Source organism: Prosthecobacter sp. (assembly GCF_044378005.1).
Taxonomy (GTDB): domain Bacteria; phylum Verrucomicrobiota; class Verrucomicrobiia; order Verrucomicrobiales; family Verrucomicrobiaceae; genus Prosthecobacter.
Genome location: NZ_JBILYB010000021.1, coordinates 1 through 57,376, shown reverse-complemented (window position 1 = coordinate 57,376; position 57,376 = coordinate 1). Strand labels below are relative to the sequence as shown.

The following is a 57,376-nucleotide window of genomic DNA, read 5'->3' as shown; positions in this document are numbered from 1 at the left end:
CTTCGTCATTCGGAATTCATCATTCGTCATTTGCCCGTCCTCTGCATCTCGACACGCTCAAAACAGCCATTCCGTCCTCCCAACTGCCTCCCCCATGATCGCCTGGTTCGCCCGAAATCACGTCGCCGCCAATCTTCTGATGCTGGCGGTGATGACTGCGGGCGCATGGACCTTGTATCAGGATAAAATCCCTCTGGAGGTGTTTCAGGACATGCCGTCCCGATACATCTCGGTGAATGTCCCCTACCCCGCCTCATCGCCCGAGGAGACTGAGGAAACCATCGTGCTGAAGATCGAGGAAGCCATCCAGCAGGTGGGCGGCATCAAGCATGTGAACAGCACCGCGGGCAGCAGTGGTGGCAGTGTTTTCATCGAGGTGAATGAGGACGACGATCCCCGCCGCGTGATGGAGGACGTGAAGATCCGAGTCGATGCCATCTCGAACTTCCCAGCGCTCGCCGAGAAGCCGATCATCCAGCTCGACGACAGCTTCCACAGCGTCATCACCGTCATCCTCAGCGCCGACATGGCCGAGCGCGATCTCAAGCGTCTCGGCGAGCAGACACGCGATGAACTCGCCTCCCTGCCCGGCATCTCGCACGCCGACATCACCGGCATCCGCAATGAAGAGATCGCCATCGAGATCTCCGAAGATCAGCTCCGCAAGTATGGCCTCACACTCGAATCCATCAGCCGCAGCATCCGCGAAAATGCCATCGACATGCCCGCCGGTGTCGTGCAGACCGAGGCAGGCGATGTCTCCCTGCGCACCCGAGGCCGCGCCTACACCGGCGACGACTACGCACGAGTCCCGCTCGTCATCCGCGCCGATGGCAGCAAGGTCACCCTCGGCGAGATCGCGAAGATCATCGACGGCTTCACAGAGAACCCGCTCGTCACACGTCTGAATGGCCGCCGCTGCGTCATGATCAGCGTCATGCGCGAGGGCAAACAAAACGCCATCACCATCGGCGAGCGCGTCAAAGCCTACATCGACGAGATGAACAAGAAGCTGCCCGGCGGCGTGCATCTCGATTATTGGAATGACCGCTCGAAGATCGTGAAGGGGCGCATCGACCTGCTCATGCAGAATGCCCAGAGCTGCCTCATCCTCGTCTTCATCTGCGTCGGCCTCTTCCTCCGGCTGGAAGCCGTGATCTGGGTCGGTGTCGGCATGGTCATGAGCTTCCTCGGAGCCATCGCGCTCATGCCTTACCTGGACATATCGATCAATCTGTCCTCGCTGATGGGATTCATCCTCGTGCTCGGCATAGTCGTTGATGACGCCATCGTCATCTCCGAGCACTGCGACCACCTCCGCACCACCACAGGGATGAGCCCGCTGGAGGCCGCCATCGCTGGCACACGACGCATGGCCGTGCCCATCACCTTCGGCGTGCTGACCACTGTCATCGCCTTCCTGCCAATGGCCATCGACTCCTCCGACTGGGGCTCCATGTTTAAACCCATCGCGCTTATCTTTATCACCGTGATGCTCATCGCGCTGGTCGAGACAAAGCTCATCCTTCCCAGCCATCTCGCCCATCCATTCCTTGGCCGCGCAGGTGACATGCTCGCCCCCATCCACCGCACTTCAGATGGAGCGCTGCAATGGTTCGTGCGCACGGTTTATGCGCCCGCCATCAGCTTCAGCGTGAATCATTGCTACACCGTGCTGGCGATCCTCTTTGGCGGACTCGCCATCATCGCTGGCCTGTTCTTCGGCGGGCGCATCCCGACCACCTACTTCCCGCGCGTCGCGAGCGAGCGAATCGACTGCCGTCTCACGATGCTTGATGGCACACCTGTCGAGGTCACGGAGAAGCACATCGAACGCATCTACAACATCGCGCTTGAGATGCAGAAGGAGTATGTCGGGCCGGATGGTCGCAGCGTGGTGAAGCATGTCGTCTCCACCATCGGCACCACGCTTTCTAGCCGTGGCTCACCCTCTGGCACAGGCAGCCATGTCGGCGGCGTCACCATGGAAACCTTTGGTCCCGAAGAACGCAGCCGCGATGCCAACACCGTGGAGATGTCCAACGAGTGGCGCAAACGCATCGGCAGCATCGTCGGAGCCGAGGAACTCACCTTCCGTGCCGAGATCATGCGAGGTGGCGATCCCATCGACATCCAGCTCACCGGCACTGATCCGAAAGAGATGCTGGCCATGTCGGAAAAGATCAAAGAGAAGCTCTCCACCTACCCCGCACTCTTTGACATCAACGACTCCCTCGACAGCGGCCGAAATGAGATCCAGCTCACGCTGAAACCTGAAGCTCAACAGCTCGGCGTCACCGTCACCGACCTCGCCCGCCAAGTGCGGCAGTCCTTTTATGGCGATGAAGTGCAGCGCATCCAGCGCGGGCGCAATGAGGTCAAAGTCATGCTGCGAATGCCCAAGGCGAACCGACAGAACCTCGCCACGCTCGACACGATGCGCGTGCGCACCGCCACCGGACTTGAGGTGCCTTTCAGTCGCGTGGCAAAGGCCACCGTCGTGAAGAGCTTCACCAGCATCAAGCGCGTGGATCGCCGCCGCGCGCTGAACATCTCCGCCGATGCCGACAAAGCCACGACGGATGTCGCTGCGCTGCGTTTGGAGCTGACCAGCTTCCTCGACGACCTGCTCGCCAACCACGGTCACATCCGCTGGACCTTCGAGGGCGAGGCCCGCTTCCAGCGCGAAAGCCAGGGGCAGATGCTGATCTCCTTCCTCATCGTGATCGCCGCCATGTATGCCATGATGGCCATCCCGTTTAAGAGCTACTCGCAGCCGCTCATCGTTCTGCTCGTCGTGCCCTTCGGCGTCGTCGGAGCTGTCATCGGTCATCTCTTCCACGGCCTGCCAGTCAGCATCATGAGCGCCTTCGGCATCCTCGGCGTCTGCGGCGTGGTGGTGAATGACACCCTCGTGCTCGTCGATGAAATCAACGACCTCAAAGCCAACGGCATGAGCCTGCGTGAGGCTGTACAGCGCGGCGGTATCCTGCGCTTCCGCGCCATCTTCCTCACCCAGATCACCACCTTCTTCGGCCTCGTCCCACTCATCTTCGATGGCACCTGGCTGGCAAAGATGCTCCCCTTCCTCTTCAGCAGCGGTGCCCAGAGCACCCACGCCCAGTTCCTCACGCCCGTCTCCGTCGCCATGGGCTACGGCAGCCTCTTTGCGACGGTCATCACACTGTTCCTCGTGCCCCTTTGCTATCTCGCCGTGGATGATGTCGGCGCGCTGATTCGCAGCCTCTTTGGCAAAGAAGAGCCCGAAGTGAAAGCCGTCCCAGCGACTGCCTAGCCGCCAGTTTCCATTTGCAGAGCCGCCAGCGGGCGGCATGACGTATCGTCCACATGACCGACGCAGACATCCAATCCTCCATCCTCGACATGGGCCGCCGCGCCCGTGCCGCCGCGCATGAACTGGTGAAGCTCAGCTCTGCCGAGAAAAATACCATCTTGATGGCCATGGCGGACGAGATCGAAGCCCGCCAGACCACGATCCTGGAAGCAAACGCCAAAGATCTCGCCACCGCCCATGAGAAAGGTTTGACCAAGGCCATGATCGATCGCCTGACGCTCGATCCGAAGCGTCTCAAAGCCGCGGCTGATGCCGTACGCGAAGTCGCCACATTGCCAGACCCGGTCGGTGAAGTTCTCTCAGAATGGACCCGGCCCAACGGACTGCACATCACCAAGAAGCGCGTCCCCATCGGTGTCATCGGCATCATCTTCGAGTCCCGCCCGAACGTCACCAGCGATGCCGCGAGCCTGTGCTTCAAGACCGGCAATGCCACGCTCCTACGCGGCGGCAGTGAGGCCATCCACTCCAATGTCGCCCTCGCCGCAGCCCTCCAGGCTGGCGGTGAGCGAGCCGGTTTGCCGAAAGACAGCGTGCAGCTCATCCCCTTCACCGACCGCGCCAGTGTGGAGCACATGGCGAAGATGGATCAATACCTCGATCTCATCATTCCTCGCGGTGGCAAAGGACTCATCGAGAAAGTCGTCGCCACCGCGCGCATGCCCGTCATCAAGCACTACGACGGCGTCTGCCACGTCTATGTCGCCCCGGATGCCGATCAGGAAATGGCGGTGAAGATCATCGTGAACTCAAAGACGCAGAAGCCCGGCGTCTGCAATGCCTTGGAGACCGCGCTCGTCCATCAGGACATCGCCTCCGACTTCCATCCCAAGCTCGCCGCCGCCCTGCGTGAAGCCCACGTCGAGATGCGTGGCGATGCAGCCTCGCTCGTCCACCTCGGCAGCGATGCCAAGCCCGCCACGGAAGAAGATTGGAGCACCGAGTATCTCGACTTGATCCTCTCGATCAAGACCGTGGCCTCGCTGGATGAAGCGATCACGCACATCAACCGCTACGGCTCGCATCACACCGACAGCATCGTTACCCGCAACCGTACCGATGCCGAGCGCTTCCAGCACGAGGTGGACAGCGCCGTCGTGCTGCACAACGCCAGCACCCGCTTCAATGACGGCGGCGAGTTCGGCTTCGGAGCCGAAATCGGCATCAGCACTGACAAACTCCACGCACGCGGCCCCATGGGATTGGCAGAGCTTTGCAGCTACAAATACATCGTCGATGGAGAGGGCCAGATCCGATGAACCTCGATTGGATCAACGACTTCCTCCCCAAGATGCGCTGCCCGGACACCCACCAGCCTCTGCGCTGGGCCACCGCCGAGGACTTGCAGCGCCATGGACGACCTGCGGATGAAAAGGCGCTCAGCCGCGAAGATGGTTCCCACCTTTTCCCCATCGACGACGGCATACCGATCCTGCTGCCGAAAGCGTGACCTTGGCCTGCTGTCAAAACATGAGTTCCCGCCCACGATCGGACCGCAACGCTGTCCCGCCAGAGGGCGTGTGAGGTGAATGCGACATCGGAGCGCGGAATTTATTCCGCAGCATCTCGAGCGCATGAGAAACTTGGAGAGCAGATCAACCGCCCCTTCGCACCCGGGCCTTCGGCTTGAAGAAGAATGGCACTCGGTTAAGGAGCGGACTCGACACCTCGGAGTTCTCAGGGCCACAGGCCCGCTCGATACCAACCTGGGCCAACGGCCCAGGAAACCAGGCACAACGACCGCCCGTAAGCTGAAAGCCTGACCTATGCTCATAGCGTCTCGAGCATGGCTCGGGCCTTCAGCCCTCGGTCAGGGTGGGTTTGAGGTGGCTCGGGAACCTGGGGCTGACCGCCCCAGGCCGGTATGAGTCGTGCCGTTGGCATACAAGCGAAAACCAAAAGGTCCGACAACGAAGGACAGGCACTTCCCTTGCCCAGACGAAAAGCTTAACCGAGTGCCATTCGGGACAGGCACTTTGTCTCACATCACCCCACCCACGAACCCGGACCGCAAAGCGGTCCCGTCAGAAGGCGTGGGAGGTGGAGACGGCCATCGTTCTTTTTGAAAGCATGCGACCAAGCATCACCACTGGTGTTGGCTTCTCCGCCTAGCGAAGAAGCCAACAAACACCAGAAACGGTGATGGCGTCAATCGTCACTTCACCAACCTCACCAGCAGATCCTTGCTCTCGACGCTCTCGCCTATCTTCACAAGTATCTCACTGACGGTGCCGGAGGTGGGGGCGCTGATGGCGGCGAACATTTTCATGGCTTCCAGGGTGACGAGGGTTTCGCCTTCTTTGACTTTTTGACCGACGGTGACGGCAATGCTGGCGACCATGCCGGGCATGGGGGCGCCGACTTGGGTCGGGTCGGCGGGGTCGGCTTTGACTTTGCTGACGGTGTTCACGGCGAGTGACTTGTTCGTCACGGTGGTGTGGCGGGGGAAGCCGTTCAGCTCGAAGATGGCGGTCTGCTGGCCGGCGGGGTCGGGCTCGGTCATGTTCAGCAGGCGGACGAAGAGGGTCTTGCCTTCTTCGAGGTTGATGTGGATCTCCTCCTTGTCACGCAGGCCGTAGTAGTAGGCCGGTGTGGGCAGGGCTGCGACATCGCCATAGGTCTTGCGGAAGTCGGCGAACTTCAGGAAGACATCGGGATACATGAGGTAGCTCCAGACATCGTCCTCGGTGGGCTTCTTCTTGAGCTTCTGCTCCAGCTCGGCGCGGACCTCGGCGAGGTTGATCTTGGCAGCGTGGGTGCCGGGGCGGCCTTTGATGCGCTTGCCACCTTTGCCGACGATGGCGTCTGCGAGGGCGTTCCATTTCTTGCGGCTGTCGGCGGCCTTGGCGGGCTCCATGCCGTAGAAGGGCTCGCCAAGCCAGCCTTCGAACATGCTGGTGACGTCCTTGCTCCACTTTGTGCCGGTGAGCTGGAAGATGTCATTCGGCTTCACACCACGCGCGACGCACTCGATGGCGAGGTCACCGACGACTTTGCTCGATGGCGTGACTTTGACGATGTCGCCACAGAGCTGGTTCACCTCGGCATAAGCGTGAGCGATCTCGGGCCAGCGAGGTCCGAGGCCCATGCCGATGGCCTGCTCTTTGAGGTTCGTGTATTGGCCGCCGGGCATCTCGTGGAGATAGACTTCGGCGGTGCCGTAGGGTTCGCTGGTGTCGAAGGGCTTGTAGAAAGCGCGGACGGAGGCCCAGTAGTCGCTGAACTCCTGGAGGGCATCGACATTGAGGCCGGTATCGCGCGGCGTGTGCTGGAGAGCGGCGACGATGGAGTTCAAGTTCGGCTGGCTGGTGCCGCCGGACATGGAAGCGATGGCGGCATCGCAGACATCGACTCCGGCTTCGGCGGCCTCGATGATGCTGGCGGCGTTCAGGCCGCTGGTGTCATGCGTGTGGAAGTGGATCGGGATGCCGACTTCGTCTTTGAGGGCTTTGACGAGCTTCTTCGCGGCATACGGACGCACGAGGCCGGCCATGTCTTTGATGCAGAGCATGTGCGCGCCCATCTTCTCCAGCTCCTTGGCGAGGCGGACGTAGTACTTGAGGTCATACTTGTCGCGCTTCGGATCGAGGATGTCGCCGGTGTAGCAGAGCGTGCCTTCGCAGATGGACTTCGTGTCTTCACGCACGGCCTGCATGGCGGCAGTGAGGTTCGGCAGGTAGTTGAGCGAGTCGAAGATGCGGAAGATGTCCATGCCGTTCTCGGCGGCATGTTTGATGAAACCCTTCACCACGTTGTCGGGGTAATTGGTGTAGCCGACGGCGTTGGAGCCACGGAAGAGCATCTGCAAAAGAATGTTCGGCACCTTGGCGCGGATGTCGCGCAGACGAGCCCAGGGGTCTTCACGCAGGAAGCGCATGGTTACGTCGAAGGTGGCACCGCCCCACATTTCCAAAGAGAAGAGGTCCGGCGTGCGACGCGCCACGGCATCTGCCACGGCGAGCATGTCAAAGGTGCGCATACGCGTGGCCAGCAGCGACTGATGGGCATCACGCATGGTGGTGTCGGTGATGAGCAGCTTCTTCTGCTTGGCGACCCAGCCTTTGCAGAACTGCTCAGGGCCCATCTCGGTGAGGAGCTGCTTCGTGCCCTTCGCAGGCTCGATGCGATGATCCCATTTCGGGATGGCGGGCACGATGAAGGGCTTATCCTGCTTGTGGCCCTTGGCGAAGGGATTGCCGTTGACGATGGTGTCGGCGAGGTAGTTCAGCAGCTTCGAGGCGCGGTCCTTGCGGGCGACGAACTTGAGCAGATCAGGATTGTTGTCGATGAAGCGCGTGGTGGCCTGACCGGTCTTGAACTCCTCATGATGCACCACGTTCATGAGGAACGGGATGTTCGTCTTCACACCACGGATACGGAACTCGCGCAGACCGCGATCCATGCGGTCGAGCGCCTGCTGGTAGGTGCGGGCGAAGACGGTCATCTTCACGAGCATGGAGTCGTAATAGGGCGTGATAACGGAGTTCGTCGCGCCCATCGCGCCATCGAGGCGGACGCCGAATCCACCGGGGCTGCGGTAGTTGAGGATCTTGCCAAAGTCGGGCGTGAAATTGTTCTCGGGATCTTCTGTGGTGATGCGGCACTGGATGGCGAAGCCGCTCTTTTCGATCTTCTCCTGAGGGGGCAGCCCGAGCGGTTCTTCATGAATCTGGTAGCCCTGCGCGATGAGGATCTGGCTGCGCACGATGTCGATGCCAGTGATCTCCTCGGTGACGGTGTGTTCCACCTGGATGCGTGGATTCATCTCGATGAAGTACCACTCACCCGTTTCGTGATCGACGAGGAACTCGACGGTGCCTGCGTGCGTGTAGTTCACCTCCTTTGCGAGCTTCACGGCGGCATCGCAGAGACCGTCGATGACGCTTTGCTTTACGCCATAGCTCGGTGCCTGCTCGATGACCTTTTGATGACGACGCTGCACGGAGCAGTCGCGCTCATGCAGGTGCAAAACATGGCCGTGTTTGTCCGCGAGGATCTGCACTTCGATGTGCTTCGCCTTGCCGACGAATTTTTCCAGGAACACCGCACCATTGCCGAAGGAGCGCAGCGCTTCCGTCTGGGCTTCGTCGAGCAACTTCTCCAGATCCTTCGCCTCACGCACCACGCGCATCCCACGTCCGCCGCCACCAAAGGCGGCCTTGATGATGAGCGGGAAGCCGATCTTCTTCGCCGCAGCGATGGCTTCTTTGCGATCACTGACCGGTTCGTCGGTGCCTTCGAGGATGGAGACCTTGAGCTTGCGGGCGATGTTTCGCGCGGCGGTCTTGTCGCCCATCATGTCGAGGATCTTGGCCTCAGGTCCGATGAAGATGATGCCAGCATCCGCACAGGCCTGGGCGAATTGCGGGTTTTCACTGAGGAAACCGTAACCCGGATGGATGGCATCCACGCCCTTCTCTTTGGCGATGGTGACGATGCCTTCGATGTCGAGATAAGCCCCGAGCGGGCCTTTGTCCTTGTTCAGCTCGTAGGCTTCATCCGCCTTGAAGCGATGCGGGCAGAAGCGGTCTTCCTGCGCGTAGATGCCCACCGTTTTCAAACCCAACTCGGTGGCCGCCCGCATGACACGGATGGCGATCTCGGAGCGATTCGCGACCATGAGCTTTTTGATCGGCCGGATGGCAGATACAGCGGGCTCGGTGCGGGAGGCTTTGGCGGAGGATTTCTTGGGCATGGTGGTTGGTTGGGGAAAAGCGGGCGCATAGTCTCGCGAAATCGAGGGGAGGCAAGGCGGTAGAACCGTTTTTCCGAGCCGAAAAACAAGATTGGCAGCGAAACTGCTTAAACAGGGCATAGGCTCCGTTCTCGGCCCCCACCAACCCCTCGCATGTCCATCCACGTCGCCCTTCATCACCGCACCAGCTATCGCTATGAACATCCGGTCACTCTCGGCCCCCAGGTGGTACGGCTGCGGCCCGCGCCCCATGCGCGGACACGCATCCTCGGCTACACGCTGAAAGTCACCCCGGAGCAGCATTTCCTGAACTGGCAGCAGGACCCGCAGTCGAACTACCTCGCGCGTCTCGTCTTCCCGGAGAAGACAAAGGAATTCAGCATCGAGGTCGAGGTGGTGGCGGAGATGGCGGTGTTTAATCCCTTCGACTTCTTCCTGGAACCTGAAGGTGAGCACTACCCCTTCAAGTATGATGCCGCATCGGATCAGGAACTGGCTCCGTTTCTGAAATGCCAGCCCTTTACCCCGCTGTTTCAGGCTTATCTGGCGGACCTGCGGCACGAGATCCTCGGCAATGGCGGCCTGCCCCATGTTCCGGGCACTCACTCTGAGACGGCCACGGACATCCATGCACACGCCGTTTTACCCGAGGTGGGGCAACTCAAAAAGGATGCGGACAAGCGCCTGCGCACGATTGACCTGCTGGTGGCGGTGAATCAGCGCCTGTGGAAAGACATCCGCTACACGATCCGCATGGAGCCGGGGGTTCAGACACCGGAAAAAACGCTGGATCTGCTCAGCGGCTCCTGCCGTGACTCCGCCTGGCTCATGGTGCAAGTCATGCGCCGCCTGGGCATCGCGGCACGCTTTGTCAGCGGCTATCTCATCCAGCTCAAGTCCGACGTGAAGTCGCTCGATGGACCGAGCGGCACGGAGGTGGACTTCACGGATCTGCACGCCTGGTGCGAAGTCTATCTGCCCGGCGCGGGCTGGGTGGGGCTTGATCCGACCTCAGGCCTGCTTGCCGGAGAAGGGCACATCCCACTCGCTGCCTCACCTGAGCCGCAGAGCGCTGCGCCAATCAGTGGCGTGGTGGAGCCGTGCAAAACGGAGTTCGAATTCGAGATGCGCGTGGACCGCATTTACGAATCTCCGCGTGTCACGAAACCTTACAGCGAGGAGCAATGGGCAGAGATCGCCGCACTGGGTCATGCTTTGGACAAGGAACTCGTCGCCAATGACGTGCGTCTCACGATGGGTGGGGAGCCGACCTTTGTTTCCATCGACGATGTGGATGGAGCCGAGTGGAACACGACAGCCGTCGGGCCAAACAAGGCAAAGCTCTCCGACGAACTTCTTAAGCGGCTCAAAGATCGGTTCAGCACCGGGGCCTTCCTCCATTATGGCCAAGGCAAATGGTATCCCGGCGAGCCTCTGCCACGCTGGTCCTATGGCTGCCATTGGCGCAAAGATGGGCAGCCCCTCTGGGAGCACCCGCATCTCTTCGCCGACATGAAGACGGACTACGGCGTGACGGAAGTTCACTCCGCACGTTTCATTCACGCCCTCGCCGAGCGCCTCGGCTGCGGAGGCAAGTGGATCATGCCCGCCTATGAGGATGCCTTTTACCACATCTGGCGTGAGCGGAAGCTGCCGGTGAATGTCGATCCGCTGAAGTCGAACCTCAAAGAAAAGGAGGAGCGTGAGCGACTGGCGAAAATCTTCGAGCAGGGGCTCGATAAGATCATCGGCCATGTGCTGCCACTGAAGTCAGTGCCCAATGGCTGGGAAACCGGCCCGTGGTTCCTGCGCACGGAGCACTGTTATTTGTTGCCCGGAGACTCTCCCATCGGACTACGTCTGCCGCTCGATTCGCAGCCTTGGGTGAAGACCACCGACTACCCTTACCTGCATGAGCAGGACCCGATGCAGGATCGCGATCCACTGCCATCACGGCAGCAGTTCGTGCGCGGCATCGCCGGCATCCCGGCTTCGTTTTGGAAAAGGATCGCCCAGCGCCGTGGCCCGCTTGGCCTGGAGGAATTGATCGACGAGGAAGCACCGAAAGACCTGATCGATCCCGCACAGCAACCTCCAGCGCTGGGTCAGTCTGCCGACAAGATCGTGCGCACGGCGCTGTGTGTGCAGCCGCGTGATGGGAAACTCTTCATCTTCATGCCGCCTACACAGACGCTGGAGGAGTACCTGAGCTGCCTCGGTGCCGTGGAGGATGTCGCGCTCGCGCTGGATCAGCCCATCGTGATCGAGGGCTACGCTCCGCCGTATGATCCACGGATCAACACGCTGAAAGTTACGCCCGACCCAGGTGTCATCGAAGTAAACGTGCAGCCCGCGAAGAGCTGGGATGAGATGGTGAACATCACCGAGACACTCTATGAAGAAGCGCGGCTCACGCGCCTCGGCACGGAGAAGTTCATGGTCGATGGCCGCCACACCGGCACTGGTGGTGGCAATCACATCGTCATCGGTGCGGAGACGCCGAAGGACAGTCCTTTCCTGCGTCGCCCGGACCTGCTGCGCAGCCTCGTCAGCTACTGGCAAAACCATCCCGCGCTCTCTTTCCTCTTCAGCGGCCTCTTCATCGGCCCCACGAGTCAGAGCCCGCGTATCGACGAAGCTCGCAACGATTCCCTCTACGAACTCGAAGTCGCATTCAAAGCTGCTTCGGAAAGTGGTCATGTGCCGCCCTGGTTGGTTGATAGGCTATATCGAAACCTGCTCATCGACTCCACGGGCAACACGCATCGCTCCGAGTTCTGCATCGATAAACTTTACTCGCCCGACAGCTCCACCGGACGCCTCGGGCTCGTGGAAATGCGCGCCTTTGAAATGCCGCCTCATGCGCACATGAGCCTCGCTCAGGCGCTGATGCTGCGTACCCTCATCGCCCGCTTCTGGAAAGAGCCCTACGAGGCTCCGCTCGTCCGCTGGGGCACAGACATCCACGACCGCTGGATGCTGCCGCACTTCGTCTGGAGTGACCTCGAAGACGTGTGCCATGACACGAAGCTCGCAGGGTATGAACTGAAGCCCGAATGGTTTGCGCCGCACCATGAGTTCCGTTTCCCGATCAGTGGCGACTGGACCGGACGAAATGTCCACGTCGAGATCCGTCAGGCTCTGGAGCCCTGGCATGTACTCGGTGAAGAGGGCAGTGCCGGAGGTGCCGTGCGCTACGTTGATTCATCCTTGGAGCGCATCCAGATCAAGGCTCAAGGTCTCGTCGAAGGCCGCTACGCCATCACCTGCAATGGCAAAACCGTGCCGCTGCACCCTACTGGAACGAATGGCGAATACGTCGCGGGTGTCCGCTACCGCGCCTGGCAGCCCGAGAGCTGCCTCCATCCCACCATCGGTGTCCATTCGCCGCTCACCATTGATCTCGTTGATCTCTGGAATCAGCGCTCGCTCGGCGGGTGCACCTATCACGTCGTTCATCCCGGTGGCCGCAGCTATGACACCTTCCCGGTGAACTCCTACGAAGCTGAAAGCCGCCGTCTCGCCCGCTTCTTCCGTCATGGTCACACGCCAGGTAAAATGAAAGTGGCTCCCGCCGTGCCAAATCCTGAGTTCCCATTCACGCTGGATTTGCGGCTCGGTTAAAGTCTGTCACTCCGACTCCAAGCGATATCCTATTCCCGGCTCGTTTTTGATCTCCAAGGTCGAGCCTTCGAGTTTCTTGCGCAGGTGGTTCACATACACACGCAGATAGTGGCTCTGTTCCTCAGACTGCGGGCCCCACACGGCGCGGAGGAGATGCTTCAGGGTGACAACTTTGCCAGCGTGTCTCATGAGCTGGGCGAGCAGCGCATACTCGGTGGGCGTGAGCTTGAGCGGCTCGCCGAGGAGGGTGGCTTCGTGATGGATAGGATCGAGAATGAGGCCGCCTGCGTGCAAATTGGCGATGTCGTCGGCGCTTTGTCGGCGCTGGATGGCGGTGAGGCGGGCCAGCAATTCGGCCGTGCTGAAAGGCTTGGTGACGTAGTCATCAGCTCCGGCCTCGAAGGCGGCGAGTTTGACAGATTCCTGGTCACGCACGCTCAGAATGAGCACGGGCGTGGTGCTCCACTCGCGGAGACGTTTCAGCACCTCTACGCCATCCATGTCAGGCAGGCCGAGATCGAGGATGATGACGTCGGGTTTGTGAAAAATGGCGGCCTGAAGGCCCAGTGTGCCGTTTTCCACCTCGCGCACGGTGTAGCTCCTGGCCTCTAAAGCCATTCGCAACAGGCGGCGGATCTGGATTTCGTCATCAATGATGAGGGCTGTCATGGGTAGCCACCTCTAGCTCAAGCAGAAACTCAGCGCCACCTTCGACATGATTTCGCGCGCTGATGCGTCCGCCCATGGCCTGCACAAATCCGCGCGTGATGGCAAGCCCGAGGCCCGTGCCGCCCGCCGGTGATCCCTGAGCGCGATAAAACTTCTCAAACACACGACTCTCGGCTCCTGCAGGCAACCCAGGCCCGTGATCGCGGATGATGAGACGCAGTTTTTTCTCATGCAGAGTGATGCTGATCTCGATGGCTGTGCCTGAGGGTGTGTAAGCAGTAGCGTTGTGCAGGATGTTCGCGAGTGCTTGCGCTAGCATGGCGTGATCCAGCTTCACGAGTGGCATGTCATCGGGGAGTGTCACCTGCACGGGATGCGCTTTCAAAGCCTCACCTGCCGCCTGTCGTGCAGCAGCGATGACATCATGCAGATCACACCAGTCGAGCTGCGGCTTCAGAACCTCCGATTCGAGCTGCGTCATTTGCAAAAGATGATCCACGACGCGTTGCAGTCGCTGAGTCGCTGTGCCGATCTCGGCGATGTAGGGACTTCGCACATCGATCATGCCTTCCAAAGAAGCTCTAATGACAGCGAGGGGTGTCTTGAGTTCATGCGAGACGCTGTCGAGCAGGGTGCGGCGCAGTTTCTCGGACTGTGCGAGGACTTCGGCGTGGCTGACGGCCTGAATGAAGTGCTCCTTCTCCAGCACGAGCGCGAGCTGCAGCGCGAAGGCCTCAATAGTCTGCCGCGTGGTGAAATCCATCCGTGCTTCGCGTGGTATCTGCACGCCGAGCACGCCCATGTTCGAGGTGGCGGTTTGAAGGGGAAACCAGGTGGCGACGGATTCGGGCAGGGTGTCGGTGAATCGGCCCGCGCATTGTTTGTTCTCGTAACTCCAGGCCACGACGCCCCATTCTTTGGCCGACGGCTGAAAGCTGCTGGCCTTGTGCGCGGCTTTCGGCATCGAGCGATCCTGCTCGCGCACGACGAGTGCGGTGCTGGCATTGAGCAGCTCATTGATCGTGCGTAGCGCCTCAGCGAGGCCTTTTTCCGTCTCGGCGGCGAGTGCCGCGCTTTGTGTGACGCGCAACAAAGCCGAGGTCAGACGCAAACGGCGGCGCTCGGCGACCTCGCGCTGACGCAGTCGCGAGGTGAGACTGCCCATGCTGATCGCGACGATGAAGAACATGCTGAACATGATCCAGTCTTCGGCCTTGTTAATGTAAAGGGTGAACTGAGGCGGGATGAAAAAGTAGTTCCAGCACAGCGCACTTAGCGCGGCCATGACCAGCACCGGACCTCGGCTGAGACGTAGCGCCGCCAGCACGACGGCAAGCAGAAACACAAGAGCGACAAACATGTAGCCCGTGAATGAAACAAAGCCCCAGCACACGCTTGCGATGGCGAACACGCTCATCACGGCCCAACTGTATTCACCGATGATGGATGCGGGCACTGGTTCCTGCAGCGGAGTAATGTTGCGAGTTTTATCGGAGACGGCGAGAGGCCGCACGACGCACACGTCAATGTCACCGCTGCCGAGGATGAGTTGGTCGGCGAGCGACTTCTTCCAAAGCGAGGGCTTGTCCGGTTTGCCGACGACGATCTGCGAGACATTGCGCTCGCGGGCGACTTGCAGCAGCGCCTCGGAGACGCTCTCGCCCGTAACGGAAACGACTTCGCCGCCGAGTTTACGCGCGAGACCAAGCGAGCGCGTGAGGCGGTCTTGTTCGATGGATGTGTGAACTCTCGCTCCTTCCACCCAGACGACGAGCCAGGGACAGTTCAGGCGTGTGGCAGCACGACGCGTCCAGCGGATGAGGCTTTCGGCATAGGGACTGGGCCCGACACCGACCATGAGCCGAGCGTTGGTCTTCCACGGGCTGCTGACACGTTTGAGGCGGCGGATGTCCTCCAGATCGCGGTCCACCTGCTCGGCGGTGAAGCGCAGGGCAAGTTCGCGCAGCGCGGTGAGGTTGCCTTCTTTGAAGAAGTTCGAGACGGCATGCTCGGCACGCTCACCGAGATACACTTTGCCGTCCGCCATGCGCTCCAGCAGTTTTTCGACGCTGAGGTCGATGAGCTGGATTTCATGCGCGACATCGAGGATCGAGTCCGGCACGGTCTCGGTGATTGCCACGCCGCTGACTTGCCGAACAATGTCTACCTGGCTCTCGATGTGCTGCACGTTGAGCGTGGTATAGACATCAATGCCGGCGTCGATCAGTTCCAGCACGTCCTGATAGCGTTTGGCATGTCGTGAGCCGGGCGCGTTGGTGTGCGCGAGTTCATCCACAAGCACGAGCTGCGGTCTTTGTGCGAGCACCGCGTCGATGTCGAACTCCTCCAGCGTGAAGCCCCGATGTTCGAGCTGCTTGCGTGGCAGAACGCGCATGCCTTCGAGCAGAGCGGCTGTTTCGGAGCGCCCATGCGTTTCGATGATCCCAGCGAGCACGTCCACGCCTTCATTCACTCGCTGCCGCGCCGCTTGCAGCATCGCGTAGGTCTTGCCGACGCCTGGGCACATGCCGAGGAAGATGTGGAGTTTGCCCGACTTCGACTTCACGTCTTCCAGACGCATCTGCGCGAGCAGAGCGTCGGGATCAGGGCGATTGTCGTCGTTCATGGTCTGCAATGGATTACTTCAAGGTGTCGAGCGCTAGGTTCAACTTCAATACATTCACGCCTGTGTCGCCGAAGATGCCGAAGTCGGGTTTCGCGGTGCTGGCGGTGATGAGCTCCTTGACCTTCTCGACGCTGAGGTTGCGAGCTTTGGCGACGCGGGCGGTTTGCAGTTCGGCGTTCTTAAGGCTGATGTGCGGATCGAGGCCGCTGCCGGAGGCGGTGACGGCATCGGCGGGGACTGGATCGGTGGCGGTGAGGCCTTCGGTGGTGCGGTAGGCGGTGATGCGCTCTTTGATGGCATCATTCAGCTTTTGCGAGGTGGGGCCGAGATTGCTGCCACTGGAACTGGCGGCGTCATAACCGGCACCGGCGGCGCTGGGACGCGGATGGAAGTAGTGATCGGCGGCGAAGTTCTGACCGAGCAGGGCGGAGCCGATGACTTTGCCATCTTTGTCGGTGATGAGGCTGCCAGCGGCTTGTTTTTTGAAGGCCGTTTGAGCGATGCGGGTGACGAGCAGCGGATAAGCGCCACTGGTGACGGCAGCGAGCACAAGCGTGGCCATGATGGCGGGGCGGAGTTCGGAGAAGAGAGCTTTCATGGTGTTAGACGAGGTGAAGGGTGGCGACGATGACATCAATGGCCTTGATGCCGATGAAGGGGACGAGGATGCCGCCGAGGCCGTAGATGAGGAGGTTGCGTTGCAAGACGGCGGCGGCTCCGATGGCGCGATACGGCACGCCTTTGAGGGCGAGCGGGATCAAGGCGACGATGATAAGCGCATTAAAAATGATGGCGCTCAGGATGGCGCTCTGCGGACTGGCGAGGCCCATGATGTTCAGCGGACTGATCGCGGGAAATGTGACCATGAGCATCGCAGGGATGCTGGCGAAGTATTTGGCGATGTCGTTCGCGATGCTGAACGTGGTCAATGAACCACGCGTCATGAGGAGCTGTTTGCCGATCTCGACGATCTCGATGAGCTTCGTGGGATTGCTGTCGAGATCGACCATGTTGCCGGCCTCGCGGGCGGCTTGGGTGCCGGTGTTCATGGCGACGCCGACATCGGCCTGGGCCAAAGCGGGCGCGTCGTTGGTGCCGTCGCCGGTCATGGCGACGAGGTGGCCCTCGGCCTGCTCGGCGCGGATGCGGCGCAGTTTGTCTTCGGGCGTGGCTTGAGCCATGAAGTCATCGACACCAGCCTCGGCGGCGATGGCGGCGGCGGTCATCGGATTGTCGCCGGTGATCATGACGGTGCGGATGCCCATTTTGCGAAGCTGGGCAAAGCGCTCCTTGATGCCGCCTTTGACGACGTCTTTGAGTTCGACGACACCGATCACCTTGCTGTCTTCGCACACGACCAGCGGCGTGCGACCCGCGCGGGAAGCGGCTTCGACGGTTTTGGAGACTTCGGTGGGATAAACGCCACCCAACGCCTCAATATGTGCCTTGATCGAATCAGCCGCTCCTTTGCGGATGCTGCGACCATCGAGATCGACACCGCTCATGCGGGTCTGCGCGGTGAAGGGCACAAAGGTGGCCTGCGGATGCGCAAGCTCACGGCCACGGATGTTGAAGCGTTCTTTGGCCAAAACAACGATGCTGCGGCCTTCGGGTGTTTCATCGGCCAGCGAGGCGAGCTGGGCGGCGTCGGCGAGTTGTTGCTCGGTGACGCCAGGCGCAGGACGGAAGTCGGAGGCCATGCGGTTGCCGATGGTGATGGTGCCGGTTTTGTCCAAAAGCAGCACGTCGATGTCGCCTGCGGCTTCGACGGCACGGCCTGAGGTGGCCATGACGTTGCGGCGGATGAGGCGGTCGATGCCGCTGATGCCGATGGCACTCAAAAGGCCACCGATGGTGGTCGGGATGAGGCACACAAGCAGCGCGATGAGCACGGGAATAGAGAAATCCATCCCAGCGTAGATGCCGAAGGGCTTCAGCGTGATGGTGACTAGCATGAAGATGAGTGTCATCGCGGACAGCAGGATGGTGAGCGCGATTTCGTTCGGCGTTTTCTGGCGTTTCGCGCCTTCGACCATCGCGATCATGCGGTCGATGAAGGTGTTTCCTTTTTCCGACGTGATGCGGATGACAATGCGGTCGCTGATGACCTTCGTGCCGCCGGTGACCGCGCTGCGATCACCGCCGCTTTCGCGGATGACGGGCGCGGACTCACCGGTGATGGCGGCTTCATCGACGCTGGCGATGCCTTCGATGACTTCGCCATCGGCGGGGATCACGTCGCCGGTTTCACAGACGACGAGATCGCCTTTTTCGAGCGCAGGAGCCGGGACGCTGATCTCCTGGCCGTTTTTGAGGCGGCGGGCCATCGTGTCTTTGCGCGCGGCACGCAGGCTGGCGGCCTGCGCCTTGCCACGGCCTTCGGCGACAGCTTCGGCGAAGTTTGCGAAGAGCACGGTGAACCAGAGCCAGACCGAAAGCTGGATGATGAAGCCGTGATCGGCCTTGGCGGTGAAAATGCTAACCGTGGTGAGCACCGCGCCGACGAGCGTGACGAACATGACAGGGTTCTTCACCATCAGACGCGGGTCGAGCTTCTTGAACGACTCGCCGATGGCCGGAACGAGAATCGAAGCATCAAAGAGAGATGTGGGTTTGTGGGACATGGTTTTGAAAAGTGGTCCGCACAGTCCTCTATGCGGGGTTTGGAGTGGTGGGTCGTTCGTGCCGCACAGAGGACTGTGCGGACCACATTCAGAACAGTTTGCCCTGGGCCGTGAGGAAGTGCTCGACGATGGGGCCGAGGGCGAGAGCAGGGAGGAAATTGAGCGCGCCGATGAGCAATACGGTGCCGATGAGCAGGAAGGTGAACGTCGCGCCATTGACCGGGAAGGTGCCGGCGCTCGGTGGCGAGGCTTGTTTGTCCGCAAGTGAGCCTGCGAGCGCCATGATGGGCACGATCATGAGGAAGCGGCCGATGAGCATCGCGAAGGCGAGCGTGGTGTTATACATCGGCGTGTTGGCGGTGAGACCAGCGAAGGCGCTGCCATTGTTTCCAGTGGCGGAGCTGTAGGCGTAGAGCATCTCGCTAAAGCCGTGTGGGCCGCTGTTGTTGAGGCCTGCGATGCCCCAATCGCTCACGCAAGCCCACGCGGTGAAGCCGAGGATGCTGGCGGTGAGCACGAGGAGCGTGAGCATGGCGAGCTTCACCTCCTTGGCCTGGATCTTCTTACCGAGATACTCCGGCGTGCGGCCCACCATGAGCCCGGCGATGAACACCGCGAGGATGACAAACACGAGCATGCCATACAACCCGGCACCGACACCGCCGATGACGACTTCGCCCAGCTCGATCATGAACAGCGGCACGAGTCCGCCGATGGCGGTGAACGAGTCGTGCATCGAGTTCACCGCACCGCAGGAGGCGGCGGTGGTGATGGTGGCAAAGAGGGATGAATTGAAGATGCCAAAGCGCACTTCCTTGCCCTCCATGTTGCCATCCGCAGCGGCGATGCCGAGCTGCTGATGGATCGGATTGCCTGCGGCCTCAAAGTGAGCGCAAACGAGCACGCCGCCGACAAAGAGCACCATCATCGCCGCCCAAACGGCCCAGCCATGCGCTTGGTTCTTCACCATGCGGCCGAGGTAGTAGGTTAATCCGCTCCCAATCGCGAAGATTGAAAGCATCTGGATGAAGTTCGACAGCGGTGTCGGATTCTCGAAGGGATGCGCCGCGTTCGCATTCACAAAGCCGCCGCCGTTCGTGCCGAGCATCTTGATGGCGACCTGCGAGGCCATGGGACCCTGCGCGATCACTTGCTCCGCTCCTTCGAGCGTCGTCGCTTTCGTGTAAGCGTCGAAGTTTTGTATCATGCCCTGCGAAACGAGGAAGATCGCGAACACCGCGCACAAAGGCAGGAGCAGATAGTAAGTGGTGCGAGTGAGATCGACCCAGAAGTTGCCGAGCGTTTTCACCGAACTGCGGGCGATGCCACGAACGAGTGCCGCCGCAATCGCGATGCCGGTGGCGGCGGAGACGAAGTTGTGAAACGTCAGCCCCACCATCTGCGAGAAGTAGGACAGCGTGCTCTCGCCGCCGTAGCTCTGCCAGTTGGTGTTCGTCGTGAAGCTCACGGCGGTGTTGAAGGCCAGGTGATGGCTCAAAGCGGGCAGCCCCTGCGGATTCCACGGCAGCACATCCTGCAAACGCAGGATCGCATAGGTGAACGCCACGCCCACCAAACTGAAGGCCAGCATGGCAAAGGTGTATTGCTTCCAGCCCTGCTCGCGCTGTGGATCGACACCGAGGAGCTTGTAGGTGAGCTTTTCGACCGGTTTCAGGATCAGATCAAGCCAGGTGCGGCCATTGGCATCGAGCACCTGGACGAGATAAAGGCCCAGCGGCTTGGTGATCAGCGTGAGCAGCCCGAGGAAGAGGGCGAATTGAAGCCAGTCAGTGGAGTGCATGGAGGGTGAGTTAGAATTTTTCAGGACGCAGCATCGCCACCGTCAGGTAGGCGAGCAGGGCGAGGGCGATGAGCCCGACGAGGAGTGTTTCCATGGTGGCGGGCGGTTAGAGGGTTTCGCAGCCGTTGGCGTAAAGCCCGCTGATGACGAAGAAGGCGACGGTGATGCCGAGGTAGATGAGGTCGTTCATGGGGTAGGGATGTTGATCCACGCCCATGATGCCTACTCCGCCGATCCTGCCGAGTTAAGGGCAGGGTATGAGGCGTTAAAAGAGTATTAAAACGCGTTCTAAGCCTTCGCCTGCGGCCCCGGCACGACCACCACACGACGTTTCGAGGTCTTTCATATTAAATGATGCGGGGCTCTGAGCTCGTCTAAAAGTCGGACGTCTCCACCTGCGAACTGGCATAAACCTTGCGTGAAATGCACAAAAAATGGATGCGCCGGCGCGCACGAGTCCCTAATGTCCGCGCTTCAACCGACCCCCAATTTCCAACCTCGAATTGATCTTCCAATCGCAAAGCACCACGCCCCCGGTTTCGCTATCCTCTCCAAGGGCTGAGGTTCCACGTCTGGACATCGCCCACTCCCACGGTCACTACAATGAGCTGCGTGATGCAGCGGGAAAGGTGCGAGCACATTATGAACCGGTCATCGCGGACCTCCAGCGACGTGACACGCCTGGGGTGAAGCGCCTCTCCGACACGGCCCGCCGACTGCTGGCGGAACGCGGGGTGACTTTCAATGTCTATGACGGCGAGCAGGGCATGGACACGCCCTGGCAGATGGACCCGGTCCCCTTTGTCATCTCCTCCCGCGAGTGGGAAGGCATCGAAAAGGCGTTGATCCAGCGTGCCACCTTGCTGAACAAGATTCTCGTGGACAGTTACGGCCCGCAGGAACTCATCCGCAAAGGTGACATGCCAGCGGCGCTCGTACTAGCGCAGCCTGCTTATCTTCGGCCCTGCCATGGCATCAAGCTGCCTGATGAGAAGCCTCTGCAAATCTATGGGGCAGACATTGCCCGCTCTCCTGACGGACGGTGGTGGGTGATCGCCGACCGCACGCAGATCCCTACAGGCGCGGGCTACGCTCTGGAGAACCGGCTCATCACCTCGCGCTTGCTGCCGGATGTCTTTCGTGATGCACGCGTGCGCAGGCTTGCGGGCTTCTTCCGCCAGATGCAGCAATCTCTCTCTGCTCTGGCTCGTCGGCCGGTGGCTGAGCCGCGAGTCGTGCTGCTGACGCCCGGACCTTACAACGAGACCTATTTTGAGCAGGCGTATCTGGCGCGTTACCTCGGCTACACGCTGGTCGAGGGTGAAGACCTCACCGTGCGCGATGACCGGGTCTATTTGAAGACGCTCAGCGGCTTGGAGCCGGTGGATGTGATCTTACGCCGAGTGGATGATGATTTCTGCGACCCTCTGGAGTTGCGAAATGACTCCATGCTCGGCGTGCCCGGCCTCGTGCGCGCCGTGCGGGCGGGCAATGTCGCCCTGGCCAATGCACTTGGGTCCGGTCTCGTCGAGGCCCCTGCCTTGATGGCCTTCCTGCCCATCCTGAGCCGCAAATTGCTCGGTGAAAACCTGCTCATGCCTTCCGTGGCGACCTGGTGGTGCGGACAGGAGCGCCCAAGAGGTGAGGTGGAAAAGAATATCGACCGTCTCGTCATCAAGAGCGCCTTTCGCGTACGTGGACGCGAGGTTCACTTTGGTTCCCATCTTTCCTCTGCCGAGCGTGCCAAGCTATTGGAGCGGATGCGCTTTGCCCCGGACCGGTGGACGGCACAGGAGCAAATCACCTTCTCCACGACGCCAGCCTGGCAGGATGGACGTCTGGTGCACAAGCCGATCAGCGTTCGAGTCTATCTCATTGCTACCAAAGACGGCTACATGGTCATGCCCGGCGCTCTCACGCGGGTGGCGGCGAGTTTGGAGTCACCGCTGGTCTCCATGCAGAAAGGTGGCAGCAGCAAGGACACCTGGGTGATCAGTGATGGCCCGGTGGAAAACATCACGCTGCTCTCCTCCACCCGAACGCCGGTGGAACTGCGGCGTGTGGGACACAATCTCGGCAGTCGTGTGGCCAATCATCTCTACTGGCTCGGACGCTACGCTGAGCGCGCGGAGTCTGCGGCACGTCTGCTGCGCTCCACGCTGCTGCGTTGCTCACCGGAGAGTGGCATGAGCGAGACACCGCTGCTGCTGCCTCTGCTGGAGGCTCTGAAGAGTCTCGGTGTGCTGGAAAAAGTGCCCGAAGTATCGCTGCTCGCCGCTCAGCAGGAGCAGCTCGAGGCGCGCCTGCTGCAAGCCATCTTTGATCCAGAACATCCTGCGAGCATCCGCTCCAGCGTTCAGCACATCCAGCGGATCGGCGTGCTGCTGCGGGATCGTATCTCCGTAGATACCTGGCGAGTCATCAGCCAGCTCAGCGATGCGCTCGATACCTTCGACAACACGCCGAGCGTCACGCCAATGTCGGACGCGCTGAACGTACTCACGCGCATCATCCTCGAACTCGCTTCCTTCCACGGTTTGGCGAAGGAAAACATGACCCGCGCACAGGGATGGATGTTTCTGGACATGGGGCACCGCATCGAGCGCACCGTGTATATCTGTGAGCTCCTCCTCGCTGGTCTGCGCAGCACGGATGCAGAGAACCCGAGCCTCCTGGAAGCCATCCTCGAAGTGGGTGACAGCACCATCACGTATCGCAATCGCTACAGTCTTCTACCGCAGCTCGCCGCCGTGTATGACCTGCTCATGCTCGATGAATTGAACCCACGCGGACTGCGCTTTCAGTTTGAGCGCATTGATCAGCAGTTCGAGCACCTGCCACATGAGCAGAACTCCGCCCTTCTGACGCCGGCCAAGCGTGTGCTTTTGGAGAGCAATACCAGACTGCAGCTCTGCGATCCCACGGAGCTCGCCCGAGTCGAGGCCGGGACCTGGGCACAGTCCCAGGTGGCGAAGCTGCTGACCCAGCTCATCGAAGCGATGCCGTCTCTGAATGATGCGCTGACCGCAGCCTACTTTGCTCATTCCACCATCAGCAGCAGTGACTCCACGGCCGCGGTTGAACCCATTTCACCCTCGCGATGAACTACCGCATCACGCATCGCACCACCTACAGGTACAGTGAGCCGGTGGCCGTCTCCCATCACGCGGCACGGCTGCATCCGCGTGTCACAGACACACAGCGCTGCCACGCCTATCACCTCGCGTTTGACCCCGAACCCGATCTACTGACTGAGCACACCGACTCCTTCGGCAATCTTGTTTCATGCTTCTCGATTCAAAAGTTGCACACGCGTTTCGATGTCATCTCCCACAGCTTCGTCACACTCTCACCCGTGCTTCAGCCAGATCCTGCACAGACACCTCCGTGGGAGGAGGTGGCGGCTTTGTTCTGTGATCCCGTGCCGGTGGATTTGCTGGACCCATGCCAGTTCGTCTTCCGCAGTCCGCTGCTGGTGCATGAGATGCCGCTGCGTGAGTTTGCCCAGCCAAGTTTTAAGAAAGGCCGCCCTCTGCTGGCTGCCGTGGCCGATTTGAGCGGCCGCATTCATGGTGAATTTGCCTTTGATCCGAAGGCCACCACCATCAGCACACCGCTGGACGAAGTGCTGGAAAAAAAGCGCGGCGTCTGTCAGGACTTCGCGCACCTCGCCATCGCCAGTCTGCGTGCCATGGGGCTGCCCGCACGCTACGTCAGCGGCTATCTGCGCACACGCCCGCCGGCTGGGAAACCGCGCCTCGTCGGTGTGGATGCATCCCATGCCTGGGTGTCATGCTTTGTGCCTGGTTTCGGCTGGGTGGACATTGATCCTACCAACAACTGCTTCACCTCGCTTGACCACATCACCGTGGCCCTGGGGCGTGACTTTTCCGACGTCAGTCCTGTGCGCGGGATCATCACGGGTGGTGGAGATCACACCGTCACCGTCGGGGTGGATGTGGAGCCCGTGGATGCTTGAACGCAAGATCTGAGAAATCAGGTTTCGCATTCTGGCACGCGCTCTGCTCTATAGGTAAGTATGTCTTCGTTATTCGACGACTACCAACCAGGTAGCTTTTTTGATGAAATGTTCTCCGCAGCCCACGAACCACGTGGGCACTACGAGAGCATCATGGACAGCATCGGCACACTCACCCCATCTGAGTACGCCGCCCGCCAACGCACGGCGGATGCTGTCTTCCTCCGCCAGGGCGTAACTTTCACCGTCTATGGCGATGACCAGGGCACGGAGCGAATCTTCCCGTTCGACCTCATGCCGCGTATCATCCCGCACAAGGAATGGGAGCGCGTGGAGGCTGGGTTGATCCAGCGCATCACGGCGCTGAATCTTTTCCTCAATGACGTGTATCACGGCCAGCAGATCCTGGCTGACAAAGTAGTGCCTGCGGAGCTGGTGCTCTCCGCCAGTCATTACCGCCCCGAGTTCAAGGGCATCAAAGTCCCTCACGGCATCTACATCCACATCTGCGGCACGGATCTCGTGCGTGATGACAAAGGCGAATACTTCGTGCTCGAAGACAATGGTCGCTGCCCCTCCGGTGCCAGCTACATGCTCGAAAATCGCAACGCGATGAAGCGCACCTTCCCCGGTCTGCTCCAGAGCCTGCCCGTGCGTCCTGTGGATGCCTACGGCTCCATGCTGCGCGAGACACTGGCCCATCTGGCGCCTCCGGGCGTGATCGATCCGAACATCGTCGTGCTCACGCCGGGTGTGTTTAACAGCGCCTATTTCGAACATTGCTACCTCGCCAAGCAGATGGGCGTGCCCATCGTCGAAGGGCGAGATTTGATCCTGAAAAATGGCCGCGTCTTCATGCGCACCACAAACGGTCTTCAGCAGGTGCATGTCATCTATCGCCGCATCGATGATGACTTCCTCGATCCGCTCGTTTTCCGCAAAGACTCTCTCCTCGGCGTGCCCGGCCTCGTCAGCGCTTATCAGCAGGGTCACGTCGCTTTGGCGAACTCTATCGGCACCGGCGTCGCGGATGACAAGGCGGTGTATGCCCTCGTGCCGAAGATGATCAAATACTACCTCGATCAGGACCCCATCCTGCCGAACGTGCCCACCTACCTCGGGGTTGATCCGAAGGAGTGTGGCTACATCCTCGACAACCTGCCAAACCTTGTGGTCAAAGCTGTGAACGAATCCGGAGGCTACGGCATGCTCATGGGTCCGCACAGCACAAAGGAAGAACAGGACGAGTTTGCGAAACGCATCGCTGCGAATCCGCGAAACTACATCGCTCAGCCGGTGCTTCAGCTATCACGTCATCCTGTCTTCCAGGGCGATCACTTCGAAGGCCGCCACATCGATCTCCGACCCTACGTCCTCTATGGCGACCGCGTCCGAGTGGTGCCCGGCGGTCTCACGCGGGTGGCCTTGAAGAAAGGCTCCCTCGTGGTGAACTCCTCCCAGGGCGGCGGAAGCAAAGACACCTGGGTCCTTTGGGACGACGAGTGAAGCCAGATCAACCACGCCAGAATCATCCCTTTCACCTTTTTTAGATCATGCTAAGCCGAGTCGCAGACAGCATCTACTGGATGGCACGCTACATGGAGCGTGCCGAAAACCTCGCCCGCCTGCTCTTATCCACGCAGGACCTCCTCCTCGATGCCGGGGCAGAGGCTGCGGATGAATCCCAGTTCTGGGGGCCGCTCCTCATGACCACGGGTGATGAAGAAGTGTACTTCGCCGCGCATCCCGAGGCCGAAGGAGCCACCGTGGCGGACTTCCTGGCACTGAGCCCGAAGAACCCGAACTGCATTCTCAACTGCGTCCGCACGGCGCGTGAAAATGCCCGCACGATCCGAGACCAGATCTCCGATGAAATGTGGGAGTGCATCAACAGTCTTCGCCTCTTCCTCGAATCACCAGAAGCAGCGGCCATGCATCGGTATCAAAGTGCCGCCTTCTATGAAAAGGTGCTGATCGCTTCCTATCAGTTCCAGGGCATCGCCTCATCGACGACTCCCCGAGATGAGATCTGGTATTTCCTGCGCCTTGGCATGTGCATCGAGCGTGCGGACAAGACCAGCCGCCTTATCGACACCTGCTCCGCCATCTCGCTCGACATGCCGCCCAGCCCTCTCGCGCGTCCGCTGCGCTGGGCTGCTCTGCTGCGTTCCTGCTCTGCCTGGCATGCCTTCCAGGCTTACAGCAGCAACAAGCTCGACCCCGTCAAAATCATCGAATACCTGCTCCTCGACGAGACCTTCCCGCGCTCAGTCGCCTGGTGTGTCGAGGCACTGCATAACACCCTCACCGCCCTCTGCGGAAGCGGCAGACTCGATGACATGAAGTCGCCCATCCGTGCCTGTGGCCGCCTGCGCGCAGACATCGCCTACATCACGATGCCGGACGTGCTCAAAGAGGGGCTGCACGAATACATCGACCGCCTTCAGGAGAAGCTCAACGACATCGGCCAGACCATCTACGAGACCTTCGTTCGCTACTCGGATGCAGCTCCAGCAGATTCTGAGATCGCCTCGCCTACTCCCGTCCTCGCGCATGGTGCCTTCCACACTTTCGCCGGAGCGGATTTGCAAATGCAGCAGCAACAACAATGAGTTCCTGGTTCCCAGCTCTCTGTCCGCCGTTTTCTGCGGACGGGATCTAGTCCATGAAATAGAGCTGTTCCGTGAACAACCGAGAACAGCGAACTGAGAACCGCCCATGCGCCTCCGCATCTTCCATCGTACTCGTTACGTGTATCGTTCTCCCGTGCGAGACAGCCACAATGAGGTGCGCCTGCATCCCGCCACGGATGACGCGACCCGCATGGAGTTCTTCCTGCTGAATGTGCAGCCTCCCGTGCGTCTCCAGCATTACCGTGATGACTGGATGAACTACGTCCACTGGTTCGACATCGCCGAGCCGCACAGTGGCCTTAGCATTGAGGCGCAGATCACGGTGCAGACCAGCAGCCAGTACTCGCAGGGAAAGCCTGTTGGGGTTAGCTTTGATAGCCTGAAATTGCTCGAAGACGATCTCCTCGGGCCGTTGATGAAAAGCAGCACCTACGTCGATATCAACCGCGAGGTCTGGAAGGAGGCGCTCGATGTGAAAGCCGCCAGCGATGATGTTTTCGAAACCTCCGTGGCCATCATGAGCCATATCAACACGAACTGGACCTACGCGCCGAACACGACCCACGTGTCCACCCACATGCGCGAGGTCATGATGAACCGTCAGGGCGTGTGCCAGGACTTCTCCCATGTCATGATCGGCATGTGCCGCTCGCTCGGCATCCCGGCTCGCTACGTCAGCGGGTATCTTTACAACGGCCCCGGTAATCATCTGCGCGGTGCCCAGGCCACTCACGCCTGGTGCGAGGTCTTCGTGCCCGGCAAAGGCTGGTACGGCCTTGATCCGACGAACAACACTCTCTCGGACGAGCGCCACATCAAGATCGCCACCGGTTGCGATTACTCAGACGCTGCGCCACTGACCGGCCAGTTCGACGGCCCGATGAACGCCACTCAGGCGATGCACGTCGAGGTCGAAGTGAATCTGGCCTGAGTGGCTCGAAAGTTCGCCTTTATTGAAGGCTTTTGCCCTTTGTTTCTGGTGCGAACCAGATCAGTACCATGCCGACAACATAGATGCAGGACAGCACGGAGAAGGCATTGGCTTCGACCTGGAGCTGCATGAGTCGGCGTGCTTCGCCTTCGAGTTCCGTTACTTTGGCCGAGCCGAACATGCTCATAAGATTCACGAACTGAAGCGAGCCGATCGCAGCGATAAGGCGTCCGAAATTGAAGCAGAAGCCCTGTCCCGTGGCACGCACGCTGGTGGGGAAGAGTTCCGGGAAATAGAGCGGGAAGAAGCCGTAGAACGAAGCAGTGAGACCGCCGAGCAGGAAGGCGCTCGTCATCAGCCACACGGGCATGCCGGAGCCAGTGTAGGAATGGTTTGTCTGGAAGAACACGAACGCGGAGCCCAGCGCCAGCACGCAAAGAAGGAAGTAAGTGATCCGGCGTCCGAGCTTGTCCGCCACCAGGGGGGTGAGCAGCGTGACGAGGATGGCACCCAGCGCCGTGGCGATCACGACGTACTCGATGATGTTCGACTTCGTGCCGTCAGGGGAGAGGAAGGAGGCCCACTTGGCGGCCTGCTGTGCCGAGCCCCAAGTGCCCATCAGAGCCACGGCGGCGAGTCCTGCACCGATCAGCAGACTCTTCATGATGAACGCACGCTCGGCGATCTGCACACTGCCGCCAGCCTGGGCGCGCGTCATGTAGCTGCGCACCGGATGCAGGTAGCCCCATAAAGCGATCGCGAGACCGAGGAAGGTCACGGGCAGAGCCACCCCATTGCCAATCTTTTCCAGCACCTGCGGTGTCCAGACGGTGATGATGCAGAGGGCGGCAACGGCAGCGACCAGGATGCCGAGGAGATCCTTCGTGGCCCAGTGCGAGGTCGTGCCCGACTTCTTCTCCTCTTCCCACTTGTGGGATTCCGGGACGAAAATCAAAATGAAGAAGTTGATCAAGGCAGGAGCCGCACCGCTCACCGCGAGCAGGCGCCAGCCGCGATTGTGCAGCAGGTAATCCGCTGTCTCCTGGCTGATGCCGATGGCGCTGATCCACTGGGTGATTGTTTCCAGGCTGGCATTCAAATACAGGCTGAGCACTCCCGTCAGCAGGAAGCCCACATTGGACGCCGCACCGATCATGCCGGCGATCCATGCGCGGTTCTTGCCACCCCAGATTTCATTCACCAGAGCCACACCGAGAGCCCACTCGCCACCCATGCCGAGCGAGGCGACGAAGCGCAGTCCGGCGAACTGCCAGGCTTCTGTCACGAAGGCGCACAGCCCGGTGAAGATGGCAAAGGTGAAGATGGCCAGCGCCATGGCCTTTACCCGGCCCAGCTTGTCGCCGAGCCAGCCGAACAGCACTCCACCCGTCGCTGCGCCCACCAGGAAGATGGCGATGATCACCGTGAACCACTGCCCCTGCACGGCGGCGGTCGAGTCAGGCAGCATGTCCTGGAGCGCAGGCTTGCCGATCAGCGGGAACAATCCCATTTCAAATCCATCAAAGAGCCAGCCGAGGAAAGCGGCGACAAGGGCAGCGATGTAACCGCGTTGCGCGGTGGGAGAGACAGGAGTGGCGGGGGTGGACATGAGCGGGAAAGAACGAGACTGGGACAAAGAGGCTTTCAGAGCAAGCACGGAGGACTGATTCCCATTTGCCACCCGCGCCGCCACCGCCATACTCCGCGCCCGCCCTCCCCAAACCATGGCCTCACCATTCCTCACGCAGGATTTCCATATCCGTTGGTCCACGCTCGATCCAAGCCACATCCAGGCAGACATCACCCAGTCTCTCCAGGATGCCGAAGCTGCCATCAATCGCGTCTGCGAGCAGGATCGTGGCAAGATGAACTTCGACACCGTGGTACTCGCGCTCGATGAAGCCACGCGTGCGCTGAATGAAAGCTGGGGACTCGTGACGCACCTCGACTCGTTGTGCAATTCCCCCGCTCTTCGCGAAGCCCACAACGCCATGCTGCCGCAGGTCAGCTCTTTCTTTGCCAAGATCCCGCTCAATGATCACCTCTGGGATCTGCTGGAGACTTACAGCAAGACCGAGGAAGCCCGCAGCCTGCCGCCCGTGAAGAAGCGGGCGCTGAATGAGACGATGGAAAGCTTCCGCCAGGCCGGTGCAGATCTGCCGCCAGACAAAAAGAAGCGCCTCGAAGAACTCGAATCCGAGCTCTCTCAAGCCACGCAGAAGTACTCCGAGAACGTGCTCGACTCCACGAACGCCTGGGAACTCATCGTTACTGATCTCGAGCGTCTCAAAGGCCTGCCGCAGACTGCCATTGATGCCGCAAAGGCCGATGCCGCAGCGAAGGGGCTCGGCACGGATGAGGCTCCGCAGTATCGCTTCACACTGAAGGCACCGTCCATGATCCCGGTCATGGAATACGCCGACGACGAAAGCCTCCGCCGAGCTGTCTGGGAAGGCACCACGGGTATTGGTCGTGGTGAGAAGCACGACAACACCGACCTCGTCTGGAAGATCCTCCGTCTCCGCCACGAGAAGGCCCAGCTCCTTGGCAAAAAAGACTTCGCCGATCTCGTGCTCCAGCAGCGCATGGCGAAGAACGGAACCAATGCACTCGCCTTCACTGAGAACCTGCACGCCAAAGTCGCCTCAGCTTTCCAGCGCGAAACCATCCAGCTTCAGGAGTTCAAAGCTGACGGGATGGGACAACATGCCGACCTTCTCCAACCCTGGGAAGTCGCCTTCTGGTCGGAAAAGCAGCGGAAGTCCGAGTTCGACTTTGATGAGGAGGAGTTGCGCCCTTACTTCCCGCTCGACCGTGTTTTGAAAGGCATGTTCGATCTCGCGGAGAAGGTCTTCGACCTCCGCATCACACCGCGTCAGGTCGTTCATGTGCCCGTCGGCGAACCCAGCACGGCCAGCACGGCCAGCACTCAGTCCACGCAGGAAGGCCCCGTCGAAGTCTGGCACCCGGAAGTAAAGTTTTATGAAGTGCGCAACGAGAAGGATGTCCACATCGGCTCCTTCTACGCCGACTGGCATCCCCGCGACTCGAAGCGCGGCGGTGCCTGGATGAACTACCTCCGCATGGGCGTGCCACCCTATGGCGAGCGCGACCGCCGCCTGCACCTCGGCCTTATTTGCGGGAACATGACCCCGCCCGTGGATGGCAAGCCAGCACTGCTCACGCACGATGAAGTCTGCACCGTCTTCCATGAGTTCGGTCACCTCCTGCATCAGCTTTGTGGCAACGTCGAAATCCCCTCCCTTAATGGCGTCAGCGTCTATTGGGACTTCGTCGAGCTGCCCTCGCAGATCATGGAGAACTTCTGCTGGGAGCGCGAGAGCCTCGATCTCTTTGCCCGTCATCATGTGACTGGCGAGGCCATCCCAGCGAAGCTCTTCAAAAAGATCGTCGCCGCCAAAAACTACCGAAGCGCTAGCGACATCATGCGCCAGCTCGCCTTTGGCAAACTCGACCTCGAATTCCACATCCGCCACGCCACCACCGAGGGCGCTGACCTGGATCAGCTCAGCCGGCAGATCATCAGCGACTACCTCATGCCAATGAAGACCGAGAATCCCTCGATGGCCCGCCGCTTCAGTCATCTCTTCAGCAGTCCCGTGGGCTACGCCGCCGGTTACTACAGCTACAAATGGGCCGAGGTGCTCGATGCCGACGCCTTCACCCGCTTCCAGAAAGAAGGAGTTCTGAACAACAAAGTCGGCCGTGACTTCCGCGACAAAGTCCTCAGCAAAGGCAACAGCGAAGACCCAGCCAAACTCTTCCGCGACTTCATGGGCCGCGACCCCGATCCGGCGGCCCTGCTTGTCCGGGCAGGGTTGGCCTGAGTGTGAGTATGGCCTCGCAGATGCGATCCGTCTGGCGGGCTTGCACGCGGAACGGCCCCAAGCCCTTGCTTGGGCGGCCGCTTTTGTTGGGGTGACTTGGACAAAACAACGGTCCTGGAGGACGGGCCATGAAGCCTCATGCTCGGCTGGCGAATCTGACCATTCGTTTCCTGCACTCGTGCCGGACAACCCGAAGCCGCCGACCTGGCTCAGCTTTACTGAGATACGGCTTGTCATGAGCTAGGCTTTTGTGCTGGGGCTGGTGGCTTCCACGAGGTCGTCCCTTGATAGGGCGCGGTTCCTGCTTCAGGCTGAAGTCATGACTCTCCTCCGCCTTTTTTCAGGTCTCGTCGGTGTGCTGATGCTGGCCTCGTGCCAGGTGCCTGGGCTGCTCGGAAAGGCAAGTGTCTATGGGGACCGGGCCGGGCCGAGCGGATTTCGTTCGGTGATCATCGATGCGGGACATGGGGGGAAGGACAGCGGGGCACGCTCGCACGGGATGATGGAGAAGACCTACGCGCTGGACATCGCCAAGCGTGTGAAGGCGAATCTCTGGCCGGGATACCGGGTGGTAATGACGCGGACGGATGACCGTTTCATCCCTCTGGATGACCGGGTACATGTGGCGAGCCATAACTCGGATGCGATCCTGGTGAGCATTCATCTGAATCATGGCCGCAGCTACCGGGCGGGGCCGGAGACGTATTGGTGGCGGACGGACAGCTACTCACTGGCGCGCCGATTTCAGCAGCAGATGAATGCGGTGTGTCCGCATGAGTCCGGCAACGCCGGGATGGTCCGGCGCAGGCTGCGGCTGACGCGGAACCCGACAATCCCCTGCGTGCTGCTGGAGTGCGGCTACCTGAGCAATTCCCGCGATGCGCGGCTGCTTGCCACAGCTTCATATCGCGAGCGCATGGCGCAGGCGATTGCGCGTGCGATCCGCGATCAATCTGCGTATGGGGACAGTGGCATGGGTCCCCTGCCCCGCCCGATTTATGCACCACCGAGCAAGGCCTCCGATGCCCGTGGGTGATTCCTCCTCCAACCGTGAAACCATTCTATTCTCTCCTGACCGTCGCGCTGCTGAGTCATACCTCCTTTCTTCATGCTGAATCCTGGCTGCTGACCGATGGCTCCAGCTTTGAGGGAGAAGTCAAAGTGGTGACGCCGGGGATGGTGATTTTCTCCCCGAATGATGGCTCCGAGCGGGCGGTGGAAACGCGCAGTCTCTCCGAGTCGAGCCGCCGGCAACTCGCCGATCTGCTCGGACTGACGGCGAAAGAGACCGCTCCAACTCCCGCCCCTGTGCCCAGTGAGCCAATCAAGGTCCCTCTTTCCCATCCGGGCCGTGATGCCAAGGCGATGGATGCCACCCAGGTGGACCTCATTGACTCCCAGTATGGCCTTTCGGGAAAGGTCGTGGGCGTGGTGAAGGAGGTGATCTCTCTCGGAAAGACGGGGCATAAAAAGCTGACGTTTGAAGGCACGGACTTCAATGTCTTCATCAGCAAGCGCTTCCTGGAAAAGAGCAGCGGATGGAAGCTCGATGGACTCGCGGGCAAGACGGTGCAGATCACGGGCGAGATCGCCAGATATCAAGAGGTGGTGCAGATCGCGGCGAAGGAGCCTTCGCAGATCGAGGTGCTGCCTTGATCAGGCCCAGGCACTGCGCAGGAGGCGGAAGAAGTTCCCGCTCATGATGCCTTCGATGTCTTCCTGCGTGTAGCCACGCTTCGAGAGCATGTCAGGGATGCGGGCGAGATCGGCGATGGTGTCGAGATCCGCCGGAGTCTGCTCCGTGCCGTAACCACCGTCCAGATCAGTGCCGATACCGCTGTGCCTCGCATTGCCCGCGAGCTGGGCGATGTGGTCGATGTGGTCACAGATGACTTCGAGTTTCAAACCTGTGCTCTGGGGCGTGGTGGTGCCGCGAATCCATCCGGGGATCATCATCCAGGCATCCAGAGCCGCGCCGATGACGGCACCACGAGCGATGAGTGCCTTGATCTGCTCATCGCTGAACTGGCGCACGTCGGGGACGAGCGCGCGGCAGTTCGAGTGGCTGGCCCAGACGGTGCCGCCGAAGATGTCCAGCGCCTCCCAGAAGCTGTCATCGGAGAGATGCGTGACATCGAGGATCATGCCGAGACGATCCATCTCCTGAATGAGCTCACGTCCCTGCGGAGTCAGTCCGCCGGGCGTGTCGTGGCCCATGGCGTAGCGACAGACGCCGTAATGCGCCGGCCCCATGGCACGCAGACCCTGCTCCCAGGCGCGCTCCAGATGGCCGACGGTGCGGATGCTGTCAGCACCTTCGAGACTGAGGATGTAGCCGATGGACTTGGTTTCATCGGGGATGCTTTCGTCATTCCAGAGGGCGATGGAGGCATCAAGCTCCGCGAGATTGCGGATTGGCGTCATGTGCCCGTCCTCCTCCATGGCACGATACCAAGAAAGCTGGCCCTGCGTTTCTGACCAAGCCTGCTCCGGAGACATCCAGTTCGCGATGGGAGAGACGCCGGGCATGCAGCCTGCGAGCTGGGTGGCCACGCAGATGCCCACTTTGCCCCGGCGCATTTCAGGGAAGGCCGTGGTGCCTGCCGCGCGGCCTTTCCCTTTCACGCCTGCCTCACGGCGGCGGATTTCATGGACGGGAAGCCGGAGGTCGCGATTGAAGCCGCCGAGGGCATTGAGACTGAGGTCGAGGTGGGCGTCGAAAATGAGCATGGGAGAGATGAAAAGAACGCGGATGCAGCAATGAATCCTGCGTGCGAGTCGTTCCCAACGCGAGTTCCTTCCGTCATGAAAACATTTCTACTGCTTCACTTCATCGCCCTCACTGCACCGCTGCTAGCGGGTGAAAATCTCGCCGACGGAGTTCTGTATCCGCGCATCGTCGGCGAGTGGGCTGCCGCAGGTGAACTCGCTCTCATCTGCCCGCCTGTGGCGGAAGTCAGCCTCGGCCATTTCTACATGCCCGCAGCCGCCAAAGACCCGAAAGTCACCGCCATCTATCACACGACCGACAACAGCACATTCAAGGTCGATGACCCGAAGGTGAATGTGAAGGCGATGAATCTCGTGACCGAATTTGCCACTGAGGGTGGCATGATCGTGAAGCAGGCGGAGCAGTGGTATCTGCTCGGCAAGCGTGATGGTGCCGCAGGTCTGCAACGAGCCAGACTGGAGTGGCAGGAACTCGCGCCCATCTCCCCACGCCAGCCTGATCCAAAGAACCTCCGCGTGGCTCTCTATGACGACTACGGCAGCTTTGGCAAAGGCGTGCCGCGCTGCACGGAACTGCTGCAAAAGGCAGAGGGTGTGAAGGTCACGCTCGTGAAGCCCTCGCTCATCCGCGAAGGCGGGCTGAAGGACTTTGATCTCGTCATCTTCACTGGTGGCAGCGGTGGCAAACAAGCGGGCACGCTGGGTCTGATCGGACGCGAACAGGTGCGGCGCTTTGTGGAGGCGGGTGGAGGCTACGTCGGCATCTGTGCGGGCAATTACCTCGCCTGCGATGGATTCTCCTGGGGTGTGCATGTGCTCGATGCCAAGACCAAGTCTTCAAAATGGGCGCGTGGCATGGGCGATGTGAAGATCGAATTCACCCCGAAAGGCCGCGAGATCCTGGGCATGCCCGAGGGCATCCTCGACATCCGTTATGCCAACGGGCCTGTCTTTGAACCCGCAGGCGATGATGCCATCGCTGACTTCGAGCCGCTCGCGCACTTCCGCAGCGAGCTCGCCAACAATGGCGCGCCCGTGGGTGCCCAAGTGAATTCACCCGCCATGGTCGCAGGCAGCTATGGCAAAGGTCGCGTGCTTTGCAGCAGTCCACATCCTGAGCAGCAGACGGGCATGGAAGCCTTCGTCGAGCGCGCGGTGCGCTGGGTGTCAGGACAATGATGCCTCAAGGCAGACCGAGCGCCGTTTTCACCGCTGCTTCGATGTCGCCACCTTCAGGCTCGGCATCGGAGCCATAGCGGGAGATGAGCTTGCCGTCTTTGCCGAGGAGAAACTTTTCGAAGTTCCACTGCACGTCTTTGCCAGCGGTGAGTTCCGCGAAGAGCGGGTGCTTGCCTTCGCCGACGATCTTCACCTTGGAGAACATGGGGAAGGCCACGCTGTAGCGGCTGGTGCAGAACTGCTTGATGTCCGACTCGCTGCCGGGCTCCTGACCACCGAAGTCATTGCAGGGGAAACCCAGAACGGTAAAGCCCTTGGCGGCATATTTGTCATGCAGCGCCTGCATTCCAGCATACTGCCCGGTGTAGCCACACTCGGAGGCCACGTTCACGATGAGCACCACTTTACCCGCGTAGTCTTTGAGCGAGGCATCTTTACCGTCGATGGTCTTGAGCGGGATGCTCGAAAGATCAGCGGCAGAGGCAAGGGCAGTCATGGCGAGAGCGGCAAGGAGTGTTTTCATGGGAAGCGCGAGTGTGGCAGCATGAGCTATACGACTCAAAGAAGCGTGTCGTAGGCACGACCTTCTCTCTTGTCGAAGAAGTTCATGAAGGCGCGGTTCACGACGGCAAAACCGCCGGGCGTGGGGTAGTCGCCACTGAAATACCAGTCGCCAAAGCTGGGGCCACCGTCGAGGTCCAGGGCGGCGTGGAGACCGGGGATGGTCTGGAAGATAATCTTCACCTCGCCCTTCCATGAAGTGCGGGTGGGATACACGAGTTGGGCAATTTTGGCGGAGATTTCCTCGGCGGTGAAAGGCGCGTAGATGGCCTTCACCGCATTGCCCATTTCTTCACGCGGCTTCTTCAGCTCGGCGACGCAGGCGTTGTAGGTATCTCGCAGGACATGGCGCATGTTGCGCTCCTTGAGCAGGCTCACAGCAGCCTGGAAGGCGATGAATTTACCCAGCTCGGACATATCAATGCCATAGCAGTCCGGGTAGCGGATCTGCGGTGCGGTGGAGAGCACGAGAATGCGCTTCGGATTCGTGCGGGCGAGGATGCGCAGGAGGGAGGTCTTCAGCGTGGTGCCACGCACGATGCTGTCGTCGATGACGACGAGGTTGTCCTTCTCCGTCACGACGCCGTAGGTGATGTCATAGACGCTGGAAACGAGTTCATCGCGGCCAGTCTCGGAAGCGATAAAGGTTCGCATCTTGATGTCCTTGAGCGCGATCTTTTCAGCACGCGGCCAGTTGCGCAGCACGAGTTCGTCGAGCTTGGCCTCATCAAACTCACCTTTGCGGAGCATCTCCATGAGCGCATCCTTCACCGCCACGCGGCGGCTTTTGCGCAGACCGTCGAGGAAGCCGAAGTAGGCGGTCTCGGCGGTGTTCGGGATGAAGCTGAGCACGGTGTGCTCGAAGTCATTTTCGATGCCTTCGATCACCTGCTCCACGAGCTGCTCGCCGAGGCGTTTGCGCTGTTTGTAGATCTCGGAGTCATTGCCACGGGAGAAGTAGATGCGCTCAAAGGAGCAGGGCTTCGGCTCACGCACGTCGGTGAACTGCTCCATCGTGAGGGTGCCACAGGACTTCATGATGGCGACGTGCGCGGGAGGCAGTTCCTTCACCTCATCTTCGGGCACTTCCAGCACGGACATGAGGGCCACGCGCTCGGAGGCAAAGGCGAGGATCTCGTCATTCTCGTAATACCAGCACGGGCGGATGCCGCTGGGGTCACGCATGACGAAAAGATCGCCACAGCCGATGACGCCGACGATGGCATAGCCACCATCCCAGATCTGTGCGGACTTGCGGACGATGTCGCCCACATTCAGACGCTGGCTGATGTGGTGCGGGATTTCCGTGCCGACCATGCCGCTGTCGCGCAGTTCATGATAGAGCTGCGTGTGCGCTTCATCGAGCTGGAAGCCGATCTCCTCCAGCACGCTCTGCGTGTCCGTGCCGAAGACAGGATGCTGACCGCGCTGCATCATCACGCGGTTGAGTTCGCCAGAGTTCGTGAGGTTGAAGTTCCCCATCACCATGAGACTGCGCGTGGGCCAGGTGGTGCGGCGCAGGTAGGGATGGAGGCAGGCTTTGCCAAGTCCGCCGGAGGTGCCGTAGCGGAGGTGGCCGATATTGATCTCACCGGCGAGCTCGAATTCGCGTTTGATGGCCTCGGGGTCTTCCTCGAAAGGCAGATGCTCCATGCCGGTCTCGTGGCGCTCTTCTTTGCGCTCCCCGTCGATGCGGCGGGCGATGCGCTTGTAGTCCTTGCGGATGTCGGCAAAGACCTGGCCCATCTGCTCCACGGACACATCAAACCGCTCGCGGAAGAGATAAGGCGCGCCGGGTGGCATATCCAGCTTACAGCAGCCGATGCCGATGCCGTCCTGGCCGCGATTGCGCTGCTTCGCCATGAGCGAGGCCAGAAGGTTGAAACCGTAGAGCGCCGTGCCGTAGGTATCCTGGTAGTAAGCCAGGGGCTTTTTCAGTCGCACGACGGCTAGGCCGCACTCATGTCGGATGGGATCGCTCATTCAGGGGTGGGAGAGCACCCATCCTTGGCAGCGATTACGGCCAGCGCAAGAGGGGAGAATCAGAGAACTGGAAACACTGAAAAAGTGAAAGATTTTCTTTCGGCATCGAATCGTCATTTCTGCTCATAGCCTTTCTTCTTCGGCATTGTGTCTCGATCCGGCGGTGGTAGCGGCTGAACGCCTGCGGCGAGCATGATCTGGCTGATGGCCTCGACGGTGGGCACGCTGGGCTTGAAGTTTCCGGGACGGAAACCCTGCGCGATGAGCAGCGGCGTCCAGCCCCTGTCGTTCTTTTGATTCCACACGTCGATCTTCGCGCCTTTAGCGGCGAGGAACTTCGCGACCTTGGGCAGGTTCTTGTAGGCAGCGCCGTGCATCGCGGTCTGGCCTTTCTTATCCACGGCATTCACGTCGGCCCCGAGGCTGATCAAGTATTGGCACGCGGCCACGCATTCATCCTCCGTGCCTGGCTCCTCATCCGGCGCGAGGCAGCCGAGGCCCGCAGCGGCCATGAGCGGCGTGGTGCCGTCCGAGTTCGGATGATGCGGGTCCGCGCCGAGTTCGACGAGCAGCTTCATCATCGGCAGATCGGCGGTCTCGCAGGCGAGCAACAGCGGCGTGGCACCCTCAGTGCTGATGGAGCCCAGCATCTGCAATTTCGCCTTCGCGCCAGGAGGCAGGTTCACATCCGCGCCTTCTTTCACGATCTCGCGAATGAAATCGAGGCTGCCGAGTCTCCCGTGTGTCTCAGGAGGCGGCTGGCCGCTTTCATCATCACCTCGCGGCGGCCTGCGCACCCAGGTAAGTGTGTGCAGTGCGGTGAAGCCGCTGCGCCGGTCATTCGGATCGGCACCGGCTTTGATGAGGTCCATCGCCAACTCGAAGTAGCCGTTCTCGATGGCAAACAGCACCGCGCTGGTTCCATTCGGCGCATCACGTCCACCGGTTTTGTCTTCAGTGAAGATGGCGTCCCTCACGTCCGCACCGTGATGGAGCAGTTTTTTCACCGCCGCAGTCTTCCCCTCGCGCGCAGCAAACAACAAGGCGGTGAAGCCGGACTTCAGCCTGTGTTTCAAGTCCGCGCCGTTTTGAAGGAGCAGCTCGATCACCTCCGCATGCCCTTCCGCCGCCGCCCACATCAGCGCCGTCTGGCCGTTGCGCTCCTGCGCGTCAATCTTCGCTCCCTTTTCGAGCAAAGCCTTCACCGCGCTTGGTCTGCCCGTCCGTGAAGCAATCATGAGCGCGGTCTCGCCACCGCGTTGTTTCACATTCGCATCCGATCCTGCTTCCAACAGCGCCCGCACGATGGTCTCGCTGCCGTTTTGACATGCGAGCAGCAGTGGCGTGATGCCGTAGCGATTCGCGACATCGGCCTTCGCACCCGCTGCGAGCAGTTGGGAGACGATGTCCGCATTGTCGTGATAAGCAGACCAATGCAGCGCCGTGGCACCATCCGCCTGCGTGACGTTTACATCAGCTTTCGCTGTGACTTGCGCCGAAACGGTGGGCCAGTCTTGTTTTTCGGCGGCAGTGACGACCTCAACGCTTAGACATGGATTCCTGCAAAAGCAGAGAACGGCTGAAACAAGTGCGATGCGCAGCATGAGTCTTCAGAGCACTTCAATGATTCCGTTGCTATCCCCAAACTTCTCCAGCTTTACGCCTACTTTATCCAGCAGCGTGAGGTGCAGGTTCGCGAGAGGCACGGTCTTTTCGCTTCGCAGATGACGTCCGCCTTTGACGTCGGCGCTGGCACCTCCGGCGACGATGATGGGGAGGTTGGTATGGTCGTGGACGTTGGGGTTGCCCATGCCGCTGCCGTAGAGCAGGAGGCTGTTGTCGAGCAGTGTGCCATCGCCTTCTTTCGTGGCGGCGAGCTTGGCGAGGTATTCGGCGAAGAGGCTGACGTGGAAGGCGTTGATCTTCGACATGCGCTCGATCTTGGCGGGGTCATTGCCGTGGTGAGAGAGCGGGTGATGCGGATCGCTGACGCCGATCTCGGGATAGGTGCGGTTGGAGGTTTCGCGGGCGAGCTGGAAGGTGATGACGCGGGTGACATCGCCCTGCATGGCGAGGAGTTGCAGGTCAAACATGAGCCGCGCGTGCTCGGCGTAGCTGGCGGGAACGCCGGATGGACGCGAAAGCTCGGGAAGCTCATTTTTGGTGACGGCGGAGACGGCTTTTTCGATGCGGCGCTCGACCTCGCGGATGCTTTCGAGGTAATGGCCCACGCGCTCGCGATCCTGCGGACCCAGTGTCTTCGCGAGGCGCTGCATGTCGTCTTTGACGAAGTCGAGCAAACTGGCGCGGCGTTTTAGAGCGGCCTGGCGGTCGGTCTTGCTGCCGCCATCGCCAAAGAGCTGCTCGAACACAAGTCGCGGGTGCGCCTCGGCAGGCAGCGGCGTGGTCGGCGAGGACCAGGAGAGATTGTTTTGATACACGCAGGCGTAGCCATTGTCGCACTGGCCGACGACCTGCATCAAATCCATGGCGAGTTCGAGCGACGGGAGCTGCGTCTGCTGCCCGATGGCCTTCGCGGCGATCTGGTCGGCAGTGGTGCCATTGTAATAGTCGCTGCTTTCGGTGTGCTTCACGCGAGCGGCGCTGAGGAAGGAGGCGTTCGATGTGGCATGAGTGCCGGGATACGCAGGTTCGAGTTCGAGATTGGAAATGACCGTGCAGTGCTGCTTCACCGGCTCCAACGACTTCAAGATGGGCGAAAGCTCGCCGAGCGTGTCTGCCTTGCCGAGCGACCAGCGCGACTGATCACAGCCCATCGGGATGTAGATGTAGTTCAGGCGCTTCGCAGGCTGCACGACTCGATTGGCAGCCGTTGCGGCGGGAACCATCGCATCGAGAAACGGCAGCGACAGCGTGGCACCGACGCCGCGCAGCAGCGTACGGCGGGAGAGGGACTTGCGCGTGGTGTAGGTGCTCATGGCTCGGTGGATCTCATGGTAAACGGAACACTGGTCGCGATGCCGACAATGATTTCGGAAAACCGCCAGCCCTTCTTTCCTGCTGAGCGCACGATCTTCCGCACAGCGGGTGCATCGGCCGCCACAAGACCACGACCGAGGGCGTAGGTGAGGAGTTTTTCAGTGAGGGCGGTGACGAAGAGTTCGGGGCGCTTGAGCAACGCGTCCTCCAAGCCTGCCACACCTTCAAACTCACTGCCATCGGCGAAACCGCCGCGTGAATCGGCCCCGGCATGCCAGCGGCCAATGGCGTCGTAGTTTTCGAGAGCGAAGCCGACGGGGTCCATGAGGTTGTGACAGCTCGCGCAGGCGGCCATTTCGCGATGTTTGGCGAGGCGTTCGCGAATAGGCAAAGACTCGGAGATGACACCGTCGAGCGCAGGCACATTCGGCGGCGGAGGTGGAGGCTCGGTGGCGAGAAGGTTCTTCAAGATCCAATGCCCGCGAATCACGGGCGAGGTGCGTGTGGCATAGCTGGTGACGGTCAATATGCTGCCCTGGCGCAACAGGCCGCCACGCTGCCATTCGGGCTCTAGTTTCGTCTCGCGGAAGCGGCTGCCTTGGATGTGCGGGATACCGTAGTGCGCGGCGAGGCGCTCATCGAGCCAGGTGTGGTCGGTGCGGAGAAGTTCGAGCACACTGAGGTCGTTTTTGACGATGTCCTCGAAGAGCAGGCTTGTTTCAGCGCGGAGGGATTCGCGGAGATTGTGATCGAAGTCGGGGAAGAGCCGCGCATCGGGCGTGATGGAGTCGAGATTGCGCAGATAGAGCCATTGATCGGCAAAGTTCGTCACCAGCGCCTTCGCTCGCGGATCACGCAACATGCGGCGGGCTTGGGATTCGAGATCGAGAGGTCGCTGCTTGAGCAGTTCTTCATCAGGAAGGCTGCTCCAAAGAAAGAACGACAAGCGAGAGGCGAGCGCGGCATCATCCATCTTTGTCTCGGTGCGAAAAAGAAATTCGCGGCTGACTAAAATGGCCGCCAGGGCCGATTCGATGCCGGATTCGAGCGTCTTCGCCTCTTGCACGAATGGCAGCACGCGTTCGAGATCCGCATCCGTGATTTCTCGACGCCAGGCACGACGTAGAATGGGCGCGAGGATGGCTTTTGCTTCCGTTTTGCCTTGGCCGAAGATGGAGAGTCGGCCTGGCGTTTCGCCCGCGCCTTTCGCATCGAAGGGGCCGGTGATCGTGACCTGATAAATGGCTGGCGAGAGACGCGGATGACGGTGGAAGTTGAAGCTGACCTTGTAGGGCTGTCGCAGCCGTTCGAGCACTGGTGAACCGTTTGGCAGGAAGGTCACGCCGAGGTCATGCTGGCCGCTGCTAACATGAAAGCGCGTTTTGAGGTGCGCGTCGATCTTCTCCTGGTTTTTATCCTTCGTCTGTTTGACGCTGAACTCGGCTTTCACATCGCGATTGAGCAGCACCTGAAGCTGATGCTCGCCACGCATGCCCTCGACCTGTTCGTTGCGGTCGCGCTGGAGGCGGATTTGCACCTCGTAGTCGCCTTCCTGCGCGAACACATGAGGAATCAGGACCCCGCCACGCGTGCCGAGCGGCAGGCCAGGCACATGATATTCCTGCGTGATGTCCGGCCTCACGCGGACAGCGGTGATTTCCGGCTCTTTGCTCGATCCAACGGCCTGACGCGCGATTTTCTGCGCGGCGCTGATGTAGCGGTCGAGCAGTGCGGGCGGCAGATCACCAACGGTGATGTTGTCGAAGCCGTGGCTGATCTCGTCTGTGGGAAAGGCGGCCTTCGCGTCGAACTCGACTGCCAGCAGATCACGCACGGCGTATTGATACTCAGTCCGCGTGAGACGGCGGAAAGCAGGGCCGGCGACAAGCTTCGGCGACTGTGCATCCAACGTCTCCACCAACGATTGCACGAGTTGCTCATACCCCGCCTCGTCGGGCCGCTTTTTCCCGATGGGCGGCATGTGGCGTGCATTGAGCTGTTTCGCGACGTTCTCCCATGTTTCTGCATGCTTCGCTATGTCATCCCTGAGGATCGAATCGAGATCGATGCCGCCTTTTTTCGTCTCCGAGTCGTGGCAGTCCACGCAGTAGCGCTCCAGCACTGCACGTGGAGGCACTTCGGCGAAACTGGTCAGGCCAAGACTGATGAGAAGAAGACAAAGACGCATCGGGTATGAAACGAACGACCTGAGGCTACACTGACAGACTTCTGCCATGCAATGCCAGCCTGCATGGCAAAGGACTGTTTGCACGCTCGTGCCATCTCCTGCATGATCCGCCACGAATGAAGCAAAACGGGCATGATTCTGAAGCAGCCGGAACTCCTTCCGGCTCATCATCCTTCCAAGACGAGACGCACCGGGCCTGGGAATCGGTGGAGCGGACGCTGAAGGTGATCATGTTCACGGACATTCAGTCGTCCGTCAGATTGCAGGAGAGCATCGGCACGACACGCTATGCGGTGCTGCTGAAGCGACACGATGAGCTTTTCGCCCAGGCGATGGATGCCGTGGACAATGGAATGATCGTCAAGCACACCGGAGATGGCTTCCTCTCGGTCTTCAGCCGGCCCAGTGATGCCGTGATGGCAGCACTGCGTTTCCAGTGGTTGCTGCATAAAGAAAACTGGTCGGCAAATGCCAGCATCAGCGCCCGTGTCGGCATCCATGAAGGTGAGGTTTTGGCGATGCCATCAGGCAGCGATGGGCCGGGGATGGTGGGTGCGGCGGTGAATCTGGCAGCGCGGGTGATGTCACTCGCCACAGGCGGGCAGATCCTGGTGACCCGGTCAGTCTTTGATGCATCGCGGCAATATGTACGCGGTGTGGTGCATGTGACGGAAGAGGAGGCTCAGCTCGGCTGGGAGGCGCATGGCGCTTACTTGGTGAAGGGCATCGACGCCCCTGTGGAGATCTTCGAGATCGGCGTGCGCGATCTGGCACCCTTCGTAAAACCAGCGAGCGGCCTGGAGACGGTGCGCTCTGTTTCCGCAGAGGAAGAACCCATGCTAGGCTGGCGACCCGCGATGGCGATGGAGGTTCCGCTGCGCCCCGGATGGGAACTCGATGCCAAGTTGGGCGAAGGCGGCTTTGGTGAGGTCTGGCTGGCAAGGCATCGGCAGACACGAGAGCAGCGAGTCTTCAAGTTCTGCTTCGATGCACAGCGACTGCGTTCCTTTAAGCGTGAACTGGCTCTTTTCCGGCTGATCCGAGAGCGCCTGGGCGTGCGGCGAGACATCGCCTGTCTGCATGAGGTCCAGCTTGATGCCGCGCCGTTTTTTTTGGAGAGCGAGTACTGTGAAGGCGGTGTGCTGGATGAATGGTTGCGGGTTCGCCGCAAGGCCGACAAGCCGATCCCTCTCCTGGGAAGACTGAAGGTGCTGGCGCAAGTGGCTCGTGCTCTCGGGGCCGCCCACTCGCTTGGCATCATCCACAAGGACGTGAAGCCATCGAACATCTTCATGGAGGTGGATGGCGAGGGGAAGGTGCAGCCGAAACTCGCGGACTTCGGCATCGGTGTGGTGGTGGACAGCAATGTATTTCAAGGCTTGGACATCGGCTTTTCGGAAGGCTTCACGCTGACGGTGGATGCAAGCCGCACGGGCACGCGGATGTATTCGGCGCCAGAGTACATGATTGGAAAGCCGCCATCGGTGCAGGGGGACATCTATTCCCTCGGGGTGCTGCTTTATCAGATGATCATCGACGACTACGAACGTCCGCTGGGCGTCGGCTGGCAGCGTGATGTGGATGATCCACTGCTGATCGATGACATCGAACGCTGCGTGGATGTGGAGCCGGAGCGTCGGCTGGGCAGTGCGCTGGAGCTGGCCGAACGGCTGGAGACTCTGGAAGAGCGGCGCGCGGCGAGGAAGCGCGAGATCGAGGATGAACGTGAACGCGTGCGTCAGGCAGAAGAACTGGTGATCCATAAACGTCGTGTGCGTGTGGCCTGGACAGCCATGGCATTTGCGGCGTGCATCATCGGTGGCCTCACTGTGATCCTGCTTCAGCTTTCTGAATCCAATCGTGCCGCGCTCCGCCATGCGGAGGAGATCGAGACCGAGCGGCAGCGTGTGGTCACGCAGACGGAACTCGGGCGGGAACGCCTTTATGTGGCGGACATGCTGGCGGTCACTGAGGAGGTCATCCGGCGTCGCGCCGAAGGAGCACGCGAGCTGGTGAACGGCCAGCGTCCCCTGCCCGGCCAGCGAGATCTCCGTGGCTGGGAGTGGTTCTTCGCCGACTCGCTGCTGAACAATGGCGACATGTCCGCGAAGGTATCAAACAAGCCTTTGCGAGCGCTTGTCATCAGTCCGGATGGCACTGAAGCAGCCACTGGCGGTGAGAGCGGCGAGGTTTCCATCTGGAGCACGCATTCACTCACTCGACTGCGCGCCTGGAGCGGCGAAGGCCAGTCCGTGCAGGCACTCGTCTGGCCAAAAGAAGGCGGGCTGGCCGTGGGACTGGCAAATGGTGAAATCGTGCGGATCGAGTCAGCCAAAATGACTGTACTTAAACGCTGGCGGGCTCATGTGGGAGAAGTGACCACCCTGCATGTGAGCAAAGCCGATGGCATGCTCATCTCAGGCGGTGATGACGGCGCGCTGCACTGGTGGAAGGATGGCAAATCCACGCACTCATGCCAATGGCAGGGGCCGATCTCTGCGGTTGATGACAGTGATGATGGCACGCAGGTGGCCGTGGTGCTGGCCAATCCTGCACGACTCGTGACCGGGGCTGCGGACCAGCTCCAAAAGATGCCAGAGAAGCCAATCAACCGAGCCAAATCACCGCTGGCCTGGCGCCCACGCTCCGCTGACCTTGCTTTGGCGATGGATGATCTGCCGATGACCACATGGAATCCCGTGGCGGCCATGCATGAGTTCAGCATCGAGAAAGATCAGAGCCCGGGATCAACCTCACTCGCCTGGTCACCCGATGGTGCGATGGCCGCGATCGGCGGAGTGGATGGCAAGATCATGCTCATTGATGCCGTGCGCCGAATCGAGCCGCGCCTGCCTGCGTATGGACATCGAGGCCCGGTGACCGGCCTGTGCTGGTTGAACGGACGCGAGCGGCTCCTCTCCGTGGGTGCAGATGGCACTCTGCGCGCCTGGGATGAACTCCGGCACTCAGCACAGGCCTCCAGCATCGAACTGGGCGGACAATCATCTGATGTGGCTTTTCATCCGACCCTGGACCAGGTCGCCGTGCTGCTGGCAGGCGATGAGGTCAGGTTGCTGGATGGGCACAGTTGGCAGATTTTGTGGAGCCAGCCCATGCCGCAGGCCTTGCCAGATCAGTCAGTGCATCGTGGCGGACATCTCGCCTTCAGCCCGGATGGTGAATGGCTCGCCGCTGCCTGCCCTGGGCGTGGCTGGGTGGCCTGGCATTTAAAGAAAGGCCAGCGCCATACTGAAGCTGAGCCAACGAAGGTGCAAAGCATCGAATGGACCGCTGACAGTCAGTCACTGATCATCCGCCATGAAGAGGGCTGGCGCAGCATTCCGCTGAATTCCATGCCGGGCACACCCTTCATCGGCGGTAAGGGCGAGGCGGCCTGGGCTGGAGGTGTGGGAGTGGACAAGATCGGCGTCGTGAGTCTGCTGGCCGATGGCTGGCATGCCCGCACGCACTCGGCTGAAACTGGTGCCATCACCCATGACACACCTTTGCCAGAAGCCCTCGGCACACCGACCTGCGCGCGGGCACTGATGGAGAAAAGCCTGCTCGCCATCGGGTTCGACACCGGACTTCTCATCTGGCTGGACGTGGACACGGGAAAGATGTCCCGACCACCGTTGTCCCATGTCGGGCCGCTGCTTGCCATCGCGTGGCATCCCGATGGAGATCGCCTCGTTTCTGCCGGTGCTGATGGCAGCGCGCGTGTCTTCAATGTCAGTCAGGTGGCACAGACTTGGTCCATCGAGACGATGCTGCCGGCTGACATCGTCGCCACAAGTTGGAGTGCGGACGGCAGCAGGCTGATCGTCGCCGCCGGCTCCATCACTCGTGTGCCACACTTTGATGCCACACAGTCCATGGCGCGCGAGAAACGCCTGCCCGTGATGAAGTCGGATGAGAGCCGTCTTCAACGTGCTTTCCGCGGACTGGAAAGCAGCCCCGAGGAAGTCTTCTCGTGGCGTGAGGTTGGATCTGCTCTGGCTGAAATGCCCACGGCGGGTGAGAAATCTGAAGCTGAGCTGCTAGCCGCCGCCACAACACTGGGGCAGCAGGGCCTCACTGCTCCGGGGGAAAGCTACGCAGGCGATGCTTCCATGATCATTCGCGAGTGGCGAGGCCATGTCATTCCACTCGTCCTGCAAATCAATCAGGCATGCGTGCTGGAGCAATGGCTGGAGGTGGCTGCACTCACGCGTGACATGCCAGCTTCCATCGCCAGTGCGCCATGGATTCTGCTGCGCCGAGCGCAGGCCTTGGAGAAATTAAACCGGCCTGTGGAAGCGGGCAAAGCGGGCATGGAAGCGTGGGCAGCTTACCAAAAGGTGCTCTCATTACCAGAGGCGGACATCGAACCTACGATCAGTAAAGTCACGCCGCGTGCGGTGAATCTGAAACCCTGGTCCATGATCCGAAAGAGCGATGAATGGACCGGAGGCCGAGGCAACACTCTCAGCGTTCTGCCCGATGTCCTCCAGCAGGCTGGCTTCGCCTTTGAATGTGGTGACTTCATTCAACTCGCGGGCAATACCCTGCGCCTGAGCAGTGGACGAATGCTGCCACGAGCCACCGGCTGGATCTCGCTCGGCGGCCCGGCAGATCGTGTAGCCTTTCTGCTTGGTGCCTGCTCGATCCGCGAGAGCGGTGCATTCGGAGACCATGCTACGGCCAGCCTTTTCCTGCAAAGGAGCAGTGGTGCAGTGACCATCGTCCCGCTCATTTACGGTCAGAACATCTGGGATTGCTGGAATCCTCCCGGTGGTCAGGTGGAACGAGCCCCGGACAACGCCATCGCCTGGCTAGGGATCACGGACTACACGCGCGACCGCCAGCATGGTCTGGCCTTCTTCCGTTTTGACTGGGAAGCTGCGGCAAAGACAGATCCCGTGACGGCCTTCTCAGTCATTTCCAACATGCGCGCGCCTGCGCCGATGATCATGGCCGTTGAGGTGCTGCCACCCACCACGCCGACGGGCAATTAATCCACCTGACTCATGCGAGCCGTCACTGTCGTCAGCCCTGAGTTTGAGAGGCTCGGTTTTGAAGCAGCTCATCGTTTCTGGCAGTTCACCGGCATCGATGTGGATGTGGTGCGCTGTTCTGCTGGCGACAGCCACCGGGTAAAGCTGGAAACGCTGCGGGACGCCGCCAAATCTGACTGGCGCTTCTTTTTCGATGCTGACTGCTGGCTGGTGCGACCTTGCCACGAGCAAGTGCGCGCACTGCTCGGGCCATGGGTCGCTGGTGCGCCCATCCCGGGCGTCATGGCGGATTTTCAGGCGCGCGAGTATGGCTTTGATCCGCGCTGCCGCATCACCAGTGGCTTCCTGGCCATTGATCCGAATCTGCCCCACTGGGATGCCGCGCTGCGACTGGCTTTGGAGCTTCAGTTGTCTGATCCAAATCGAGACGAGGTGTTTCTCAATTCAGCGCTGCATCATTTTCATCTGCCTGTGCGCGTGATCGATGGCGGTTGGAACTGGTATTTGAGCTACCCTTATGGCTATCAACCCAATGTCATCTGGGCGGTCCATGCGGGAGGCTGCCCAGTGAGCGAACGATTCCCCATGCTGGAACAAGCGGCGAAACTGGTGACCACCGACACCTGGGGGCTGGATGATCCTGAAGTGGCATGGCTCGGTAAGTTCGCTCGAATCCTTGTCGCGCGGGGGATGCAGCGGGTCGTTGAATTCGGGCCTGGTCGCAGTACGGGCGCGCTGCTGGCGGCGGGATGTCGCGTGACTTCATGCGAGACCAGTCCGCAGTACTTCTGCGCTCTTCGTGCCGCCCATGCCGGTGAATCTAATCTCACTCTCCTGCTGACCAGGCACGAACCGGGTCTGAGTCATCTGAACGCCGCTGCGGACTGGGCCGTGGTGGATGGCCCGCTGGGCAGCCTGCAAGTCGATGGCAAAGCACGCTGGCATCAGCTCACCTGGAGCGCTGCCCGTTGTGGCCTGATCCTTCTGCATGATTCGAAACGCGACGGTGAGCAACGCAGCATTCAAGCCCTGCGAGCTGAAGGCTGGAATGTCATCGACATCGAGACTCCTCGCGGTTTTTCGCTGCTTTGGCGCGGATGTGAAGATGTCATCGAAGTCCTGCAACCATCCCTTTCCTTCCCGTGAAGCTGCTCAGGACGAGGGCAGCAGTTCAGGCACCTCGCTGATGTGTCGCACGCGACAGCCACGCTGGCGGAGCAGGGCAATGACACCATCGGGATCACCTCCGAGATGACCCGCGCCAACGAGGATCATGGCGCTTTCACCTTTCTTCAGCAGAGCATCAAGACGGTCGATCCAGGCGTGGTTGCGCCGGTTGATGAAGAGGTCCATCAGCTCAGGATACTTCTCCGCTTCGCGGTTGAGCAAAGCATGGAGCGCATCCAACTCCCCCTCCTTCCATGAGGAGATCATCTTTTCATACTCCTGCGGCAGCGTGCTGACCTCGGCGAGTGTCTGCTCCAGCATCTCGGTTTGTTGTTTGCTGGTGAGCTGGGAAAAGAGCTGAAGCTGAAGCTCCACCGTTTCGAGCCCTTCGCCGGGCTTGCGATCCCCGGCAGCACGCTCTTCGAAGTGTTGATCAACCCCGCGATCAGCCTTGGCGCCGAGAGCGCTGTATTCAGTGCTGGTGATGACGAGTGAAGCGAGCCAGGGACGGAAGCGGGCCAACTGAGCTACGCTCATGCTGCGAGTCTTTGCCCATGAGCTAAGGCGACTCCAGATGGCAGGCCCGACACTGGCTTCCAGGGTCTCACCCTCTGGATATTGACCAAGTTCCATGAGCCTCGTCTGAAATTCAGGTGCGGAACTGGCACCGGGAGGCAGTTCAAAGATGAGCTGGCTGGCGTGCTGGTAGGCGATGTCATATCCCCCGGCGAGTGGGTAGTCGCTCTCGCGCAGAATATGAATGGTGCCACAGAGGAAAAGGCGTCCGGGCTGGCCTTCACGATCCGCCACCCAGACAGTGCCGCGCGAACGATGAGAGGTTTCGTCACTAGGCTTTTTCTCCGGCTGCGGACGGCAGGCGATGATGCCAACCAACAGGGGAAGCATGAGCGAGATGCGGGTGTAATTCACGCGAAGTGAAGACACCCGCCGCCCGACGATGGCAAATGGAACTTCCTGAGGCTGGTCAGACTTTGTCAGCCTGGCGATAAGCACGCGCGAGCAAGGTCACCGGCTGGGTCACTTCGACTCCCCTGCCCCGCAATCCATTGGCGAGCTGGAGATGGCAGCCGGGATTCGAGGTGGCCACACAGGAGGCGCGGGTGCTCTCGATGTGGGTGACTTTGCGGACGAGCAGCTTCGCCGACTGCTCGGGCTGGGTGATGTTGTAGATGCCAGCACTGCCGCAACACCAGTTGCTTTCGGGGAGTTCCTTCAAAACGAGGCCTGGAATGGCTTGCAGCACTTGCCGTGGCTGAGAGGTGACTTTTTGCCCATGGCAAAGGTGACAGCTCTCGTGGTAGGTCACCTCGCTCGCATCCGCACCCTGCTCGGGTTTGCGGATGCCGATGTGGACCAGCCACTCGTGGATGTCCTTCACCTTCCGATCCCACTGCCGGGCGCGTGCTGCGTAGAAGGCATCTTCATGGAGAAGGTGACCGTATTGCTTGAGATGCGAGCCGCAGCCGCCGGCATTGGTGATGACGGCATCGAGAGAGTCGAGGTCAAAGCTATCGATCTGCCGACGAGCGAGTTCGCGAGCGAGTTCGAGTTCGCCATTGTGGGCATGAAGAGAGCCGCAACAGGACTGGGAGCGCGGGGTGATGACTTCGCAGTCGTTGGCGAGGAGCACATCAGCGGTATCACGATTGATGTTGGAAAAGGCGAGGTCCTGGACGCAGCCGGTGAGCAACCCGACGCGGTATTTGGGCTTCGCCAAAAGGTCCGGCGACTCCAACGGCGCGATGAGGGAATCGGAAAAGGCATCAGCCATCAGCGGTGTCTGAGGCTCTAGATCACGCAGGTGCTTGGGCAGAAGTCCGAAGAACTTCACACGGCGCATGAGGCCATCCATGCCGGTTTTCTGCCAAAGACGCAGCCCCCAACCAGCAAGACGCAGCAACCGAGGATGCATGAAGAGGACATTCAGCGTGAGCCAGCGCCAAAAATCGCGCTCAGGTGTCTGCGCCACGCCGCTGCGCTCGATCTCACCACGTGCAGTCTCGAAGAGTTCGGCATAATTGACGCCAGCCGGGCAGGCTGTCTGACAGGCGAGACAGCCGAGACAGTAGTACATTTCATCGGCGAACTCACGGCTGACGGTGAGCTCTCCATCCGCCACGCTGCGCATGAGTGAGATGCGCCCACGCGGGCTGTTGCGCTCGCGTTTTGTCTCGACGTAGGTCGGGCAGGTAGGCAGGCACATGCCACAATGCATGCACTGCTGGAGCACTGAGTAGTCGAGAGACTGAAGGAGATTCATAGAGGTGCGAATGATAGTCGGTTCGGAGAAAAGTCATGTCTGAGTTGGTCCCAGCTTGCGCAAAGCGGTCCGCAGGCCAGAATACTGAATGCGAACACTGGTGATCGGCGACATCCATGGCTGCTCCAAGGCCCTGCGCACGTTGCTTGATGCCGTGAAGCCGGGATCTGATGACATATTGATCACTCTGGGTGATTATGTCGATCGAGGCCCTGACTCGAAGGGGGTGCTGGACATGTTGATCGCTCTGGAGAAGCGCACCCAGCTCAAGCCTCTGCTTGGCAATCATGAGATTTTTTTTCTCGATGCATTGAATGCCAGAATCGATCCCACGGGATGGCTGCGGGTTGGGGGGGCGGAGACGATTGCATCCTACTCGCCAGATCCATTCGATATGGCCTGGGACAAGGTCTCTCCAGAGCACGTAGAGTTTCTTTCCGAACGCTGTCTGAGGCACTACGAGGACGAGCATCACATTTATGTCCACGCGAATGCCAATGCCTACTTCCGCCTCAGCGACCAAAGCGATGACTGGCTGTTCTGGACGCGTTTTGATGATGCCTTTCCGCATATCTCCGGCAAAAAAATGATCTGTGGTCATACCGCACAAAAAAGCGGACTGCCGAACGTGAAGCCTTTCGCCATTTGCTTGGACACCTGGGGTTATGGACAAGGCTGGCTGACCTGTCTGCATGTGGAGACGGGGGATCTGGTGCAGGCAAATCAAGCTGGTGATCTGCGAAGGATCTCTCTCAGGGAACTCGATGAAGCTCCGGCCAACGCCGAAACCCTTCAAATCAAGCTGCCTGCTGCGCAGGAGTCTTGACCTGATCCAGCAGCTTGGTGATCACGTCGTCGATTTTCACCTGCTGTGCCTCACCTTCGAAATTCAAGATGATGCGATGACGCAGTGCCACATGGGCGAGGGCACGAATGTCATCGGTGCTGACAGCCGTGGCTCCATTGACAGCAGCCAGCACACGCGCGCCCCGGATTAGACTTTGCAGTCCACGCGGGCTGCTGCCATAAGCGACGAACCTTTGAACTTCAGAGAGCGCACCGGGCTGCTCGGGATGGGTGGCAAGCACGAGTCGGCTGGCATAATGGGCGACGGGATCAGCGACGGGGATCTCGGCCAGTTCTTTTTGCAGACGGATGAGATCAGCACCGCTCATCATGCTGGAGAGTTTTGGTTCGGAAAAGCCCGTGGTTCGGCGGCTGATCTCCACCAGGGACTCGAGATCCGGGAAAGGCACTCGCACCTTGAACATGAACCGGTCCAACTGCGCTTCAGGCAAAGGATAGGTGCCCTCCATCTCCATCGGATTCTGAGTAGCGAGCACGAAGAACGGCTCTGGAAGTGTGTGGCGCTCGCCCCCCGTGGTCACAGCCCGCTCTTGCATGACTTCGAGCAGGGCTGCCTGGGTCTTGGGTGTGGCTCGGTTGATCTCATCCACGAGGAGCAGGTTTTTAAAAACCGGTCCTTTCTCGAAAAACATCACGCGGCGGCCATGCTCGTTCTCGTTCACGATGTGAGTGCCCAGGATGTCTGCGGGCATGAGATCGGGGGTGCATTGCACGCGTCCAGGCTCCAGGCCGATGACCTGCGAGAGCGTGCGAACGAGGAACGTCTTTCCCAAACCAGGCACGCCTTCCAAAAGCACATGCCCTCCGGCAAAGACGGCCACGAGCACATCCGTGAGGAGCTGGTCATAGCCCACGATGGCCTTTTGGAGTTCTGTTTTGAGCTGACCGAAGAGTGTACGAAAAGGTGACATGAGGGTGTGGGCTGCGGATGGATAGGCGGCTGCCGTGCCGGTGCAAAGGAAAGCACGGGACGCTTGCCAGTCTGTCCATTCCGATTCACATCAGATCATGAACAATCCAATACCCCATGTCGGCATTCTAGGTCTAGGCATCATTGGCAGCCGAGTGGCAGACAATCTCCGCAAGGCAGGTCACAATGTCTTCATCTGGAGCAGGACAGGCCGCGCAGTCCCCGAATCACAACCCAGTCCGCGTGCGGTGGCCGAGGCATCGCAGGTGATCCAGATCTTCGTTCGTGACGATGCCGCCCTATTGGGAGCCGTGCATGAAATGCTGCCCGAGTTAACCGCGGATCACGTCATCATGAATCACGCCACTGTGAGCAAAGCCGCCACCCTGGAGGCTGCCCGCCTTTGTGAACAAACGGGAGCAGCTTTTCTGGATGCCCCCTTCACCGGCAGCAAGATGGCTGCCCAGAATGGCAAGCTCTGCTATTACATCGGCGGCTCCACTGAGGTGCTGGAACGTGTGCGTCCTGTGCTCGAAGCCAGTTCTTCGAAAATCGTCCACCTGGGTGCCATCGGTGATGCGATGGTTCTGAAGATCGTGACCAATCTTGTGACCGCAGTCACGGTCAAGGCACTGGCCGAAGCAGCCGCCATCACGAAAGGGCATGGAGTACCACTTGAGTCACTCAAAACAGCTCTCGAATCCAACGCCAACTACAGCATGCTCATCGGTATGAAGCTGCCGGCCATCATGAACGGGGATTATGAGGCTCACTTCTCCCTGATCAACATGCTCAAGGATGCCGACTTCGCGCGCTCTCTTGCATCGGATTCAGACACGAAAACACCCGCGCTGGATTGCACGGCAGAAGCCATGCGCGCGGGTGTGAATGAGGGGCTGGGAGATCTCGATTTTTCAGTAATCGGGAAACTCAGCGAATGAATTCAGACATGGGCTGCAATTCAGCCGAAATCGGCATCGCAGCACCTGAGACACCGACAAGCTGCGTATTCTCACTTCCCTGAATCTCTTCACTATTGAAGTGGCGGCTGAGCAGGATGCCTTCGATCTCAAGTTGACGGCCTTGCTCCACCTCACGGATCAATTCACTTTCCAAAGTCAGTGCCGGTTGAGCCGAGAGTGCCGTTGGCATGGTCTGAGTCGAGGCAAAAGTTTCCTGCGCGACACCTGCTTTGCCAGCACTTGAAATAGCCATGGTTCCCCAGGCAGCCACCGCCGCGACACAGGCCGTAACCATCGCAGCAGTCCACCTTGGCGAGACAAGATTGTCCCAGAAGGTTGTCATGCGCTCCCAAAGCAGGCCACGAGCAGATTGCCGAAGCAACTCAGAACGCTGACGCTGATGGAAGCGGGTCACGAAGTCTTCCACAAAATCTTCCCCTGGGGTCTCATACCTTTTTAGTCGAATGATACGCTGCAGGTTATCAAAGTCGCTCATGGGTGTGTAGATGGTGGTGGTTTGAACGGTAACGGGTAGTTGAATTAGGATAAGAAGCAGTTATTTGACCAAATCCTCCAGGAGACTTTGCAACAACCGGTGCGCATAGAACAACCTGGAACGAACCGTGCCCTCTGAGACGCCCAGAATCTTGCTGATCTCATTGTGCTGGAGACCCTGGACATCGTACAGCGTGACGACGGTTCGATGGTCCTCAGACAGCTTCATCAAAGCCTCGTTCAACCTTTTTTGTAATTCGTGAATATTCACCTCCCGGACCGTGTCCCGGTTGGCGGTGGTGATCTTGATGAAGTCAGGATCGTTATGGATGCCGCTGTCCACGTCATCCAAGCTGACCTTGGTATATCGCCCCCGCTTCTTGAGGAAGTTCAGTGTCATGTTCACCGAGATCGAATAGATCCAGGTGTAGAAGGAAGACTTGCCTTGGAATCGCTTCAGGGCTCGGTAAGCCTTGGCAAAGATCTCCTGGAGAAGATCGGACGTGTCTTCTCGGTTCGAGGTCATGTTATAGACCAGTCCATAGAGCTTGGGGGTGTACTTACGCACCAGTTCATCAAAGGCCCGAGTATCTCCAGCTTGTGAACGCTCCACGAGAATCCTGTCTTCAGCAGCGCTGCTGTTGGGTGGGGATTCGGAGACTATGGCGGGTTCCATCACGGAATGTATATGCGGTGTGATTACAGCTTCTAATACGTCAGCAAATCACCTCCCAGATAGAGAGACAAGTTTTTCTTCTCGTCTTGGCACGAATTGCCAACTGACAAAATCATCCAGAATTTTGATCAAACAGTCAGTCCCGGCCTTCGATCGGCTGGCATGTCTGTGTTGCTGCCTAATAACAAACTGGATCAAATCCAGGTCCCCGCCGGGATCACCGTGTCCTTCGGAATCACCACGATGCCATCACGAATGCAGTAAAGCTCGTGGTCCATGTTCTCGGGTTTGCCGTGCGGGGTGATGACGGTGTTGTCGCCAATATGGACGTTTTTATCAATGATCGTGCGCTCGATGCGGCAGTTGCGGCCAATGCCAGGCGCGGGCTTGTCGGGATCAGTGCCAGCGGCTCCAGCGTAATAGTCGGCTCCCATGATGATGACCTCCCTCAAAGTGGTGCCGCTTTCAACGATGGAGCGAATGCCGACGACGGCTGTTTCGACATGAGCATCGGTAATGATGCAACCATCGGAGAGCAGTGCCTCACGGATGGTCGCACCATTGATCTTCGTGGCAGGCAGGAAGCGGGCGTGAGTATAGATAGGGGCGGTGGAATCGAAGAAATCGTACTGCGGGACGAGCTTGCAGAGATCTAGGTTCGCTTCAAAGAACGAGCGGATGGTGCCGATGTCCTCCCAGTAGCCCTGGAAATTGTAGGCGTGGACTTTGCGGTCGCGGATGGCAGCAGGGATGATGTGCTTGCCGAAGTCCATGCAATCGTTGTCCAGACAGTCGATCAGCGTCTGGCGGTTGAAGACATAGATGCCCATGCTGGCTTGGTAGCGCGCCTCCTTGGCATCGAGCCCCAATTCGGTCAGTGTCTCAGCAGGCATCCGCAGAGTTTCGAGCAAGGTGGGATCTTTCGGCTTTTCCACAAACTCACGGATGCGTCCGCTGGGCTCCGTTTTCATGATGCCAAAGCTCGTCGCATCCCTCGCATTCACCGGCAGCGTGGCGATGGTGAGTTCCGCACCGGTCTTGATGTGCTGAGTCATCACCTCGCGGAAATCCATGCGGTAAAGCTGATCCCCACTGAGGATGAGATAGTAGTCGTAATCGTTCTCGGTGAAGTACCGCATGTTCTGCCTCACGGCATCGGCGGTGCCCTGATACCAGCGTTCACCATCCGGTGTCTGCTGCGCCGCGAGCACTTCCACAAACCCGCGCGTGAACTGGTCAAACTTATACGTCCGCGCGATGTGGCGGTTCAGGGACATGCTGTTGTACTGCGTGAGCACGAAGACCTGACGCACTCCATAGTTTATGCAGTTGCTGATCGGGATGTCCACGAGACGATACTTGCCCGCCAGCGGCACGGCAGGTTTCGCACGGTCTTTCGTGAGGGGGAAGAGGCGCGTTCCTGCTCCACCGCCCATGACGATGGCCAGTGTGGAACGACGCAAGGCAGTATCGACGGCAACTGTGTTAGACATATCGGAATGGGATAGGTGCTGTTTTCCTGGAAAAAACGGACTAAGGCAAGGCGTTTCCACCGCAGGTAAGTTGAAACACGCCTTTGTTTCTCCTCCACCATGCCCCCAACCCCCACCTCTGCCATGTCCCCGCTTGTGAATCGCTCCCTTCCCCTTGTCCTC

Annotated in this window: 37 protein-coding genes; 17 read left to right on the top strand and 20 right to left on the bottom strand. The window is 60.0% G+C overall.

All coding sequences use genetic code 11. The annotated features are described in order from the left end of the window. Positions 1-94: 94 nt before the first annotated feature. From AC6FTP_RS06760 to AC6FTP_RS06750, 3 genes are read left to right on the top strand one after another with little or no spacing between them, the layout of a single operon-like run. Positions 95-3,295, top strand: a complete 3,201-nt coding sequence (locus tag AC6FTP_RS06760; protein WP_497206144.1) for an efflux RND transporter permease subunit — start codon at positions 95-97, stop codon at positions 3,293-3,295. A 53-nt stretch (positions 3,296-3,348) separates the two neighbouring features. Beyond that, positions 3,349-4,614 (top strand): glutamate-5-semialdehyde dehydrogenase, encoded by a 1,266-nt coding sequence (locus AC6FTP_RS06755; protein ID WP_497206143.1) that lies wholly within the window; start codon positions 3,349-3,351, stop codon positions 4,612-4,614. After that, the gene (locus tag AC6FTP_RS06750) at positions 4,611-4,805 is read left to right on the top strand and encodes a hypothetical protein (RefSeq protein ID WP_497206142.1); all 195 of its coding nucleotides are present in this window, start codon (positions 4,611-4,613) and stop codon (positions 4,803-4,805) included. The genes AC6FTP_RS06755 and AC6FTP_RS06750 overlap by 4 nt, the downstream gene beginning before the upstream one ends. A gap of 705 nt (positions 4,806-5,510) precedes the next feature. Here AC6FTP_RS06750 and AC6FTP_RS06745 read toward each other — a convergent pair. Beyond that, complete coding sequence (locus AC6FTP_RS06745; RefSeq protein WP_497206141.1) at positions 5,511-9,050, bottom strand: pyruvate carboxylase; 3,540 nt, start codon at positions 9,048-9,050, stop codon at positions 5,511-5,513. A 153-nt stretch (positions 9,051-9,203) separates the two neighbouring features. Between AC6FTP_RS06745 and AC6FTP_RS06740 the strand changes: the two genes are divergently transcribed. Further along, the gene (locus tag AC6FTP_RS06740) at positions 9,204-12,674 is read left to right on the top strand and encodes a transglutaminase family protein (RefSeq protein WP_497206140.1); all 3,471 of its coding nucleotides are present in this window, start codon (positions 9,204-9,206) and stop codon (positions 12,672-12,674) included. 6 nt (positions 12,675-12,680) lie between these two features. Here AC6FTP_RS06740 and AC6FTP_RS06735 read toward each other — a convergent pair whose 3' ends face one another. The 6 genes from AC6FTP_RS06735 to kdpF form a co-directional block, all read right to left on the bottom strand. Next, positions 12,681-13,343 (bottom strand): response regulator transcription factor, encoded by a 663-nt coding sequence (locus AC6FTP_RS06735; RefSeq protein WP_497206139.1) that lies wholly within the window; start codon positions 13,341-13,343, stop codon positions 12,681-12,683. Further along, on the bottom strand, positions 13,324-15,969 hold the full coding sequence (locus AC6FTP_RS06730; protein WP_497206138.1) for a DUF4118 domain-containing protein: 2,646 nt from the start codon (positions 15,967-15,969) through the stop codon (positions 13,324-13,326). The genes AC6FTP_RS06735 and AC6FTP_RS06730 overlap by 20 nt, the downstream gene beginning before the upstream one ends. Positions 15,970-15,982: 13 nt before the next feature. Then, positions 15,983-16,567 (bottom strand): K(+)-transporting ATPase subunit C, encoded by a 585-nt coding sequence (kdpC, locus tag AC6FTP_RS06725; protein ID WP_497206137.1) that lies wholly within the window; start codon positions 16,565-16,567, stop codon positions 15,983-15,985. 4 nt (positions 16,568-16,571) lie between these two features. Continuing rightward, positions 16,572-18,593, bottom strand: coding sequence for a potassium-transporting ATPase subunit KdpB (gene kdpB / locus AC6FTP_RS06720; RefSeq protein ID WP_497206136.1), 2,022 nt, complete (start codon positions 18,591-18,593; stop codon positions 16,572-16,574). 88 nt (positions 18,594-18,681) lie between these two features. After that, positions 18,682-20,394, bottom strand: a complete 1,713-nt coding sequence (gene kdpA, locus AC6FTP_RS06715; RefSeq protein ID WP_497206135.1) for a potassium-transporting ATPase subunit KdpA — start codon at positions 20,392-20,394, stop codon at positions 18,682-18,684. A 10-nt stretch (positions 20,395-20,404) separates the two neighbouring features. Further along, a complete protein-coding gene (kdpF, locus tag AC6FTP_RS06710) occupies positions 20,405-20,488 on the bottom strand; it encodes a K(+)-transporting ATPase subunit F (protein WP_497206145.1) in 84 nt (27 codons plus the stop codon). 592 nt (positions 20,489-21,080) lie between these two features. Here kdpF and AC6FTP_RS06705 point away from each other — a divergent pair. From AC6FTP_RS06705 to AC6FTP_RS06685, 5 genes are all read left to right on the top strand, one after another. Further along, positions 21,081-23,498, top strand: coding sequence for a circularly permuted type 2 ATP-grasp protein (locus tag AC6FTP_RS06705; RefSeq protein ID WP_497206134.1), 2,418 nt, complete (start codon positions 21,081-21,083; stop codon positions 23,496-23,498). Beyond that, entirely contained in the window at positions 23,495-24,373 is an 879-nt protein-coding gene (locus AC6FTP_RS06700; RefSeq protein ID WP_497206133.1) for a transglutaminase family protein, read from the top strand. The genes AC6FTP_RS06705 and AC6FTP_RS06700 overlap by 4 nt, the downstream gene beginning before the upstream one ends. A 60-nt stretch (positions 24,374-24,433) precedes the next feature. After that, positions 24,434-25,879, top strand: coding sequence for a circularly permuted type 2 ATP-grasp protein (locus tag AC6FTP_RS06695; RefSeq protein ID WP_497206132.1), 1,446 nt, complete (start codon positions 24,434-24,436; stop codon positions 25,877-25,879). Between the two features lie 47 nt (positions 25,880-25,926). Next, entirely contained in the window at positions 25,927-26,985 is a 1,059-nt protein-coding gene (locus tag AC6FTP_RS06690; protein ID WP_497206131.1) for an alpha-E domain-containing protein, read from the top strand. A gap of 106 nt (positions 26,986-27,091) precedes the next feature. Continuing rightward, entirely contained in the window at positions 27,092-27,937 is an 846-nt protein-coding gene (locus tag AC6FTP_RS06685) for a transglutaminase family protein (RefSeq protein ID WP_497206130.1), read from the top strand. Between the two features lie 19 nt (positions 27,938-27,956). On the opposite strand, the gene AC6FTP_RS06680 is transcribed toward AC6FTP_RS06685, so the two are convergent. Beyond that, complete coding sequence (locus tag AC6FTP_RS06680) at positions 27,957-29,546, bottom strand: MFS transporter (protein WP_497206129.1); 1,590 nt, start codon at positions 29,544-29,546, stop codon at positions 27,957-27,959. Positions 29,547-29,661: 115 nt separating this feature from the next. Between AC6FTP_RS06680 and AC6FTP_RS06675 the strand changes: the two genes are divergently transcribed. The 3 genes from AC6FTP_RS06675 to AC6FTP_RS06665 all read left to right on the top strand — a co-directional run bounded on the left by AC6FTP_RS06675 (position 29,662) and on the right by AC6FTP_RS06665 (position 33,441). Then, a complete protein-coding gene (locus tag AC6FTP_RS06675; protein WP_497206128.1) occupies positions 29,662-31,785 on the top strand; it encodes a M3 family metallopeptidase in 2,124 nt (707 codons plus the stop codon). 319 nt (positions 31,786-32,104) lie between these two features. After that, positions 32,105-32,821, top strand: coding sequence for an N-acetylmuramoyl-L-alanine amidase family protein (locus AC6FTP_RS06670; RefSeq protein WP_497206127.1), 717 nt, complete (start codon positions 32,105-32,107; stop codon positions 32,819-32,821). Positions 32,822-32,835: 14 nt separating this feature from the next. Continuing rightward, a complete protein-coding gene (locus tag AC6FTP_RS06665; protein WP_497206126.1) occupies positions 32,836-33,441 on the top strand; it encodes a hypothetical protein in 606 nt (201 codons plus the stop codon). On the opposite strand, the gene AC6FTP_RS06660 is transcribed toward AC6FTP_RS06665, so the two are convergent. After that, positions 33,442-34,515, bottom strand: coding sequence for a dipeptidase (locus tag AC6FTP_RS06660; protein ID WP_497206125.1), 1,074 nt, complete (start codon positions 34,513-34,515; stop codon positions 33,442-33,444). Positions 34,516-34,590: 75 nt separating this feature from the next. On the opposite strand from AC6FTP_RS06660, the gene AC6FTP_RS06655 reads away from it, so the two are divergent. Then, positions 34,591-35,694 (top strand): BPL-N domain-containing protein, encoded by a 1,104-nt coding sequence (locus AC6FTP_RS06655; protein ID WP_497206124.1) that lies wholly within the window; start codon positions 34,591-34,593, stop codon positions 35,692-35,694. Positions 35,695-35,698: 4 nt separating this feature from the next. Here AC6FTP_RS06655 and AC6FTP_RS06650 read toward each other — a convergent pair whose 3' ends face one another. The 5 genes from AC6FTP_RS06650 to AC6FTP_RS06630 form a co-directional block, all read right to left on the bottom strand. Beyond that, positions 35,699-36,217, bottom strand: a complete 519-nt coding sequence (locus tag AC6FTP_RS06650; protein WP_497206123.1) for a glutathione peroxidase — start codon at positions 36,215-36,217, stop codon at positions 35,699-35,701. Positions 36,218-36,252: 35 nt separating this feature from the next. Continuing rightward, positions 36,253-38,238 (bottom strand): amidophosphoribosyltransferase, encoded by a 1,986-nt coding sequence (locus tag AC6FTP_RS06645; protein ID WP_497206122.1) that lies wholly within the window; start codon positions 38,236-38,238, stop codon positions 36,253-36,255. Between the two features lie 113 nt (positions 38,239-38,351). Next, complete coding sequence (locus AC6FTP_RS06640; RefSeq protein ID WP_497206121.1) at positions 38,352-39,842, bottom strand: ankyrin repeat domain-containing protein; 1,491 nt, start codon at positions 39,840-39,842, stop codon at positions 38,352-38,354. 6 nt (positions 39,843-39,848) lie between these two features. After that, a complete protein-coding gene (locus AC6FTP_RS06635; RefSeq protein WP_497206120.1) occupies positions 39,849-41,177 on the bottom strand; it encodes a DUF1552 domain-containing protein in 1,329 nt (442 codons plus the stop codon). After that, a complete protein-coding gene (locus AC6FTP_RS06630) occupies positions 41,174-43,366 on the bottom strand; it encodes a DUF1592 domain-containing protein (RefSeq protein ID WP_497206119.1) in 2,193 nt (730 codons plus the stop codon). The genes AC6FTP_RS06635 and AC6FTP_RS06630 overlap by 4 nt, the downstream gene beginning before the upstream one ends. A gap of 116 nt (positions 43,367-43,482) precedes the next feature. Here AC6FTP_RS06630 and AC6FTP_RS06625 point away from each other — a divergent pair, with 116 nt between their 5' ends. Next, the gene (locus tag AC6FTP_RS06625) at positions 43,483-48,363 is read left to right on the top strand and encodes a protein kinase domain-containing protein (RefSeq protein ID WP_497206118.1); all 4,881 of its coding nucleotides are present in this window, start codon (positions 43,483-43,485) and stop codon (positions 48,361-48,363) included. A gap of 12 nt (positions 48,364-48,375) precedes the next feature. Beyond that, on the top strand, positions 48,376-49,509 hold the full coding sequence (locus AC6FTP_RS06620) for a hypothetical protein (protein ID WP_497206117.1): 1,134 nt from the start codon (positions 48,376-48,378) through the stop codon (positions 49,507-49,509). A gap of 6 nt (positions 49,510-49,515) precedes the next feature. Here AC6FTP_RS06620 and AC6FTP_RS06615 read toward each other — a convergent pair whose 3' ends face one another. After that, complete coding sequence (locus AC6FTP_RS06615) at positions 49,516-50,436, bottom strand: TraB/GumN family protein (RefSeq protein ID WP_497206116.1); 921 nt, start codon at positions 50,434-50,436, stop codon at positions 49,516-49,518. 79 nt (positions 50,437-50,515) lie between these two features. Then, complete coding sequence (locus AC6FTP_RS06610; protein ID WP_497206115.1) at positions 50,516-51,811, bottom strand: (Fe-S)-binding protein; 1,296 nt, start codon at positions 51,809-51,811, stop codon at positions 50,516-50,518. Between the two features lie 88 nt (positions 51,812-51,899). Between AC6FTP_RS06610 and AC6FTP_RS06605 the strand changes: the two genes are divergently transcribed. Beyond that, entirely contained in the window at positions 51,900-52,637 is a 738-nt protein-coding gene (locus tag AC6FTP_RS06605; RefSeq protein WP_497206114.1) for a metallophosphoesterase family protein, read from the top strand. Here AC6FTP_RS06605 and AC6FTP_RS06600 read toward each other — a convergent pair. Beyond that, positions 52,609-53,589, bottom strand: a complete 981-nt coding sequence (locus AC6FTP_RS06600) for an AAA family ATPase (RefSeq protein WP_497206113.1) — start codon at positions 53,587-53,589, stop codon at positions 52,609-52,611. The two genes, AC6FTP_RS06605 and AC6FTP_RS06600, sit on opposite strands and share 29 nt — an antisense overlap. A 97-nt stretch (positions 53,590-53,686) precedes the next feature. Between AC6FTP_RS06600 and AC6FTP_RS06595 the strand changes: the two genes are divergently transcribed. Further along, positions 53,687-54,529 (top strand): NAD(P)-dependent oxidoreductase, encoded by an 843-nt coding sequence (locus tag AC6FTP_RS06595; RefSeq protein ID WP_497206112.1) that lies wholly within the window; start codon positions 53,687-53,689, stop codon positions 54,527-54,529. On the opposite strand, the gene AC6FTP_RS06590 is transcribed toward AC6FTP_RS06595, so the two are convergent. From AC6FTP_RS06590 to AC6FTP_RS06580, 3 genes are all read right to left on the bottom strand, one after another. Next, positions 54,519-55,046 (bottom strand): hypothetical protein, encoded by a 528-nt coding sequence (locus AC6FTP_RS06590; RefSeq protein ID WP_497206111.1) that lies wholly within the window; start codon positions 55,044-55,046, stop codon positions 54,519-54,521. The two genes, AC6FTP_RS06595 and AC6FTP_RS06590, sit on opposite strands and share 11 nt — an antisense overlap. Positions 55,047-55,106: 60 nt before the next feature. Continuing rightward, on the bottom strand, positions 55,107-55,721 hold the full coding sequence (locus tag AC6FTP_RS06585; RefSeq protein WP_497206110.1) for a sigma-70 family RNA polymerase sigma factor: 615 nt from the start codon (positions 55,719-55,721) through the stop codon (positions 55,107-55,109). A 194-nt stretch (positions 55,722-55,915) separates the two neighbouring features. Beyond that, positions 55,916-57,214, bottom strand: a complete 1,299-nt coding sequence (locus AC6FTP_RS06580) for a glucose-1-phosphate adenylyltransferase (RefSeq protein WP_497206109.1) — start codon at positions 57,212-57,214, stop codon at positions 55,916-55,918. Positions 57,215-57,376: the final 162 nt, after the last annotated feature.

Coding starts and splice junctions, on each gene's coding strand:
- AC6FTP_RS06660 (WP_497206125.1), bottom strand. CDS start 34,515: ATGCTCATTTTCGACGCCCACCTCGACCTCAGTCTCAATGCCCTCGGC.
- AC6FTP_RS06730 (WP_497206138.1), bottom strand. CDS start 15,969: ATGAACGACGACAATCGCCCTGATCCCGACGCTCTGCTCGCGCAGATG.
- kdpC (WP_497206137.1), bottom strand. CDS start 16,567: ATGAAAGCTCTCTTCTCCGAACTCCGCCCCGCCATCATGGCCACGCTT.
- kdpF (WP_497206145.1), bottom strand. CDS start 20,488: ATGGAAACACTCCTCGTCGGGCTCATCGCCCTCGCCCTGCTCGCCTAC.
- AC6FTP_RS06750 (WP_497206142.1), top strand. CDS start 4,611: ATGAACCTCGATTGGATCAACGACTTCCTCCCCAAGATGCGCTGCCCG.
- AC6FTP_RS06755 (WP_497206143.1), top strand. CDS start 3,349: ATGACCGACGCAGACATCCAATCCTCCATCCTCGACATGGGCCGCCGC.
- AC6FTP_RS06655 (WP_497206124.1), top strand. CDS start 34,591: ATGAAAACATTTCTACTGCTTCACTTCATCGCCCTCACTGCACCGCTG.
- AC6FTP_RS06735 (WP_497206139.1), bottom strand. CDS start 13,343: ATGACAGCCCTCATCATTGATGACGAAATCCAGATCCGCCGCCTGTTG.
- kdpB (WP_497206136.1), bottom strand. CDS start 18,593: ATGTCCCACAAACCCACATCTCTCTTTGATGCTTCGATTCTCGTTCCG.
- AC6FTP_RS06695 (WP_497206132.1), top strand. CDS start 24,434: ATGTCTTCGTTATTCGACGACTACCAACCAGGTAGCTTTTTTGATGAA.
- AC6FTP_RS06740 (WP_497206140.1), top strand. CDS start 9,204: ATGTCCATCCACGTCGCCCTTCATCACCGCACCAGCTATCGCTATGAA.
- AC6FTP_RS06625 (WP_497206118.1), top strand. CDS start 43,483: ATGAAGCAAAACGGGCATGATTCTGAAGCAGCCGGAACTCCTTCCGGC.
- AC6FTP_RS06690 (WP_497206131.1), top strand. CDS start 25,927: ATGCTAAGCCGAGTCGCAGACAGCATCTACTGGATGGCACGCTACATG.
- AC6FTP_RS06600 (WP_497206113.1), bottom strand. CDS start 53,589: ATGTCACCTTTTCGTACACTCTTCGGTCAGCTCAAAACAGAACTCCAA.
- AC6FTP_RS06675 (WP_497206128.1), top strand. CDS start 29,662: ATGGCCTCACCATTCCTCACGCAGGATTTCCATATCCGTTGGTCCACG.
- AC6FTP_RS06610 (WP_497206115.1), bottom strand. CDS start 51,811: ATGAATCTCCTTCAGTCTCTCGACTACTCAGTGCTCCAGCAGTGCATG.
- AC6FTP_RS06595 (WP_497206112.1), top strand. CDS start 53,687: ATGAACAATCCAATACCCCATGTCGGCATTCTAGGTCTAGGCATCATT.
- AC6FTP_RS06700 (WP_497206133.1), top strand. CDS start 23,495: ATGAACTACCGCATCACGCATCGCACCACCTACAGGTACAGTGAGCCG.
- kdpA (WP_497206135.1), bottom strand. CDS start 20,394: ATGCACTCCACTGACTGGCTTCAATTCGCCCTCTTCCTCGGGCTGCTC.
- AC6FTP_RS06685 (WP_497206130.1), top strand. CDS start 27,092: ATGCGCCTCCGCATCTTCCATCGTACTCGTTACGTGTATCGTTCTCCC.
- AC6FTP_RS06670 (WP_497206127.1), top strand. CDS start 32,105: ATGACTCTCCTCCGCCTTTTTTCAGGTCTCGTCGGTGTGCTGATGCTG.
- AC6FTP_RS06640 (WP_497206121.1), bottom strand. CDS start 39,842: ATGCTGCGCATCGCACTTGTTTCAGCCGTTCTCTGCTTTTGCAGGAAT.
- AC6FTP_RS06635 (WP_497206120.1), bottom strand. CDS start 41,177: ATGAGCACCTACACCACGCGCAAGTCCCTCTCCCGCCGTACGCTGCTG.
- AC6FTP_RS06605 (WP_497206114.1), top strand. CDS start 51,900: ATGCGAACACTGGTGATCGGCGACATCCATGGCTGCTCCAAGGCCCTG.
- AC6FTP_RS06745 (WP_497206141.1), bottom strand. CDS start 9,050: ATGCCCAAGAAATCCTCCGCCAAAGCCTCCCGCACCGAGCCCGCTGTA.
- AC6FTP_RS06680 (WP_497206129.1), bottom strand. CDS start 29,546: ATGTCCACCCCCGCCACTCCTGTCTCTCCCACCGCGCAACGCGGTTAC.
- AC6FTP_RS06760 (WP_497206144.1), top strand. CDS start 95: ATGATCGCCTGGTTCGCCCGAAATCACGTCGCCGCCAATCTTCTGATG.
- AC6FTP_RS06620 (WP_497206117.1), top strand. CDS start 48,376: ATGCGAGCCGTCACTGTCGTCAGCCCTGAGTTTGAGAGGCTCGGTTTT.
- AC6FTP_RS06580 (WP_497206109.1), bottom strand. CDS start 57,214: ATGTCTAACACAGTTGCCGTCGATACTGCCTTGCGTCGTTCCACACTG.
- AC6FTP_RS06585 (WP_497206110.1), bottom strand. CDS start 55,721: ATGGAACCCGCCATAGTCTCCGAATCCCCACCCAACAGCAGCGCTGCT.
- AC6FTP_RS06590 (WP_497206111.1), bottom strand. CDS start 55,046: ATGAGCGACTTTGATAACCTGCAGCGTATCATTCGACTAAAAAGGTAT.
- AC6FTP_RS06630 (WP_497206119.1), bottom strand. CDS start 43,366: ATGCGTCTTTGTCTTCTTCTCATCAGTCTTGGCCTGACCAGTTTCGCC.
- AC6FTP_RS06650 (WP_497206123.1), bottom strand. CDS start 36,217: ATGAAAACACTCCTTGCCGCTCTCGCCATGACTGCCCTTGCCTCTGCC.
- AC6FTP_RS06615 (WP_497206116.1), bottom strand. CDS start 50,436: ATGCTTCCCCTGTTGGTTGGCATCATCGCCTGCCGTCCGCAGCCGGAG.
- AC6FTP_RS06645 (WP_497206122.1), bottom strand. CDS start 38,238: ATGAGCGATCCCATCCGACATGAGTGCGGCCTAGCCGTCGTGCGACTG.